The 57671-nt window shown below is 42.3% G+C and carries 49 protein-coding genes and 2 tRNA genes (1 of these 51 running past the window's edge); 10 read left to right on the top strand and 41 right to left on the bottom strand.

Annotated elements, in window-relative coordinates; translation table 11 throughout:
* The 11 genes from infB to rlmE form a co-directional block, all read right to left on the bottom strand.
* Window positions 1-1070 carry the beginning of a translation initiation factor IF-2 gene (infB, locus tag BCU94_RS18080; protein ID WP_102477160.1) on the bottom strand. The gene continues 1561 nt to the left of window position 1, outside the view, so 1070 of the gene's 2631 nt are visible here — the first part of the coding sequence; the start codon lies at window positions 1068-1070; the stop codon falls past the left edge of the window.
* A 25-nt stretch (window positions 1071-1095) separates the two neighbouring features.
* The gene (gene nusA, locus BCU94_RS18075) at window positions 1096-2595 is read right to left on the bottom strand and encodes a transcription termination factor NusA (RefSeq protein ID WP_076542863.1); all 1500 of its coding nucleotides are present in this window, start codon (window positions 2593-2595) and stop codon (window positions 1096-1098) included.
* 29 nt (window positions 2596-2624) lie between these two features.
* On the bottom strand, window positions 2625-3080 hold the full coding sequence (gene rimP / locus BCU94_RS18070; RefSeq protein WP_076542862.1) for a ribosome maturation factor RimP: 456 nt from the start codon (window positions 3078-3080) through the stop codon (window positions 2625-2627).
* Window positions 3081-3250: 170 nt separating this feature from the next.
* Window positions 3251-3327: transfer RNA gene (locus BCU94_RS18065), tRNA-Met, on the bottom strand.
* Between the two features lie 74 nt (window positions 3328-3401).
* Window positions 3402-3487 (bottom strand) — tRNA-Leu (locus tag BCU94_RS18060).
* A 124-nt stretch (window positions 3488-3611) separates the two neighbouring features.
* The gene (secG, locus tag BCU94_RS18055) at window positions 3612-3935 is read right to left on the bottom strand and encodes a preprotein translocase subunit SecG (RefSeq protein ID WP_076542859.1); all 324 of its coding nucleotides are present in this window, start codon (window positions 3933-3935) and stop codon (window positions 3612-3614) included.
* A gap of 4 nt (window positions 3936-3939) precedes the next feature.
* Entirely contained in the window at window positions 3940-4722 is a 783-nt protein-coding gene (gene tpiA, locus BCU94_RS18050) for a triose-phosphate isomerase (protein WP_076542857.1), read from the bottom strand.
* A 151-nt stretch (window positions 4723-4873) separates the two neighbouring features.
* Window positions 4874-6217: a phosphoglucosamine mutase gene (glmM, locus tag BCU94_RS18045; RefSeq protein WP_102477159.1), complete on the bottom strand. Its 1344-nt coding sequence runs from the start codon at window positions 6215-6217 to the stop codon at window positions 4874-4876.
* A 79-nt stretch (window positions 6218-6296) separates the two neighbouring features.
* A complete protein-coding gene (gene folP, locus BCU94_RS18040; RefSeq protein ID WP_102437915.1) occupies window positions 6297-7136 on the bottom strand; it encodes a dihydropteroate synthase in 840 nt (279 codons plus the stop codon).
* 135 nt (window positions 7137-7271) lie between these two features.
* Entirely contained in the window at window positions 7272-9233 is a 1962-nt protein-coding gene (gene ftsH / locus BCU94_RS18035; protein ID WP_241901040.1) for an ATP-dependent zinc metalloprotease FtsH, read from the bottom strand.
* Window positions 9234-9287: 54 nt separating this feature from the next.
* The gene (rlmE, locus tag BCU94_RS18030; RefSeq protein ID WP_055023704.1) at window positions 9288-9917 is read right to left on the bottom strand and encodes a 23S rRNA (uridine(2552)-2'-O)-methyltransferase RlmE; all 630 of its coding nucleotides are present in this window, start codon (window positions 9915-9917) and stop codon (window positions 9288-9290) included.
* Window positions 9918-10007: 90 nt separating this feature from the next.
* Between rlmE and yhbY the strand changes: the two genes are divergently transcribed.
* Window positions 10008-10307: a ribosome assembly RNA-binding protein YhbY gene (gene yhbY, locus BCU94_RS18025; protein ID WP_076542846.1), complete on the top strand. Its 300-nt coding sequence runs from the start codon at window positions 10008-10010 to the stop codon at window positions 10305-10307.
* A 132-nt stretch (window positions 10308-10439) separates the two neighbouring features.
* On the opposite strand, the gene greA is transcribed toward yhbY, so the two are convergent.
* The 9 genes from greA to dnaK form a co-directional block, all read right to left on the bottom strand.
* A complete protein-coding gene (greA, locus tag BCU94_RS18020; RefSeq protein ID WP_076542843.1) occupies window positions 10440-10916 on the bottom strand; it encodes a transcription elongation factor GreA in 477 nt (158 codons plus the stop codon).
* Between the two features lie 277 nt (window positions 10917-11193).
* Window positions 11194-14418, bottom strand: a complete 3225-nt coding sequence (carB, locus tag BCU94_RS18015; RefSeq protein ID WP_102477158.1) for a carbamoyl-phosphate synthase large subunit — start codon at window positions 14416-14418, stop codon at window positions 11194-11196.
* Between the two features lie 27 nt (window positions 14419-14445).
* Complete coding sequence (carA, locus tag BCU94_RS18010) at window positions 14446-15603, bottom strand: glutamine-hydrolyzing carbamoyl-phosphate synthase small subunit (protein WP_102437921.1); 1158 nt, start codon at window positions 15601-15603, stop codon at window positions 14446-14448.
* A 183-nt stretch (window positions 15604-15786) separates the two neighbouring features.
* The gene (gene dapB / locus BCU94_RS18005; RefSeq protein ID WP_102477157.1) at window positions 15787-16599 is read right to left on the bottom strand and encodes a 4-hydroxy-tetrahydrodipicolinate reductase; all 813 of its coding nucleotides are present in this window, start codon (window positions 16597-16599) and stop codon (window positions 15787-15789) included.
* A gap of 52 nt (window positions 16600-16651) precedes the next feature.
* On the bottom strand, window positions 16652-17266 hold the full coding sequence (locus tag BCU94_RS18000; protein WP_102477156.1) for an FKBP-type peptidyl-prolyl cis-trans isomerase: 615 nt from the start codon (window positions 17264-17266) through the stop codon (window positions 16652-16654).
* 107 nt (window positions 17267-17373) lie between these two features.
* Window positions 17374-18165 carry a M48 family metallopeptidase gene (locus BCU94_RS17995; protein ID WP_102477155.1) on the bottom strand — a complete coding sequence of 264 codons (792 nt, stop codon included), beginning with the start codon at window positions 18163-18165 and terminating at the stop codon, window positions 17374-17376.
* 150 nt (window positions 18166-18315) lie between these two features.
* The gene (locus BCU94_RS17990; RefSeq protein ID WP_102477154.1) at window positions 18316-19539 is read right to left on the bottom strand and encodes a DEAD/DEAH box helicase; all 1224 of its coding nucleotides are present in this window, start codon (window positions 19537-19539) and stop codon (window positions 18316-18318) included.
* A 182-nt stretch (window positions 19540-19721) separates the two neighbouring features.
* Complete coding sequence (gene dnaJ, locus BCU94_RS17985; RefSeq protein ID WP_102437931.1) at window positions 19722-20852, bottom strand: molecular chaperone DnaJ; 1131 nt, start codon at window positions 20850-20852, stop codon at window positions 19722-19724.
* A gap of 88 nt (window positions 20853-20940) precedes the next feature.
* Window positions 20941-22860, bottom strand: coding sequence for a molecular chaperone DnaK (dnaK, locus tag BCU94_RS17980; RefSeq protein WP_102437933.1), 1920 nt, complete (start codon window positions 22858-22860; stop codon window positions 20941-20943).
* A gap of 290 nt (window positions 22861-23150) precedes the next feature.
* Here dnaK and BCU94_RS17975 point away from each other — a divergent pair, with 290 nt between their 5' ends.
* Window positions 23151-24074 carry a DMT family transporter gene (locus BCU94_RS17975; RefSeq protein WP_102477153.1) on the top strand — a complete coding sequence of 308 codons (924 nt, stop codon included), beginning with the start codon at window positions 23151-23153 and terminating at the stop codon, window positions 24072-24074.
* A gap of 146 nt (window positions 24075-24220) precedes the next feature.
* A complete protein-coding gene (locus BCU94_RS17970) occupies window positions 24221-24550 on the top strand; it encodes a hypothetical protein (protein ID WP_241904024.1) in 330 nt (109 codons plus the stop codon).
* Between the two features lie 183 nt (window positions 24551-24733).
* Here the strand turns inward: BCU94_RS17970 and BCU94_RS17965 are convergent, their stop codons facing one another.
* From BCU94_RS17965 to BCU94_RS17945, 4 genes are all read right to left on the bottom strand, one after another.
* Window positions 24734-26002: a glutamate-5-semialdehyde dehydrogenase gene (locus BCU94_RS17965; RefSeq protein ID WP_102477152.1), complete on the bottom strand. Its 1269-nt coding sequence runs from the start codon at window positions 26000-26002 to the stop codon at window positions 24734-24736.
* A 16-nt stretch (window positions 26003-26018) separates the two neighbouring features.
* Window positions 26019-27131: a glutamate 5-kinase gene (gene proB / locus BCU94_RS17960; RefSeq protein ID WP_102477151.1), complete on the bottom strand. Its 1113-nt coding sequence runs from the start codon at window positions 27129-27131 to the stop codon at window positions 26019-26021.
* Window positions 27132-27375: 244 nt separating this feature from the next.
* Window positions 27376-28665 carry an NCS2 family permease gene (locus BCU94_RS17955; RefSeq protein ID WP_076542805.1) on the bottom strand — a complete coding sequence of 430 codons (1290 nt, stop codon included), beginning with the start codon at window positions 28663-28665 and terminating at the stop codon, window positions 27376-27378.
* 830 nt (window positions 28666-29495) lie between these two features.
* Window positions 29496-31037 carry a leucyl aminopeptidase family protein gene (locus BCU94_RS17945; RefSeq protein ID WP_102477150.1) on the bottom strand — a complete coding sequence of 514 codons (1542 nt, stop codon included), beginning with the start codon at window positions 31035-31037 and terminating at the stop codon, window positions 29496-29498.
* Between the two features lie 247 nt (window positions 31038-31284).
* Here BCU94_RS17945 and BCU94_RS17940 point away from each other — a divergent pair, with 247 nt between their 5' ends.
* Window positions 31285-32745, top strand: coding sequence for an aminoacyl-histidine dipeptidase (locus BCU94_RS17940; protein ID WP_102477149.1), 1461 nt, complete (start codon window positions 31285-31287; stop codon window positions 32743-32745).
* A 93-nt stretch (window positions 32746-32838) separates the two neighbouring features.
* Here BCU94_RS17940 and dinB read toward each other — a convergent pair whose 3' ends face one another.
* Window positions 32839-33915 (bottom strand): DNA polymerase IV, encoded by a 1077-nt coding sequence (gene dinB / locus BCU94_RS17935; protein ID WP_102437949.1) that lies wholly within the window; start codon window positions 33913-33915, stop codon window positions 32839-32841.
* A 282-nt stretch (window positions 33916-34197) separates the two neighbouring features.
* Here dinB and BCU94_RS17930 point away from each other — a divergent pair, with 282 nt between their 5' ends.
* Entirely contained in the window at window positions 34198-36108 is a 1911-nt protein-coding gene (locus tag BCU94_RS17930) for a methyl-accepting chemotaxis protein (RefSeq protein ID WP_102477148.1), read from the top strand.
* Window positions 36109-36219: 111 nt separating this feature from the next.
* On the opposite strand, the gene bfr (BCU94_RS17925) is transcribed toward BCU94_RS17930, so the two are convergent.
* The 14 genes from bfr (BCU94_RS17925) to BCU94_RS17860 form a co-directional block, all read right to left on the bottom strand.
* Entirely contained in the window at window positions 36220-36687 is a 468-nt protein-coding gene (gene bfr / locus BCU94_RS17925) for a bacterioferritin (RefSeq protein WP_102437953.1), read from the bottom strand.
* Between the two features lie 12 nt (window positions 36688-36699).
* Entirely contained in the window at window positions 36700-37170 is a 471-nt protein-coding gene (gene bfr, locus BCU94_RS17920) for a bacterioferritin (RefSeq protein WP_102477147.1), read from the bottom strand.
* 324 nt (window positions 37171-37494) lie between these two features.
* Window positions 37495-37716, bottom strand: coding sequence for a (Na+)-NQR maturation NqrM (gene nqrM, locus BCU94_RS17915; protein WP_076542875.1), 222 nt, complete (start codon window positions 37714-37716; stop codon window positions 37495-37497).
* Between the two features lie 47 nt (window positions 37717-37763).
* Complete coding sequence (locus tag BCU94_RS17910) at window positions 37764-38762, bottom strand: FAD:protein FMN transferase (RefSeq protein ID WP_241903506.1); 999 nt, start codon at window positions 38760-38762, stop codon at window positions 37764-37766.
* A gap of 216 nt (window positions 38763-38978) precedes the next feature.
* Entirely contained in the window at window positions 38979-40226 is a 1248-nt protein-coding gene (nqrF, locus tag BCU94_RS17905; protein WP_102437959.1) for an NADH:ubiquinone reductase (Na(+)-transporting) subunit F, read from the bottom strand.
* A gap of 44 nt (window positions 40227-40270) precedes the next feature.
* A complete protein-coding gene (nqrE, locus tag BCU94_RS17900) occupies window positions 40271-40879 on the bottom strand; it encodes an NADH:ubiquinone reductase (Na(+)-transporting) subunit E (RefSeq protein WP_076542779.1) in 609 nt (202 codons plus the stop codon).
* A gap of 5 nt (window positions 40880-40884) precedes the next feature.
* Complete coding sequence (locus tag BCU94_RS17895; RefSeq protein WP_076542777.1) at window positions 40885-41517, bottom strand: NADH:ubiquinone reductase (Na(+)-transporting) subunit D; 633 nt, start codon at window positions 41515-41517, stop codon at window positions 40885-40887.
* On the bottom strand, window positions 41517-42311 hold the full coding sequence (locus tag BCU94_RS17890; protein WP_102437960.1) for a Na(+)-translocating NADH-quinone reductase subunit C: 795 nt from the start codon (window positions 42309-42311) through the stop codon (window positions 41517-41519). The genes BCU94_RS17895 and BCU94_RS17890 overlap by 1 nt, the downstream gene beginning before the upstream one ends.
* A complete protein-coding gene (locus BCU94_RS17885) occupies window positions 42301-43500 on the bottom strand; it encodes an NADH:ubiquinone reductase (Na(+)-transporting) subunit B (RefSeq protein WP_102437961.1) in 1200 nt (399 codons plus the stop codon). Before BCU94_RS17885 ends, BCU94_RS17890 begins: the two co-directional genes overlap by 11 nt.
* Window positions 43500-44834 (bottom strand): Na(+)-translocating NADH-quinone reductase subunit A, encoded by a 1335-nt coding sequence (locus BCU94_RS17880; RefSeq protein WP_102437983.1) that lies wholly within the window; start codon window positions 44832-44834, stop codon window positions 43500-43502. Before BCU94_RS17880 ends, BCU94_RS17885 begins: the two co-directional genes overlap by 1 nt.
* 427 nt (window positions 44835-45261) lie before the next feature.
* A complete protein-coding gene (locus tag BCU94_RS17875) occupies window positions 45262-47337 on the bottom strand; it encodes a TonB-dependent receptor (RefSeq protein WP_102477146.1) in 2076 nt (691 codons plus the stop codon).
* Between the two features lie 196 nt (window positions 47338-47533).
* Entirely contained in the window at window positions 47534-48043 is a 510-nt protein-coding gene (gene luxS, locus BCU94_RS17870; protein ID WP_102477145.1) for an S-ribosylhomocysteine lyase, read from the bottom strand.
* 265 nt (window positions 48044-48308) lie between these two features.
* Window positions 48309-48608, bottom strand: a complete 300-nt coding sequence (locus BCU94_RS17865; RefSeq protein WP_102437964.1) for a BolA/IbaG family iron-sulfur metabolism protein — start codon at window positions 48606-48608, stop codon at window positions 48309-48311.
* 148 nt (window positions 48609-48756) lie between these two features.
* Window positions 48757-49425, bottom strand: coding sequence for an alpha-ketoglutarate-dependent dioxygenase AlkB (locus BCU94_RS17860; RefSeq protein ID WP_241905027.1), 669 nt, complete (start codon window positions 49423-49425; stop codon window positions 48757-48759).
* A gap of 336 nt (window positions 49426-49761) precedes the next feature.
* Here BCU94_RS17860 and BCU94_RS17855 point away from each other — a divergent pair, with 336 nt between their 5' ends.
* Window positions 49762-51453 carry a diguanylate cyclase gene (locus tag BCU94_RS17855; RefSeq protein WP_198590911.1) on the top strand — a complete coding sequence of 564 codons (1692 nt, stop codon included), beginning with the start codon at window positions 49762-49764 and terminating at the stop codon, window positions 51451-51453.
* On the opposite strand, the gene BCU94_RS17850 is transcribed toward BCU94_RS17855, so the two are convergent.
* On the bottom strand, window positions 51430-51786 hold the full coding sequence (locus tag BCU94_RS17850) for a winged helix-turn-helix domain-containing protein (protein ID WP_102477142.1): 357 nt from the start codon (window positions 51784-51786) through the stop codon (window positions 51430-51432). The two genes, BCU94_RS17855 and BCU94_RS17850, sit on opposite strands and share 24 nt — an antisense overlap.
* Window positions 51787-51946: 160 nt before the next feature.
* Here BCU94_RS17850 and BCU94_RS17845 point away from each other — a divergent pair, with 160 nt between their 5' ends.
* Entirely contained in the window at window positions 51947-52699 is a 753-nt protein-coding gene (locus BCU94_RS17845) for a PH domain-containing protein (RefSeq protein ID WP_102477141.1), read from the top strand.
* Window positions 52692-54371 carry a PH domain-containing protein gene (locus BCU94_RS17840; RefSeq protein ID WP_102477140.1) on the top strand — a complete coding sequence of 560 codons (1680 nt, stop codon included), beginning with the start codon at window positions 52692-52694 and terminating at the stop codon, window positions 54369-54371. Before BCU94_RS17845 ends, BCU94_RS17840 begins: the two co-directional genes overlap by 8 nt.
* A 110-nt stretch (window positions 54372-54481) precedes the next feature.
* On the opposite strand, the gene BCU94_RS17835 is transcribed toward BCU94_RS17840, so the two are convergent.
* Window positions 54482-54913 (bottom strand): universal stress protein, encoded by a 432-nt coding sequence (locus tag BCU94_RS17835; RefSeq protein ID WP_102437970.1) that lies wholly within the window; start codon window positions 54911-54913, stop codon window positions 54482-54484.
* 381 nt (window positions 54914-55294) lie between these two features.
* On the opposite strand from BCU94_RS17835, the gene BCU94_RS17830 reads away from it, so the two are divergent.
* Together BCU94_RS17830 and BCU94_RS17825 are read left to right on the top strand one after the other, a co-directional pair.
* Window positions 55295-56719 (top strand): coniferyl aldehyde dehydrogenase, encoded by a 1425-nt coding sequence (locus tag BCU94_RS17830; RefSeq protein ID WP_102477139.1) that lies wholly within the window; start codon window positions 55295-55297, stop codon window positions 56717-56719.
* A 153-nt stretch (window positions 56720-56872) separates the two neighbouring features.
* Window positions 56873-57484, top strand: coding sequence for a TetR/AcrR family transcriptional regulator (locus tag BCU94_RS17825; protein WP_102477138.1), 612 nt, complete (start codon window positions 56873-56875; stop codon window positions 57482-57484).
* The last annotated feature ends 187 nt before the right edge of the window (window positions 57485-57671 follow it).

Below are 57671 nucleotides of genomic sequence, written 5' to 3'. Positions count from 1 at the left end.
TTTTCACGAAGAAGAATAACCTTATGACCCATTTCTTCAGCAACCATTTGTGCTGTTTCTTGGTCTAAGATTTGGTTAATGGTAACCATAGAGCCCATTTTCATCATCTGCTTGATGATTTCAGTGGCTTTAAGAGACATACGTTGAGCAAGTTCAGCAACAGATACTGTTTCACCGATACGTACTTCGCCTTTAACCACAGCAACAGGTTTGTTGAAACCATGTGCCATAGATTCAGGAGCAGTGCTCTTGTTACGTGCAGCATTGCTACGGTTATCACGACCGCCTTTGCCACCACGTTTCTTGTTAGCATTCTTGTTACGTGCACGACGGCCACGTTTTTCATCGTTAGCATCTGAAGTATCTTCAGCAGCACGCGCCGCTTTAGAGGTAGTCACATGGTGATCACCGTTCTTTTCAGCTTCAATACGTTGACGCTCTTCTTCAGCCCAACGCTTTGAGTTTTCTTCAGCTAACTTGCGAGCAGTTTCAGCAGCTAATGCCGCTTCTTCTTCTTGCTTTTTCTTTAATGTCGCTTCTTGAACCGCTTTAAGGCGATCAGCTTCTACTTGCGCAGCAGCAGACTCAGGATCTTCAGCTTTAGCTGCTTTGGCTTTAGCCGCTTCAGCTTCTTTCTTCGCTTTAGCTTCTGCATCTTTTTTCGCTTTCGCTTCTGCGTCCGCTTTAGCCTTAGCTTCTGCAGCAGCTTTCGCCGCAGCTTCTGCTTCTTGCTGCTTTTGTGCTGCTAGTTCAGCTTCTTTCGCTGCATCGCTATCGTCACGTTTAACAAAAGTACGTTTTTTACGTACTTCAACTTTAACGTCTTTAGATTGCCCGCCACCGGCATTAACACTGAGTGTTGAAACGGTTTTGCGTTGTAATGTCATTTTTTGCGGCGCTTGATCGCCACCGTGTTGCTTTTTCAAGTGATCAAGCAATGTTTGCTTTTCAGCTTCTGAAACTGAATCAGCTTTGGTTTTCTTGATCCCTGCGTCGGCAAACTGTTCAATCAGTCTGTCTACATTTTTGCCCACTTCCGCGGCCAATTTATCTATACTTGTATCTGCCATCAATTAAATCCCCCTGTTGATCGACTTATGCTTCTTCGCCAAACCAACAGATATTACGGGCAGCCATGATGAGCTCACCTGCTTTTTCTTCTGTCAATTCTTCAATATCAATTAAATCGTCAATGCCTTGTTCCGCTAAGTCTTCTAAGGTAATTACACCCTTACTTGCAAGAACATATGCTAAATGCTTTTCTAAACCATCTAACGCTAATAAATCTGCAGCCGGTTCAGCACCATCAAGTGCTTCTTCTGACGCTAATGCTCTAGTTGAAATCGCCGCTTTTGCACGTTCGCGTAGCGCAGTTACGATGTCTTCGTCAAAACCATCAATGTCTAATAATTCTGTTTCAGGTACGTAAACAATTTCTTCTAAAGACGTAAAGCCTTCTTCTGCAAGTACTGTTGCAAAATCTTCGTCAACTTCAAGTGTTTCAACAAATAAGTTAACGATTTTAGCGCTTTCAGCCTGATGCTTCTTGTTAAGGTCTTCAACAGTCATTACGTTTAATTCCCAGCCTGTTAACTGAGTCGCTAAACGTACGTTTTGACCATTACGACCAATCGCTTGTGCTAGGCTGTCTGCTTCAACAGCAATGTCCATTGAGTGGTTGTCTTCATCAACAATAATTGAAGCAACATCAGCAGGTGCCATTGCGTTAATAACGTATTGTGCTGGATTGTCATCCCACATAACGATATCAACACGCTCACCACTTAACTCATTTGAAACAGCTTGAACACGTGCGCCACGCATACCAACACAAGCACCGATAGGATCGATACGTTTGTCATTGGTTTTCACGGCGATTTTAGCGCGAGCGCCTGGGTCACGTGCTGCACCCATGATTTCAATCACTTCATCTAAGATTTCAGGTACTTCTACTCTGAATAACTCAATGATCATTTCAGGCTTGCTACGCGTTAAAAATAACTGCGCACCGCGAGCTTCTGGGCGAACTGCATAAAGTAAAGCACGTACACGGTCACCAGGACGGAATGATTCACGGCTAATGATGTCTTCTTTGTAAATAACACCATCAGCATTATTACCTAGATCAACAACAACGCTTTCACGGGTGCTTTTCTTAACGACACCAGTAACAATCTCGCCTTCACGTTCAATGAACTGTTCAACGATTTGAGCGCGTTCAGCTTCACGTACTTTTTGTACGATAACTTGCTTCGCGGTTTGCGTCGTAATACGGTCAAACACAACTGAATCGATTTCATCTTCGATGAACTCACCAGGTTGAATTTCTGGATTTTCATATCGCGCAGCTTCAAGTGTGATTTCGCTGTAAGGGTTTTCTAAAGCTTCACCTTGATCATCGACAACCATCCAACGACGGAAGGTGTCGTAGTGGCCAGTTTTACGGTCGATAGCAACGCGAACTTCAATTTCGCCTTCATACTTTTTCTTAGTTGCAGTGGCTAGAGCAATTTCTAGCGCTTCGAATATTTTTTCACGCGGGACGGCTTTTTCATTTGATACCGCCTCTGCGACTAGCAGAATCTCTTTATTCATTATGTCTTGCCTCGTTCACCTTGAAACTATCAAAACTTCGCAATAATGTTGCCTTTGCGTACATTATCTAAAGCCACTATCAAATCTTCACCATCTACGTTTATCGTTAGCATTTGCCCTTCGATTGCCGTGATGACACCTTTTAAATTACGACTACCCGCTACTGGCATCGTCAATTGTACTTTTGCATCTTCGCCAATATATGCAGCGTATTGCGCTGCAGTAAATAAAGGTCTATCAACCCCAGGCGAAGAAACTTCTAATGTGTATTCTGTCGAGATTGGGTCTTCAACATCTAGAACAGCACTAACTTGACGGCTGGCTTCGGCACAATCTTCGATATTGACACCACTTTCACCATCAATAAATACACGTAATATTGAATGACGCCCAGCATGGACAAACTCAATACCCCAAAGTTGAAAACCAATAGCCTCAACAGGTACTGTCAGCATTTCTGTCAGTTTAGTTTCTAATGTTGCCAAAAATGACCCCCAAAAACGAAAAAAAGGGCATAAGCCCCAAAAAAGTCCGTATAATCACGGAGTTACCAAGCTCCATATAACAAAAAACCCCGTAATGACGAGGTCTTAATATAGAACCTTTTAATTGAAGAATGTTTTACGCAATTTCGAAAAATCAATCGACAATAAGCTGGTTGCGGGGGCCGGATTTGAACCGACGACCTTCGGGTTATGAGCCCGACGAGCTACCAAACTGCTCCACCCCGCGTCAACTTGCGCAATTATATTAACTTACGTCTTCTCTTGCAATGATTAATCCAATTAACTTTGATTAATCAAATTTGGTGCGGATGGTGGGACTTGAACCCACACGAGCATAGCTCACCACCCCCTCAAGATGGCGCGTCTACCAATTCCGCCACATCCGCATATGTAACTGTTACTATTTTCTATTAGCTAATCTGAGGTTAAGTTTGAGAGAGGGAAACTTAACTTAGCTAATAGAGACAAGACTTAATCGAAGCAAAAAACTATGTTGCCTCAATTTGTTGTTTAGTCTGGAATCTTTGTTTCAGTTTGAGTAGGAGCTTGTTCAACTTGCTCTACTGCAGAACCTAAATCATTCCATGCATCATCTTGCTTTGAATGGTTAGCACTTAAGTTACCTAATACTAGGCTTAAAGTGAAAAAACCAATCGCTAGCACAGCTGTGCTACGTGTCAGGAAATTACCTGAACCGCCTGAGCCAAATAGAGTTCCTGATGCACCAGCACCAAAAGAAGACCCCATATCAGCACCTTTACCTTGCTGAAGAAGGATTAGGCCAACAAGACCAATCGCAACAACCAAGTAAACTACAATTAAAACTTCATACATAATATTAAGCGCTCATCGCTATGGAACATAAACTTAAAAACTCGCTAGAGTTTAAGCTAGCACCGCCAATCAGTCCACCATCAACATCTGGCTGTGCAAAAATATCGGCTGCATTTGAAGGCGTAACACTACCACCGTACAAAATACGAATATTTTCTCCGATGAACGGTGACACTTCAGAAAGTCTTTGACGAATAAACGCATGGACTTCTTGTGCCTGCTCTGGAGTTGCACTCTTACCAGTACCTACAGCCCATAAAGGCTCGTAAGCAATAATGGCATTATCAAAAGCCATGGTGCCATTCTTTTCAATCACAATATCTAACTCTTCGGCAATCACTTCAAAAGTACGTCTTGCTTCACGAGCTGGACCAGATTCACCAACACAAAGAATCGGCGTTAAACCATGTTTCTGTGCTGCAGCAAATTTCTCTGCAACGATATTACTTGTTTCGCCATACATACGACGGCGTTCGGAATGGCCGATAATCACATATCGACATCCTGAATCTTTTAGCATTTTACCGGAAACTTCACCAGTGTAGGCTCCAAAGTCATGCTGACTAAGGTTTTGTGCGCCCATTCTTACAAGCGCGCCATCTAAGGTTTGCTTATTTGCTTCAAGTAGTTGTCTTACACTTTCAAGGTAAATTGAAGGTGGACACAAAACTACTTCAGCAGAATCATTTTGGAGCTTTGTAGCGAACTTGCTGAATAACTCTTGGGCTAAAGCCGAACTGCCATTCATTTTCCAGTTGCCAGCTACCATAGGACGTCTGAGTGCCATTACTGTCTCCTTTCAAAGCGGCGTGAATAATAACGAACCACCAAACAAGTTACAATACCTAAGTTAGGAATAATTACTATAACGTGTCAGAGTGTTGTTTTTTTACTCGGTACGATTAAGTATTAATAAATAAACAATTAATATATAACATTTAGAATTTACTAACGCGTTGCACTGCATCAGCAATCTGTTGTGCAAAAGATGTGACCAATGCCACATCTTCACCTTCAACCATCACCCTTATTAAGGGCTCAGTGCCGGATTTCCTCAGTAAAACTCGACCGGTTTTACCTAATAGCTGCTCTACATGCTGCAGGGTAGTGATGACCGCTGACGCTGATAATGGATCAGTCTCACTATTAAAAGTGACATTAATTAATACTTGAGGCAACATTTTTAGCGGTTTAACCAACTGTGCTAACGATAATTGTTGCTGCTGCATTGCCGCTAACACTAAAATTCCCGCCACGATACCGTCCCCTGTCGTGCCGTGATCTAAATCGAGTATATGTCCAGAGCTTTCGCCGCCAATACGCCAGTGGTGTTGACGCATCAACGCCATGACATAACGGTCACCTACTTTTGAGCGCATAAAGGGGATATTCAATCTCTTAAATGCCAACTCCAAGCCTAAATTTGACATCAAGGTGCCTACAACCCCGCCCTTCAAAGTGCCATTATTAAGTGCATTAGCGGCAAGCACATAAAGAATTTGATCGCCATCAATCACATTACCTTGGTGATCCACCATCATGATCCTATCACCATCGCCATCTAAGGCAATGCCGACATCAGCCTGTTCTAGCAGCACTTGCTCGCATATTGACGCCATGGATGTCGCGCCAACATTGTCATTAATATTTAATCCATTAGGTTTATCACCAATGGTGATCACTTCTGCGCCAAGCTCTTTAAAAACACTAGGAGCAATGTGATATGTTGCGCCGTGAGCGCAATCAACCACAATTTTAAGCCCAGCTAAAGTCAGCTCAGCAGGGAAATGACCTTTACAATATTCAATGTAGCGCCCTGCTGCATCATCAATTCTTGCCGCTTTGCCCAATAAATGAGACTCAACACAAACTAAGTCTTTGGTAAGTTCATGCTCTATTTCTAATTCAAGCGCATCATCTAACTTACTGCCGTCAGCTGAAAAAAACTTAATACCATTATCGTAATAGGGATTATGGGAGGCACTAATAACAATGCCAGCTTCGGCCCTAAAAGTTCGGGTTAAATAAGCAATAGCTGGCGTCGGCATAGGCCCAACCAATAATACATTTAAGCCAGCGGCAGATAAGCCGGCTTCCAGTACGGATTCAAACAGGTAACCCGAAATCCGTGTGTCTTTACCGATAATCACTTTCTTGGTGCCACTGCGTGAAAGCACCCTTCCCGCTGCCCAGCCAAGCTTAAGAGCAAGCTCGGGGGTCATTTTACCCGCGCCGACCTTGCCCCTAATACCATCAGTTCCAAAAAATTGTCTTTGCTGCATGTGTACCTCTCAAAGTGAATTCATACCACTTGATAACGTAACCTAGGCAAAAAATGCATGTTTAAAATGACTGAAAAGGTTAGTTATGTAAACTTGCCATTGTCGCTGACATCACAGTGAGTGCATCCACGGTTTCTTCAACATCATGTACCCGTATAATTTGCGCCCCTTGCTGCGCCGCAATCATCGCCCCAGCAAGACTACCCGCTAAGCGATTATTAATATCACGCTGTAATAAATCCCCGATCATGCTTTTTCTTGATAAACCTACCAGCACGGGAAAATGCAAACTATGTAGTTCCGGTAACTTGGCTAACAGCTGATAATTATGCTCAAGCGTTTTACCAAAGCCAAAGCCTGGATCTAAAATGATATTTTCTCGAGACATACCTGCTGCTAAACAATAATCTACCCTTAGCGACAAAAAGTCATTAACTTGTTGGATAACATCGTCGTATTCTGGTGAGTCTTGCATATCTTTTGGTTGCCCTTGCATATGCATTAAACATACGGGCACATCGAGCATAGTTGCCATTGCCAGCGCGCCGGGCTCTTGTAGCGCACGAACATCATTAATAATATGGGCGCCTGCAGCAACTGCTTTTTCCATGACTTGCGGCTTACTGGTATCGATTGAAATCCACACATCATGGTTTTGGGCAGTATATTCGATGACAGGAATAACTCTAGCGAGCTCTTCTTCTAAAGTAACTGCTGTAGCACCTGGTCTGGTTGACTCGCCGCCAATATCAACTATTTTAGCCCCTTGACTGATGACTTTATCAACTTGCTGACAAGCACTTTCAAACGTGGCATGTTGACCGCCATCAGAAAAAGAATCTGGGGTTACATTAATGATAGCCATAACAATCGGACTGGCTAGCGAGAGGGTTTTATCTCCCGATTTAAGTTCAAACACACAACCTCACTTATACTCAATTTAATGAGTTAGATAATATTTAACTCTATTAGCTGAATTAAAATACTTTTGTTCACAAAGCAATAAATATAAAAAAACCCCTTTCGGGGTTTTTTACGTTAATTTAACTCAGCGTTATTTAGCTGGCGCATCAGTATCTGGTGTCGATTCTGATTTATCATCTGCTTTATCTGCGTCTGCAGCTTCAGAGTCAGCTTTAGTCTCTGTCGTGTTTGCAGGCGTGCCTTTATCTTTATCATCAATTGAGTCATCAGCATCCCAATCGGCTGGCTGACGAACTTCGCGACGATTCATTAAATCATCAATTTGATCGGCATCGATGGTTTCAAATTTCATTAACGCATCTTTCATGGCATGGAGGATATCCATGTTGTCATTTAAGTAAGTATGCGCACGATCGTAATTTGAATCAATTAAGTGTTTTACTTCGGCATCGATGATACGGGCGGTATCGTCGGACATATGTTGGGTTTTACCCATACTGCGTCCTAGGAATACTTCGTTTTCATCTTCAGCATAAAGTACCGGGCCTAATTTTTCAGAGAAGCCCCACTGGGTCACCATGTTACGTGCAATTGACGTTGCATATTTAATGTCTTGTGAAGCACCTGTCGATACGCGCTCTGTACCGTAGATCATCTCTTCCGCTAAACGTCCGCCGTAGGCAACTGAAATTTGGCTTTCAAGTTTACGGCGACTTTGACTAATTGCATCAGCTTCAGGTAAGAAGAAAGTCACACCTAATGCACGGCCACGTGGAATAATAGTAACCTTATGCACAGGATCATGCTCAGGCACCAAACAACCAACAATCGCATGACCTGCTTCATGGTATGCGGTCATTTCTTTTTCATCTTCAGACATCACCATAGTGCGGCGCTCAGCACCCATCATGATTTTGTCTTTAGCACTTTCAAACTCTTCCATGCTCACTACGCGGCGATTACCCCGAGCAGCAAATAGCGCAGCTTCATTCACCAAGTTTGCTAAATCAGCACCTGAGAACCCTGGGGTACCACGAGCAATAACGCTGGCTTTGACACCATCTGCTAACGGTACTTTACGCATATGAACTTTTAAAATTTGTTCACGACCACGAACATCCGGTAAGCCAACAACCACTTGACGGTCAAAACGACCTGGACGTAGCAATGCAGCATCCAACACATCTGGTCTGTTGGTCGCAGCAATAACAATAATACCTTCGTTACCTTCAAAACCATCCATTTCAACCAGCATTTGGTTCAAGGTTTGCTCACGCTCATCGTGACCGCCACCAACACCAGCGCCACGTTGGCGACCTACAGCATCAATTTCATCGATAAAGATGATACATGGTGCAGACTTTTTAGCTTGCTCAAACATGTCACGTACACGTGATGCACCGACACCGACAAACATTTCAACAAAGTCAGAACCAGAAATAGTGAAAAACGGAACTTTAGCTTCACCAGCAATGGCTTTTGCAAGTAAGGTTTTACCCGTACCCGGTGGGCCAACTAAAAGAACACCGGTAGGAATGCGGCCACCAAGCTTTTGGAAACGGGTTGGCTCTTTTAGGTAATCAACCAATTCTTTTACGTCTTCTTTTGCTTCGTCACAACCTGCAACATCACCAAAAGTAGTTTTAATTTGGTCTTCGCTCATCAATTTGGCTTTACTCTTACCAAATGACATCGCGCCTTTACCGCCACCGCCTTGCATTTGGCGCATGAAGAATATCCACACACCAATTAATAACAGCATCGGGAACCAAGAGATAAAGATTTGGGTTAGGAAGCCTGACTCTTCAGCTTCTTGGCCCTTCATTGAAATCCCTTTACGATCAAGATCATTGATTAAATCTTGGTCATACATTGGCATGATTGTAGTGAACTTCTCTCCAGAGCGTCTTACTCCTTCAATGGTACGTTGATCACTTTTAATTTCTACCGAATTGATATTGCCGTTTCGGACACTATCTAAGAATACGGAATAATCCATCTTCTGCGTTGACGAAGAAGAGGGGGAATAGCCCTGAAACACTGACATCAACACGACGGCGATGACAACCCAGAGAATTAAATTTTTTGCCATGTCACTCAAATTGTTAGACCTCTTGAAGACCCACGATAATTAATCGTTAGACTACTATAACTTGTAACCAGTCGCCACTATATAAACTTCACGTGAACGTGGTCGTGATGAATCTGGTTTGCGTGTTTTCACTGTTGTAAAAGCTTGTCGCACTGCTTTCATATATTCGTCAAAACCTTCCCCCTGAAAAACTTTGACTGCAAAACTACCATTAGATGCCAAAACTTGATGACACATATCTAATGCTAATTCTACTAAATACATTGCCCTTGGTTGATCCACACCATCTGAACCACTCATATTAGGCGCCATATCTGATAGTACTACATCAACTTTATCTTCACCAACGCGGTCAAGTAAAGCATCAAGTACTTTTTCTTCACGGAAATCGCCCTGTAAAAAGTCGACGCCCACGATGGGATCCATAGGTAAAATATCACATGCGACTAATTTACCTTTTTCTCCCACTAGTTTAACTGCAATTTGAGACCAACCGCCAGGCGCTGCGCCTAAGTCTACTACTGTCATACCAGGTTTAATTAATTTGTCTTTTTGTTGGATTTCTTCCAACTTGAATGCAGCTCGAGAGCGTAAACCTCGCTTTTGAGACAGTTTTACATAGTGATCATCAAAATGTTCTTGCATCCATCGGCTTGAACTTGCCGAGCGTTTCTTCGTTGCCATTTAAATTCCGTAACGATTTGGAGTTACATCATGCTTATATAAGGGTAGAATAGCCGTTTTTCAACAGTAACATTTAAAAAGTTGGTACAAATGAACTTAACAACCAAACAAAAACAGCATTTAAAAGGCCTGGCGCATAATTTAAAGCCTGTAGTGCTGCTTGGTGCTAATGGTTTGACCGAAGGTGTACTGGCTGAAATTGATAGTGCACTCACTCATCATGAACTAATTAAAGTGAAAGTAGGCTCTTCTGATAGAGAGCTTAAAAATGCTGTAGTTGACGCGATTATTCGCGAAACTCAATCTACCAAAGTACAGCTTATCGGTCACACCTTAGTTATTTTCCGTCAGTCTGCTGAAATGAAAATTGCCGTTCCAAAAGCAAAATAATTTCGTCAAACATCTGGGTTACTTAATATTAGTCGATTGTTGATTAACTGGTATTGAATATGACCTAAAAAAACCACTGCCATGCAGTGGTTTTTTTATCGCTATAGCAAACCAGTCTTAAGTCGTAACTTATTAAACGTATTCTACAGCGATAATTTCATATTCTGCGGTGCCACCAGGTGTGGTAATGGCAACTTCATCATCAAGGTTCTTACCAATTAATCCCCGCGCTATCGGTGAATTCACTGAAATAAGATTTTCTTTAATGTTTGCTTCATCATCACCGACGATACGGTAAGTTGACTCTGCATCGGTATCAACATTGACAATGGTCACTGTTGTGCCAAAAATCACTCGGCCATTGTTTGGCATTGATGTCACATCAATGATTTGTGCATTTGATAACTTGCCTTCAATATCACGAATACGTGCTTCACAAATACCTTGTTCTTCACGGGCTGCATGATATTCAGCATTTTCTTTCAAGTCGCCTAATTCACGTGCAGAAGCAATAGCTTCAGTAATGCTTGGACGACGCACAAATTTTAATTCATCTAATTCTTTACGCAGCTGTTCAGCTCCGATGATCGTCATAGGGACGGTATTCATAATGTCTTATGTCTCCTTTAAAAACAAAAGCACCCCGTGTCGACACGCATATCAACACAGTAAAATCTATATTATTAAACGTCGAGTCGTCATGCTCACATTCACTTATAGCGACATGTGGCAACAAAACAGTCTCGCGCGCTGAAGGGCTAGCAAATGATGATAGCTAAGCTTACATAAGCTTGCGAGTAGTTACTAGTGAGTGTCAAAAAATAGTAATAAAAAAGGCTGCATGACTGCAGCCTTTTTAACCGAATCGACGTTAAATTAAATATTATTAACTTTTAGCGATTCGTTCATGCAATTCTTGTACTGAATTGACGTTATTACGGTCATCTGCTGAATGGGCCATACAGGTAGCAAATGCAGCATTCAATGTTGTGGTGTAGTTCACTTTATAACGCAGTGCACCACGACGAATTTGACGAGAATCTTCAATCGCTTGACGCCCCTCTGTGGTATTAATGATGTAAGTGTATTCACCATTTTTAATACGGTCGAGAATATGTGGACGGCCTTCATGTACCTTGTTAACTAGACGCGGATTAATACCTGCTTCACCTAGAATAACTGCAGTGCCATGAGTTGCATCAATTTGATAACCTAGCTCAATCAGTTCAGCTGCAAGTTCAGCCACACGCGCTTTATCACTGTTACGCACAGAAATTAATGCACGGCCAGACTTAGGTACTTCAGCTGTGGCGCCAAGCTGGGCTTTAGCATAAGCTTCAGCAAAGGTTTCACCCACACCCATTACTTCACCTGTAGAGCGCATTTCAGGGCCAAGCATTGGGTCAACACCTGGGAACTTGTTAAACGGCAATACCACTTCTTTTACTGAGAAGTATGGTGGGATCACTTCTTTAGTGAAGTTCTGCGATGCTAAGCTTTGACCAGCCATTACACGTGCAGCAATCTTCGCTAGCGGGATACCGGTTGCTTTAGAGACAAATGGCACTGTACGCGCAGCACGTGGATTGACTTCAATCATGTAGATTTCGTCATCTTTAACCGCAAACTGAACGTTCATCAAACCAATTACGCCCAGCTCCATGGCTAATTTAGCCACTTGCTCACGCATACGGTTTTGAACATCTTCGCTTAAGCTGTATGGCGGCAACGAACAACCTGAGTCACCTGAGTGAACCCCCGCTTGTTCAATGTGCTCCATGATAGAACCCACAACCACGATTTCGCCGTCACAAACTGCATCGATATCGATTTCAATGGCATTATCGAGGAAACGGTCAAGCAATACTGGTGATGAGTTAGATACGCTTACTGCTTCATTGAAGTAGCGACGTAAGTCTTGCTCGTCATAAACGATTTCCATTGCGCGTCCACCTAATACATAAGATGGACGAACCACTAACGGGTAACCGATACGGGCAGCAGAAAGTACCGCACCTTCAACCGTTGTTACGGTATCGTTTTCAGGTTGCTTCATTTCAAGACGTTGAATCGCTTGCTGGAAACGCTCACGGTCTTCAGCGCGGTCAATGGCATCGGGGCTTGTACCAATAATCGGTACACCTGCCGCTTCTAGTTCACGTGCCAGTTTTAGCGGTGTTTGACCACCGTACTGTACGATAACGCCTTTTGGCTTCTCAATACGAACGATTTCAAGCACATCTTCAAAGGTCACTGGCTCAAAGTACAAGCGATCTGAGGTGTCATAATCGGTCGAAACTGTCTCAGGGTTACAGTTAACCATAATGGTCTCGTAACCGTCTTCACGCAATGCTAATGCCGCATGAACACAACAGTAATCAAACTCAATACCTTGACCAATACGGTTAGGGCCGCCACCAAGAATCATGATTTTTTCACGGGTTGATGGCGCGGCTTCACATTCTTCTTCGTAAGTTGAGTACATGTAAGCAGTGTCTGTGGCAAATTCTGCCGCACAGGTATCGACACGCTTATACACTGGGTGCATATCAAAGCGGTCACGAATTTTACGCACTTCGCTATCACTGACACCTAAGATGTGTGCTAAACGTGCATCAGAGAAACCTTTACGCTTAAGTTGCAGTAAGAAGGCTTCGTTAAGACCTGACATCCCCACTTCAGCCACTTTAGCTTCTTGGGCGATAAGATCTTCAATTTGGACTAAGAACCAATGATCAACATTAGTTAGCTTGAAGATATCATCACGACTTAGACCAGCGCGGAAGGCATCAGCAATGTACCAAATACGGTCACAACCAGGCTCTTTTAACTCATGACGAATTGTTTGCATTGCTTCAGGCGATGCAAGGTCAACAATCGGGTCAAAACCGTTACGGTTAACTTCAAGTCCACGTAATGCTTTTTGTAATGACTCTTGGAAAGTACGGCCAATGGCCATGACTTCACCCACTGACTTCATTTGCGTCGTCAAACGGTCATTAGCGCCAGCAAATTTTTCAAAGTTAAAGCGCGGCACTTTAGTCACAACGTAATCAATTGCAGGCTCGAATGATGCTGGGGTACGACCACCAGTAATATCATTCATTAGCTCATCTAAGGTGAAACCTACCGCTAATTTCGCGGCGATTTTAGCAATCGGGAAACCGGTTGCTTTAGAAGCTAACGCAGAAGAGCGAGAAACACGCGGGTTCATTTCAATAATGACCATACGGCCAGTGTTTGGACAAATACCAAACTGAACGTTTGAACCACCGGTTTCAACACCAATTTCACGCAGTACCGCTAAAGAAGCGTTACGCATTAATTGGTATTCTTTATCGGTCAGTGTTTGCGCTGGTGCAACAGTGATTGAATCACCGGTATGCACGCCCATGGCATCGAAGTTTTCAATGGCACAGACAATGATGCAGTTATCATTGCGGTCACGAACCACTTCCATTTCGTACTCTTTCCAACCGATTAGTGACTCATCGATTAGCAGCTCGCTAGTTGGCGATAACTCAAGGCCTTGAGAACAAATGTCTTCAAACTCTTCTTTGTTATACGCAATACCACCGCCACTGCCACCCATGGTGAAAGATGGACGAATAATACACGGAAAGCCAACTTGGTCTAAAACACCGTAAGCTTCTTCCATTGTATGGGCAATACCAGCACGAGGACAGTCAAGTCCAATTGACTTCATTGCTGTATCAAAACGACTACGGTCTTCAGCTTTATCAATTGCGTCAGCTGTCGCGCCAATCATTTCAACGTTAAACTCTTCTAGTACACCTTCAGCTTCTAGCTGCAGTGCACAGTTAAGTGCGGTTTGGCCACCCATAGTTGGCAAAATCGCATCAGGTTTTTCTTTAGCGATAATGTTACGCACAACTTCCCAGTGAATTGGCTCGATGTATGTCGCATCAGCCATTTCTGGATCAGTCATAATGGTTGCAGGGTTAGAGTTAACTAAGATAACTCGATAACCTTCTTCACGCAGCGCTTTACACGCTTGTGCGCCAGAATAGTCAAATTCACAGGCTTGACCAATCACAATTGGGCCAGCGCCTAGGATCAGAATACTTTTAATATCAGTACGTTTTGGCATTGCTTATCTATTCTCCGAATGACCTAACTATTTAGCGTTTTGACGATATTGTTCAATCAACTCAATAAAGTGATCAAACAGTGGTGACGCATCGGTCGGTCCAGGGCTTGCTTCTGGGTGACCTTGGAAACTAAACGCTGGTTTATCAGTAAGGTGAATACCTTGCAAAGACCCATCAAATAACGATTTGTGAGTCACTTTGATGTTCGCAGGCAACGTCGCTTCATCAGCAGCAAAACCGTGGTTTTGGCTGGTGATCATCACATTACCTTTTTCAATATTACTTACCGGGTGGTTAGCGCCATGATGACCAAACTTCATTTTCAAAGTTTTTGCCCCAGATGCTAATGCAAGTAATTGGTGACCAAGACAAATACCAAATACTGGGATTTCAGTTTTTAAAATTTCTTGGATAGCCGTAATCGCATAATCACATGGCTCTGGGTCGCCTGGGCCATTTGATAGGAAAATCCCATCAGGATTCATTGCTAATACTTCAGCTGCCGGTGTTTGTGCAGGGACAACAGTAACATCACAACCGCGGTCAACTAGCATGCGTAAAATATTGCGCTTGATACCATAATCAAAAGCAACAATTTTAAACTTAAGCTCTGACGCTGGAGTTTCGTCCGGTAAACCACCCACTAAGCGCCAAGTGCCTTTGCGCCATTGGTAGGTCGACTCTGTGGTCACTTCTTTAGCCAAATCCATGCCTTTCAAACCAGGGAATGCTTTGGCTGCTGCTAATGCTTTAGCTTCATCGATATCGCCGACCATAATACAACCGGCTTGGGCACCCTTTTCACGTAAAATACGAGTTAATTTACGGGTATCGATATCAGCGATACCAACAACATTATTCGCTTTTAAATAATCGCTTAAGGATTGTTGATTACGGAAGTTGCTAGCTAATAGAGGGAGATCTCGGATGATTAGACCACAGGCATGAACTGAATCAGATTCGGTATCTTCATCGTTTGTTCCGGTGTTACCAATGTGCGGGTAAGTCAAAGTGACAATCTGGCGAGAATATGACGGATCCGTTAAAATCTCTTGATAACCTGTCATTGAAGTATTAAATACAACTTCACCAACAGTTAGTCCATCGGCACCAATTGCAGTGCCAGAGAATACGGTTCCATCTTCGAGTACAAGTAAGGCAGACTGTGTCAACGTGACCTCCAAAAATAAGAGTCAAACCACTGAAATTATTTATTTTTAATTTCTACAGATTTACAAAATTACGAAAATTTGGCAAATTCCGGCGATTCTATATGAATTATGTATAAGCGTCTATGCTTGATTTATGTTTTTTTGGGAACAATATTTTCCCAAAAAAAAACCACCAACGGTGGTTTTCTTTAAATATTAATTGAGTCCCAATACTTGCTGCATGTCATAAAGACCAGCATCTTGATCGGACAGCCAATAGGCGGCGCGCATTGCGCCATTTGCAAAGGTCATGCGACTGGTGGCTTTATGCGTTATTTCAACTCGCTCACCAATATCGGCAAACATCACCGTATGGTCGCCAACAATATCACCGGCACGAATAGTAGAAAAACCAATGGTATTTCTATCACGTTCGCCTGTCATACCTTCACGACCATATACAGCGCACTCTTCAAGATCACGACCTAAAGTTTCAGCGATAACTTCGCCCATCTTTAATGCCGTCCCTGAAGGGGCGTCTTTCTTAAAGCGATGATGGCCTTCGGTGATTTCGATATCGGTATAATCACCCATTACTTTTGCCGTTAACTCTAATAGCTTTAGCGTTAAGTTAACGCCTACTGACATATTAGGTGCAAACACAACTGGTGTTTGCTCAGCATAAGCACCAATCATCTCTTTTTGAGCATGATTGAAACCAGTAGTACCAATCACAATCGCCTTATGGTTTTTAGCGCACCAATCAAGGTGAACTAGCGACGACTCTGGAGAGGTAAAATCAATTAATACATCAAAATGTTCTGATGCTATATCTAATGAATCTGTAATCGCGACATCCATAGTACCAACACCAGCAAGTTCACCAGCATCAACACCTATTAGTGTAGAACCAGTTCGCTCAATAGCAGCACCCAAATATATCACCTCATGTTGCTTTGCAGCTTCAATCAGTGTGCGACCCATACGGCCACTGGCACCAACAACGGCGACTCTTACTTTTGCAGTCATCTACTTTCTCCCAGTGATACAAAAACGCCTAAGTTAACTTAGGCGTTTTTCATTAAACGATTTCTAACAATTCGACTTCAAATACCAACGCCGAGAATGGCGGGATTGAAGCGCCAGCACCACGTTCGCCGTAAGCTAAGTGTTGTGGAACGAATAATTTAAGCTTAGTGCCAACAGGCATTAACTGAAGTGCTTCAGTCCAACCAGCGATAACACCAGAAACTGGGAATTCAGCAGGCTCGCCACGAGCTACAGAACTATCGAATACTTCACCATTGATGAATGTACCGTGGTAATGAGCACGAATAGTTGATTCAAGTGTTGGCTTTTCGCCTTCGCCTTGAGTAATTACTTCGTATTGAAGACCTGACTCAGTAACAATAATGTCTTCACGTTTAGCATTTTCAGCTAGGAATGTTTCACCTTCAGCAGATGCAGCTTCAGCAGCAGCTTCTTGAACAGCTTGTAAACGACGGCTGATTTCAGTGAAAGCAACTTGTAAGTCTTCCATCGCTACAGCACTTTCTTTACCAGCGAATGCATCAGCTAGACCAGCTTGTACAGCAGGGATATCGATGCCTTCGAAAGGGTTAGCAGCTAATTGCTCACCCATTTGACGACCTACACCGTAACTTGCTTGCTGTTCCATTGTGTTGAACTCTGACATATCGTATTTACTCTTAATTCATCGGTTAAAATTTGCGGGGCAGTTTACCACACTTTCGTTGCTGATGGGTGCTAATCTACCTCGATTATGACTATTTTTCAGTAGCCTTAATGACACTTGGCAAGCGTCTTCTTTAGAGCTGCTTGATACACTGGTGTCACTTTAGCTTGAAGGGCTTTTAAATCGGCAATACGTGTCGAATGAGATGGATGGGTTGAAAATAGCTCAGGGCCTTGTTCACCACCGGCTTTGGCCATATTTTGCCAAAGCGTAACGCTTTTAGCAGGATTAAAACCCGCTTTAGCCATTAACTCTAAACCAAGCTCATCGGATTCACTTTCTTGATCGCGGCCAAAGGGTAATAAAATACCGACTTGCGCACCTAAGCCTAAGCCCGCCATATAAAGATCTTTATTGGCCACGCCGCCAGCACCTAGGGCTATATCAGCCATTTGCATACCTGCATTGGTCATTTGTGAACGCGAAACTTGCTCATTACCATGCCTTGCTAGCACATGGGCTACTTCATGACCTATTACTGTCGCTAACTGGTCTTGATCGCTCGCCACCTTAAGTAATCCTGTGTACACGCCAATATGTCCACCAGGCAGTGCAAAAGCATTTATCTGATCTGAATCAAATAACACAACTTCCCAGTTTAAGCTTTGATCAGGTAATACTGCAGTAATGCGATTGGCAACACAGTTCACATAGGCGGTTTGCTGTTTATCGGTACTGATTTTTTCCGTTTTTTTCATCGCATCGAATGATTGCGCCCCCATTTGCGACATTTGAGACTCATCAAATAACAGCATTTGGCTGCGGCCAGTTGGGGATTTGTGGGTTGCGCAACCTGAGATAATAATGGTGGCAAATAGCCCCCAAAAAACGGCTTTCATAATAATTATCCTTTTATTATTTTGTGAGCGTTGGCAATAGTTCATCATATATTTAGTACTCAATAGATTGATTACAAATGAACCTATTGCGCGCTATTGTAAGTCATTTTTAGCTCAGCAATCACTAAAAACAGCAGCTTACCTTGGTGTTTATTTACCTTTAAAGTCCTTAATACTGCGCTTTTTCTGACTGCGGCGATTTGCTTGCTTATCTTTTTTTGGCCGTTGACTGTTACCCGAACTCGGTTTATCCGTCACCGGGAAATCTGCTAAGACGAGTGTTGGCAGCGCGCGCTCAGTTAAGGTTCTGATAGCTTGTAGTGCATCAGATTCACCATGACACACTAACGATAGCGCCAAACCATTAGCACCCGCCCTTGCCGTGCGGCCAATGCGGTGCACATACACTGCTGCGCTTGCGGGTAAATCCACATTAATAATCACAGGTAATGCATCAATGTCTATACCGCGGGCTAACACATCAGTTGCCACTAATACGGTTAACGCCTTTGATTTGAAGTCCTTTAAGGTTTTAGTGCGTATCGCTTGCTCTTTATCGCCATGCAATGCTGCCGCATTAACTCCAGCTTTTACCAGCTTTTTGGTTAGTGCATCTGCGCTATCTTTAGTATTGCTAAACACCAACACTTGCTGCCATTGATGCTGCTTTATTAGCGCAATCAGTGCTTGTGCTTTACTGCCTTTATTGACCAAATAAAGCTGCTCTTCAATGTGATCTACCACTGAATTGGCTTTATCAGCTTCAATACGGATCAGATCATGTTTCAAAATCACACTAACTTGTTTAGCTACTGTGTCATCTATGGTGGCTGAAAATAATAGTGTCTGCTTATTTACCGGCGTTTGCTGCACTATGGTTTTAATGTCTGCCCAAAAGCCCATATCTAGTAACCGGTCTGCTTCATCAAGTACTAACAACTTCAGCGCTGATAAAGACACATGTTCCAGCTTTATAAACTGCACTAACCTTGATGGGGTGGCGATGATAATCTGCGGCGGTCTCTTCAAATCAGCGACTTGGGCTTCAACATCAATGCCGCCACATAAAAGCTGCACCTTTATGCCTAAAGGCTTCGCAACCTGATTAAGCGTTTGATAAACCTGATTAGCCAGCTCACGAGTCGGCGCAATTACTAGCGCTTGAACAGGGTCAGCTTTATCTAGATCAATAGCTTGCAGCATAGGCAAACCAAAGGCGTAAGTTTTACCGCTCCCTGTTTGTGCTAAAGCCAATACATCTTTACCTGATAACACAGCAGGAATGGCCAGCGCTTGAATTTTAGTGGCCGCTGTTAATTGCTTAGGTAAAGCTGAGATAAGGCTTGGATTGAGGTTTAACTGTAAAAAAGACATCGAAATAGTGATCCAAAGAAGCAATGAGATGCAGTCTACCGCACACTGACGTCATTGTCTTAAGCTGTGTTTGTTTAATAGCCTGCAAAGTGCTTTAAAAACTTGCCAATAAAAAAGGCTAATTACTTTGCAGTAATTAACCTTTTAATCGACTCGCTAATAGCTAAATTTAATAAATAAATTTAGCTATTTAAATCGTGAAAAAACTTTTTTACGCCATCAAAGAACCCTTCAGCTTTAGGGCTGTGCTTCTTTGACTCACCGGTTAAGGTCGCTTCAAACTCACGAAGTAGCTCTTTTTGCTTTTCGTTAAGTTTAACTGGTGTTTCCATGACGACTTTACAAAGTAAGTCACCAACGGCGTGGCTGCGAACCGATTTAACACCTTTACCGCGCAAGCGGAACATACGGCCAGTTTGGCTTTCTGCAGGTATTTTCAAATTCACTTTACCATCAAGTGTTGGCACTTCAATCTCGCCACCTAATGCAGCTTTGCTGAATGAAATTGGCACTTCGCAGTAGAGGTTATTACCATCACGAACAAAAATATTATGTTCACGAACGCTCACCTGTACATATAAGTCACCCGGAGGCGCGCCAAACTCACCCGCTTCACCTTCACCGGTTAAGCGAACACGATCGCCAGTATCAACACCAGCTGGTATTTTAACTGATAAGGTTTTGCTCTTTTCAACACGGCCTTCGCCATGACACTTCTTACAAGGATCTTTAATGATCTTGCCGCGGCCATGACAAGTCGGACACGCCTGCTGAACAGCAAAGAAGCCTTGACGCATTTGTACTTGGCCTTGACCATGACAGGTACCACAAGTGGTTGCTGACGAGCCTTTCTTAGCGCCGCTGCCATCACAGCTATCACACGATGCTAAGGTAGGAATACGTAACTCTTTAGTAAGGCCACGAACCGCTTCTTCAAGTGATAAGTCTAAGTTGTAACGTAAGTCACTACCGCGAGCCGCTTGACGTTGTCCACCGCCACGACGACCGCCGCCAAAGATATCGCCAAACACGTCACCAAAGATATCACCGAAATCACCGCCGCCACCTTGACCGCCGCCACGATTAGGATCAACGCCTGCATGACCAAATTGGTCATAAGCCGCTTTCTTATTCGCGTCAGTTAAAATTTCATAAGCTTCTTTAGCTTCTTTAAAGTTAACTTCAGCTTCTTTGTCGCCTGGGTTACGGTCAGGATGATATTTCATCGCTAGACGCTTATAGGCTTTTTTGATTTCTCGTTCACTGGCATCGCGACCGACACTTAGAACTTCGTAATAATCTCGCTTTGACATAATCTCAGTTTTCTCAAGCAGGTATTGTACGAACGGGCGTTAGAGATTTCTCCCAACGCCCGCCTGAAAGTTAACTAACTAATTTAGCTTACTTTTTGTCGTCTTTTACTTCTTCAAACTCAGCATCAACAACGTCATCTTCAGGCTTAGCTTCTTGCGCATCTTGTGCTGGAGCTTCACCTTGTTGCGCTTGTGCTTTCGCTTGAGCGATTTCCATTAACTTAGCAGACGCTTCCATTAATGCTTGAGTCGCTTTATCAATTGCTTCTTTGTCGTTACCTTTAGTTGCGGTATCAACGTCAGCCATTGCTGCTTCAATTTTCTCTTTTTCTTCAGCTGGTAATGCTTCACCCGCTTCTTCGATTTGCTTCTTAGTTGCGTGAACCATGCCATCAGCTTGGTTACGTGCAGTCACTAGCTCTTCGAATTTAGCATCTTCATCAGCGTGAGCTTCTGCATCACGAACCATTTGCTCTACTTCTTCGTCACTTAGACCTGAGTTAGCTTTAATAGTGATGTTTTGCGCTTTACCGGTTTTCTTATCAGTTGCTGATACGTTTAAGATACCATCAGCATCGATGTCGAAAGATACTTCAACTTGTGGCATGCCACGTGGCGCTGGTTCAATACCTTCTAGGTTGAATTGACCTAGAGATTTGTTGTAGCTAGCTTGCTTACGCTCACCTTGAAGTACGTGAATTGTTACTGCACTTTGGTTATCTTCAGCAGTTGAGAACGTTTGACTCGCTTTAGTCGGGATAGTGGTGTTCTTCTCGATAAGCTTAGTCATTACGCTACCCATGGTTTCGATACCAAATGATAGTGGTGTAACGTCAAGTAGCAATACGTCTTTCACGTCGCCAGAAAGTACACCAGCTTGAATTGCTGCGCCTACGGCTACGGCTTCATCTGGGTTAACGTCTTTACGTGGCTCTTTACCGAAGAAGTCAGTTACTGCAGCCTGTACTTTAGGCATACGAGTTTGACCACCAACTAAAATCACTTCGTTGATGTCTGAAACAGATAAGTCTGCATCAGCTAGCGCAACTTTTAATGGCTCTAAAGAACGTTGGATTAAGTCGTCAACTAAAGACTCTAACTTAGCACGAGTGATTTTAACCACTAAATGCTTAGGACCTGTTGCATCAGCAGTGATGTAAGGCAGGTTAACTTCAGTTTGTGTTGTGCTTGAAAGTTCAATTTTCGCTTTTTCTGCAGCTTCTTTAACACGTTGCATTGCTAGCGGGTCGTTACGTAAGTCTAGACCTTGCTCTTTTTTGAACTCATCAGCTAAATAGTTAATTAGACGGTTATCGAAATCTTCACCACCTAAATGAGTATCACCGTTAGTAGCAAGTACTTCGAAAGTTTGGTCACCATCGTTGCTATCAATTTCAATGATAGAGATATCAAAAGTACCACCACCTAAATCGTATACTGCAACAACGTTGTCGCCTTGTTTTTTGTCGATACCGTAAGCTAGTGCAGCAGCAGTTGGCTCGTTGATGATACGTTTAACATCAAGACCAGCAATACGACCAGCATCTTTAGTTGCTTGACGTTGTGAATCATTAAAGTATGCAGGAACAGTAATAACCGCTTCTGTTACTTCTTCACCCAAGAAATCTTCAGCTGTTTTCTTCATCTTTTTCAAGATTTCAGCAGATACTTGTGGTGGTGCCATTTTCTTGCCGTGAGCTTCAACCCATGCGTCACCATTGTCAGTACCAATGATTTTGAAAGGCATGATGTCAACATCACGTTGAACTTCGTCATCTTTAAAACGACGACCGATTAAACGCTTAATCGCGAAAAAAGTATTTGTTGGGTTTGTAACTGCTTGACGCTTAGCAGGTGAGCCTACTAATGTTTCGTCATCGGTATATGCGATGATAGATGCTGTTGTACGTTCGCCTTCAGCATTCTCGATTACGCGAGCAGTACCGCCATCAAGGACAGCCACACAAGAGTTAGTTGTGCCTAAGTCAATACCAATAATTTTGCCCATGAGGATCTCCGAAATATAAAATTTTAATGTAACTAATTTGATTATGTTTGTTGATATGGGGTCAGGAATTGATTTTTCAAGTCCTAATTTTTGCCTCTCATATCAGCCTTACTGCATATATTGGGACAGCTAACTAAAATACAAGGGCTGATCAAAAAAATTATTAAAAATATCTTAAGTAAATATGCCGTGACCTCATTTTGTATATTGCATACAATCTGTCCATACTTGCTTGCTTTGCTAATCCACCCCTTGGATATTATGCATAATTACTATTATTAGGAATGATTTTGTCAAACACTTCTCTTGCCTATGCCTATGGTTTAGTTGCCGTTTTACTTTGGTCGACAGTCGCGACTGCATTTAAAGTCGCGCTAAGTTTTTATACACCCTTACAATTGGTATTTGTTGCAGTGCTCACCTCTATTATTGCATTGAGTGTGATTATCCTATGGCAAAGAAAGCACACATTAATGCTGCGACAATTTAAACGTCGCCCAGGATTTTATTTGCTTAGCGGTATTCTGAATCCGTTTCTTTATTACTTTGTGCTGTTTGAAGCTTACGATTTGCTTCCAGCTCAACAAGCCTTATCCCTTAATTACACTTGGGCGATTTTATTGCCCATTTTAGCTGTCCCTTTGCTGGGTCATAAGCTCACAAAGGTTGATGCCATTGCCGCGCTGATTGCCTATAGCGGCGTTTACATTATCGCAACCGGCGGCAATATCACCGCATTTAACTTTGATAGCCCTAAAGGGATTGCTTTTGTATTAAGCAGTACGGTGATTTGGTGCTTATATTGGGTAACCAATACCAAGGATGACGGCGATGCCACTGTAAGCTTATTACTTAGCTTTTTAATTGGTTTACCTTTAGTGACTATTGCCATGCTAATCCATCAACCCATAAGCGACTTGAGTTGGCAAGCGCTAACTGCTGGAGTGTATGTGGGGCTATTTGAAATGGGTATCACCTTTGTTTTATGGCTTATGGCACTTAAAAGCACCGAGAAAACCTCTAACATCACCACGCTTGTATTTTTAACCCCTGTGCTGTCTGTTGGGTTTATCGCGCTAATCTTAAAAGAGCAAATCGCCAGCAGTACCTATATTGGTCTATGCTTTATTTTAACGGGGTTAATATTGCAAAAGGTAACCCCACAGCTGTTGAGAAAATCCAGTTTAAAGATCAGCCATAAGCATAATAAGTAGCAGTGGTTAAAGCATTTTACGATATTTAAACGATTAAAATTTAAACTTTATTGTCAACATGGCAGTTAGTTGCTATTAATAAGGTATGCAGTTAATACGGTGTACAAGATACAAAGGATGCTTCAAGGAGGAGATTGGCAATGGGAATGCCGAGATGGAATTTAAGTGACACCACTGAAAATAAAATTCGCAGCTATAGCTTAATGCTTACCGCGGCTATTATGCTTTATGAATATCTCAACGGTGATATCTCAACCCAATACCCCGCCATGTATATATGTATTTTTGTTTTTCCTGCGGTCTACTTCACTAATAGCATACAAGAAAAGTACTTCCCGCTTATCATGGAGTATGTTCAAGCAGCTAGGCTTGTAAGCATATTTATGACGCTGAGCAGCTTTTTGATTTGGTGTTACACCACTTATATACGTTTATCTACTCCTGCGATTTCCAGCCATGGGCTATACCTGCAATAATCCTATAACGGCAATAACCTCTGGCGACAATAACCTCTAGCGGCACATTTCAAAGCTGCTGCTATTTCAGTGCTCAAAAAAACAAAAAAAGCACCGAGGTGCTTTTTAAGTTTTAAGCGCAAATCAAGTCAGTTTGTCACTCACAGCATCGTCAGCTTCAAATCTGGCTTGGGTTAGTTTATTTTAGCTGCGAGAAGTATAATCACCAGTTGCCAACCACTTATAAGTCGTTAGTGCATCAAGAGCCATTGGTCCGCGAGCATGTAGCTTTTGGGTACTGACCGCCACTTCAGCCCCTAAACCAAATTGCGAGCCATCCGTAAAACGGGTGCTGGCATTGACATATACCGCTGCTGAGTCTACTTGATTCATAAAGTGGCAGGTCGCATTAATATCGTCAGATAAAATCGCTTCAGAGTGACCGCTAGAGTGTTGACGAATATGGGTAATCGCTTGGTCAATATCAGTCACAATCTTAACCCCAAGTGTTAATGACAACCACTCAGTACTGAAGGTTTCATCCGTTGCAGGATGAATATCAAACTGACTTGCTGCAAATAACTGCTGCGTTTTTTCACAAGTATAAAAACTCACGCCTAATGCCGACATCTGCGTAAACAAATCTGCTAAAAACTCAGCCGCAACAGCTTCGTGAACCAGTAAGGTATCTAAGGCATTACACACTGTTGGACGCTGCACTTTTGCATTAATGATCACCTCAGCACTGCGAGATAAATCCGCTGATTTATCAAGGTATAAATGACAAATACCAATGCCGCCTAAAATCACCGGAATAGTGGCTTTTTCAGCGCAAAGGCGTTGTAAGGTTTGGCCGCCGCGAGGAATAATCATATCCACATATTGGTCAAGGCGCAGTAAGCCAGTCACTAAGTCGCGATCGGTAGAGTTAATCAGCTGCACAGCATCTTCAGGTAAACCTTGTAATGTCAGCGCTGTGCGGATCACCTCACTTAAAACTTTATTTGAGGTTAAGGTTTCTTTACCGCCACGAAGGATCACTGCATTACCGGTTTTTAGTGCTAGTACGGCAATATCAACAGTGACGTTAGGGCGTGCTTCGTAAATCACCCCAACAACTCCCAGTGGCACTTTGCGTTGAGTTAAACGTAAACCGTTATCTAATAACTGGCTAGCTGATTCACTGCCCACAGGATCGGCAAGATTAATCACATTTTCAATATCAGCAATAATGCCAGCTAATCGCTCGCTATCTAGCAATAATCTATCGATCATCGCATCGGTTAAACCATTGGCTCTTGCTGCCTGCACGTCTTGGTCGTTCGCCGCTAAAATCGCTTCGGTATTTAGCGTTAGTTGCTCGCTAATACAACGAAGCAAAGCGTTTTTGTTTTGGCTCGATAAATTAGCAAGGGCAAAGCTTGCTGCCTTTGCTTGCTTACCTAGCGTGGTTAAATATTGCTGCTGTGACATGTTTTCGTCCTTTAATTTATTCACTATCTAGTACCACCATGTCATTACGATGTATTGCTGCTACGCCGTAATCATAGCCAAGTAATGTTTCAATCTCGTTGGAGTGCTTTCCTGCAATTATCGTTAATGCTTTAGCACAATAACGGCTCATGCCTTTAGCAAGCACGTGACCTGATTTATCGGCAATCAACACAGTTGCGCCACGTTCAAATTGCCCTTCTACGCTGACAATCCCTTTAGGCAATAAGCTGCGACCATTTTCAACGACCGCTTTACAGGCGCCATCATCTAATATCAGCCGCCCTTCTGTTGCAGGGCCAGCTAAAATCCATTGTTTTCGGCTTTCAAGGGGATTTTTAGTGACACTAAAATGAGTGCCGACCGATTCTTTACTGACTACTTGTGAAATCACATTAGGCAAATGACCTGAAGCAATGACCACTTCAACACCTGCTCGCCTAGCCACATCGGCCGCTTCTAACTTAGTCGCCATGCCGCCAGTGCCTAAACCTGAAACAGCGCCACCCGCTAACAAGCGTAAGTTATCATCAATATTGACCACTGAAGTAATTAACTTGGCATCGGGGTTATTGCGTGGATCGGCATCAAATAAGCCGATTTGATCAGTCAATAACACTAATAAGTCAGCATCACATAATAATGCGGCCCTAGCTGATAAATTGTCATTGTCGCCCACTTTAATTTCATTGGTGGCAACGGCATCATTTTCATTAATAATCGGAATAATATTATTATCTAACAATGCATTGAGTGTATCTCGAGCATTTAGATAGCGTTCACGATCATGTAAGTCGGCGCGGGTTAACAATAATTGCCCCACGTGCAAACCATAAATACTGAACAGTTCTGACCAAGCTAAAATAAGCTGACTTTGACCCACGGCGGCTAATAATTGTTTATTGGGCATAGTATCGGGCAATACGGGGTATTGCAGATGTTCGCGACCAGCCGCTATTGCGCCAGATGTGCACAATACAACTTCAATACCTGAACGCACAAGCACAGACATTTGTCTGGCCAGTTCCACCATATGTGCTTTATCGAGCTTGTTACTGCCCGAAGTTAAGACACTGGTACCTAATTTTACGACGACCCGCTTGTAAGTCATGACTGCCTTTTCAAACTCAAAAATATTGACTGAAATATTTTTATACCTAATTCAGCGAATAATTCATAGTAAAGCCCATAATTGAGTAAACAAATACTATATTTATTTGTTATACAGCATAAAAAAGGGCTATGCATTGCATAACCCTTAACAAAAATCACTAATTTATCATTGCTGCTTAATTACAGCTTGATAACCCACACATGAGCTTACCCAGCAGGTGTTATGGCGAGCAAAGCCAAGGTTAACCCCAAATAAACTTAGCTAAAAATAGTGCCGCAATAAACAAGATACCAAGATTTAACTCTTTAAAACGGCCAGTAAGTAGTTTAATCACCGCATAAGAGATAAAACCAAACCCTATGGCATTAGCAATTGAAAAGGTTAATGGCATCAATAAACACACAATGACCACAGGCGCCGCTTCTGTTAAGTCTTCCCACTCAACATTGACTAAGCCAGACATCATCAAAATCGCCACATAAAACAAGGCGCCACTGGTAGCATAAGCGGGTACCATGCCGGCAAGTGGGGCAAAAAATAATGCAGCAATAAACAACAAACCGACGACAACAGCGGTTAAGCCAGTACGGCCACCGGCGCTAACGCCTGCCGTGCTTTCAATATAACTAGTGGTCGTTGATGTTCCTAACGTCGCCCCTGCGATGGTGGCTAAGCTGTCTGCACTTAAGGCGCGTTTCACTCTTGGTAAACGCCCTTGTTCATCTAAAAATCCGCCACGCTGCGCGACTGCAACCAAGGTGCCTGAGGTATCAAATAAATCCACAAACAAGAAGGCAAATATCACTGAAATCATACTGATTTCAAGCACTGCGGATAAATCCATTTTCATGAATGTCGGTGCTATCGATGGTGGCATCGACATAACGCCGTTATAACTCACTTCACCAGCTAACAATGCAATGGCTGTGACAATGAAAATACTTAATATCACCGCCGCTTTGTAGCCACGCTGTACCATAGCAATGATCAAGAAAAACCCCACCGCAGCCATCACAGCTGAGAATGAAGTGATATCCCCCATAGTGACTAATGTTGCCGGACTTGCCACCACAATACCGGCGCTTTTAAGGCCAATAAAGGCCAAGAACAAACCGATACCCGCGGCAATACCTAATCGCAGACTCATTGGAATACTGTTAACTATCCATTCTCTAATTTTCACCAAAGATAAAATTAAGAAACAAATACCAGACATAAATACTGCGCCAAGTGCAGTTTCCCAGCTATAGCCCATTTCGCCGACAACGGTATAAGTGAAGAAAGCATTAAGCCCCATACCCGGCGCTAATGCGATGGGGTAATTGGCCACTAAGCCCATCACTAAACAGCCCACTGCCGCGGCTAAACAAGTGGCCACAAACACTGCACCATGATCCATGCCGGCATCAGCTAACATCATAGGGTTAACAAAAATAATGTAAGCCATGGTGAGAAAGGTAGTGAGACCCGCGACAACTTCTTGTTTTAAATTCGTTTGATTATCTTTGAGTTTAAACAGTTTCTCTAACATGAAGCCTTGTTCCTTGAAAAGGGGGTGTAATTGGCTGCTATAGACGCTACTGGCTAATTACAGTCAAAATCAGAGGTGAATTAATTCGTTCGGATTATAGGTACTTATAAGGTTTATAGCCATGTTAGATAACTAAACACTTATATTCGTATGAAAGACAATTTAACTCAATGAAAAGCCAGTGGTTGATAAATTTCAGGCAAAAAAAATGCCTACTCAAAAGAGTAGGCAGACAAGTTAAAAGTTTTCCGTATGGGGAGAGGAAAACTGCATCACAATTAAGTGATAAAACTTAAAAAGTAAATTGGCAATAGAGAACCAATTTACTTGTTGTCTAAAACCGCCCAAAGGCGACAGAAAAAAGGGTTGATACGGTAACTCAATGAATAAGGAGGGTTAGCCCTTAAACGTCATGGCATAAATGCCAAAAGACAGAACAGCTGGATTTAACCAAGTGCCTTGTCCATAAATAGTATAGCTGTCTGTAGAAGACATAATCATACTCCAAATAAAGTTGCGAAAACCTAGTCTTGCTTGGCTCGGTTCCTTGGAACAAACTTTTCTCAATCCATTGAGACAACTCATCACTCGATTCCTTGGAGACTATATCCATCCTGGATTAACTAGAATTGGAAAGCACCGTCGCTGTCCAACGAGAGGAATAATACCAAAGTGTAATTTTATTACAAGTATTTATTTAATTATTTTATATTTCAATCAAAAAATGAAATAAAAGCACACTTGTATGACAAATTAAGAATTTAGAGTTCTCATTAGCAAACAATCAACCACTAAATAGCACAACATATAGTGGTTGAGCAAAAAACAAACTACACATTGCCGTCCAAAACGCTTTGTAATAAAGTTACCAAAGGCGAGGCTGTGGGTTTCCCATACAAACTATGGCCTTCTGTGGCACTACCGGCAATATCAAGATGCGCAAAAGGCAATGGCATGGCAGAGCCTGTGCCATGTTGGCCCAAGCCTGAAGCATTAATTAAAAATGCTGCGGGATATTGATGGCCTCTGGCAGTAATGGCAGAAGGGCCGTTATTAGATGACAATAACTCCCCTTGGCCAGAGATATTATGTACCTTGGCAAAATCATCATGACGCAAGCTAGATAACTCAAATGGTTCGCCCCATTGCTCAGCAATGCCAGCTAGGGTGTGACCCATACCAGCTTGTTGTGCCACTTTGTTCTCGACTAGTGCGGTATAGCCGCCATAACAGCGCACCACATGGCCGGTTAAGGTTGCCACAGAAAATAGTTGCGGCTTAATTGCTGTCATTGCCTGAAGTCTTAAGTGAGATAATAAGTCTGCCAGCACTAAGCGCCCTTCGGCATCAGTATTACCAATACGCACTCTAACACCGCCATGGCTGGTAATGATTTCATCAGGAACAAAGGCATCGCTGCCAATACTGTTTCGCACCAAACCTAACTCTGCTATCACTCTAATGCCTTTGGGCTTTAAGATAGATAAGGTTTTCATTAAGCCTGCCACCGCTGCAGCGCCGCCTTTATCTCGGCTCATACCCGCCATGCCACCGGCGACTTTAATATCTGCGCCGCCAGTATCGTAAATAACTCCTTTACCAGCAAACAAGTAGGTGCGATCAATGGCGCCCTCTGCCACATATTCCAGTTTAACCACGCGAGGTTGATGCCGAGGCACATTAAATGAGGCTCTCCCTACTGCGCAAAGCAGCGGGTAATCGCGCTCTAACTCTTCACGTTCTTCAATGACTCTGATTGCTAAACCACTGTCTTTTAGCGCCTCAACGCAATAATCAGCAAATGCTGGCGCCGCCATTCTTTCTGGCTCAGTGCCGCATAGATCCCTTGCCAAAATCTTACCGGCTTCGACAGCATTGAGCAGGCCACTGCAATTGTCGCTGCCAAGCAAACCAATGGCGCTAAATGCTGGGGTAATTGCTGTGGCTTCTCGCAGCTCCAGTGATTGCCATAGTTCCTGACCACAGGCAAGTGCAGCAACCTGTTTAGCAAATTGATAGCGCTTATCTTGGCTGGTTTCTACCACCAACAGCGGTTGTTTTGCTCCCGCAGCCTTAGCAATAACAATGCCTTCTCTAGCTGCTTTGGCAAACACACTCACATCACTGTATTCATTAGTGGCATTAACAACTGGGGCGACAATCAGTCTGCCACCCGCAAGTCCGGGCGCCAGTAACAATGTTGCCGACTGACCAATGCGCTGATCGATTTGTTTCGCATGCTTGGCGAGTATTTTTATTTCATCTTGGGCAATGGCGGCTAAATCGGTGGCGACTACCACTACGGCGTCCCAGCCATGGCCTTCAAAAATGGCTTGATCATTTGCTACATCAACGATATTGACTTGAAACATGGGGCATCCTTTTTAAATAGATTGTTATTATTGCTTGCTAATCAGTAATTTCAGGTGCTGAATCACAAATCATAACGACCAATGGTGGTTAAAGTATATAAGCTTAGCTTTACGATAGAGTTAAAATATATTTACAAAAATTAATTTAATCCAGCCTCTCTACTTGCTCTAGGTCACTACTTAGTAACGACAATATGGTAAACTTCAGCGCATCTATTCCCACATTCATAGCATTTAGGGAGTCTTCGTGACCGCCATTAATCAATTATATCCCCAGCCATTATGGCAATGGTTTGAACAAATTTGTGCGATTCCGCATCCATCCAAGTTTGAACAAGCACTTAGTGAACATATCCAGCAATGGGCTAAATCAAAAGGTTTGCCTGTCGTCGAAGATAAAGTCGGTAACTTGATCATTAAAAAGCCAGCGTATGCTGGAATGGAAGAACGCAAGACTGTGGTATTACAAGCCCACATTGATATGGTTCCACAAAAAAATGCCGATAAAGTGCATGATTTTGAAAAAGATCCTATTGAAGCCTATGTAGATGGCGAATGGCTAAAAGCCAAGGGCACCACCTTAGGTGCTGATAACGGTATTGGTATGGCTTCAGCGTTAGCAATTCTTGGCGCTGACGACATTAAACATGGTCCATTAGAAGTGCTGCTTACCATTGATGAAGAAGCGGGCATGACTGGCGCTTTCGGCCTTGAAGCAGGTTACCTTGATGCTGATATTTTAATTAATACTGACTCAGAGCAAGAAGGCGAAATCTACATGGGTTGCGCTGGCGGTGTTGATGCACAGCTAAGCGTTCCTATGTCATGGCAAGCACCTGAGCAAAGCAATGCCAGCTTTAGCTTAACCCTTTCAGGTTTAAAGGGCGGCCATTCAGGCGTCAACATTCATTTAGGTCGCGGCAATGCCAATAAATTATTAGCCCGTTTCTTATTTAGTTATGGTGATGATTTACAAATTGAATTAGTTAACTTCACTGGCGGCTCTTTACGTAATGCTATCCCCCGTGAAGCTAGCATCAACTTTATGCTGCCAAGCGAAAATAAAGCCAAGCTTGAGCAAGCCATTGCTCAATATCAAGCGATTGTTCGTGAAGAGCTGGCAATTGCTGACCCTGACATGTTGCTAACACTTGCAGCCATTGACGCTCCAGCAAAAGTCATGAGTGAAGATGCGCAAAATACCTTAATCGATTTACTGCACGCCTGCCCTAACGGCGTAATGCGTATGAGCGATGAAGTTGAAGGTGTGACTGAAACATCGCTTAACGTCGGAGTGATTAACACTGACAACGAATCTGTTGAAGTGCTATGTCTTATCCGCTCATTGATTGACTCAGGCCGAGTGCAAATTGAAACGCAATTAACGGCATTAGCAAACCTTTCAGGTGCTAGCATTGATCTATCAGGCGCTTACCCTGGTTGGAAGCCTGATAATAGCTCACCAGTGATGGCCATTGTCCGTGAAACGTATAATGATATTTATAAGAAAGACCCGACGATTATGGTTATCCATGCCGGTCTTGAATGTGGACTATTTAAAGAACCATACCCAACCATGGATATGGTCTCTATTGGCCCAACCATTCGTTTCCCACATAGCCCTGACGAAATGGTGAACATCACCACTGTTGGCCAATATTGGGAACTACTGCTTGCGGTACTAGAGCGTATTCCAGCAAAAGGCTGAGCTTTAACTCTCTATTAAATTACGCGCTTAATAAAAAGGCTGCTCTATTCTTGATATAAGAAAAGGCAGCCTTTTTGTTTCTAGCGATAATCACTAGAACTGCAAATCTAATTGCTCGCTATTATCATCTGTAACCACTTCTGGCTGGCTATTATCAGCTAAACCAACACTGACACCGATTAATCTTATACCTCGGCCATTGGCCCGCTCTAGTGCTTGAGTTAACAATGTCTGGAATAAGTTAAGCGACATTTCATCACTGCGATGCTCAATGGTAGTTTGCTTGAAATCGTTAAATTTAAGTTTTACTACCTGTTTATGAATTTGCCGGTCTTTAGCACTGCGATGCACCCGGCTAATAAGCTCTTGGATTAACTGCGGCATGACATTGCTGCATTGCTCTATAGTAAAAATATCTTGGGCTAAGGTGGTCTCAACCCCAACCGACTTTCTGATACGATTTGGGCTTATTTGACGTGTATCGATACCTTGAGTGCGCTCAATTAACACGCGGCCAAATTTACCAAAACCGCTGATGAGCTTGTCACTCGGGTAGCGCTGCACGTCTTCACAGGTTTCAAGCCCGAGCGCTGCAAGCTTAGCCGAGGTTACTTTTCCCACCCCAGGGATTTTACTTAAGGATAATGATTTTATAAACGAAGGGATCTCAGCAGGCGTGATCACATATTGACCATTAGGCTTATTTAAGTCAGAAGCTATTTTAGCTAAAAACTTAATCGGTGCGACTCCCGCGGAAGCGGTAAGCCCGGTTACCGTAAAGATTTCAGCTCTGATCTGCTCAGCAATTAAGGTGGCGCTACCTTTACATGCATCACAATCAGTAACATCAAGATACGCCTCGTCCAATGATAACGGCTCAACTAATTCTGTATAACGATGGAATATTTCACGGATTTGCAGCGAAACCGCTTTGTAAACCTCCATCCTGCCTGGCACCAATATCAAATCTGGGCAGAGTTTTAATGCCTGATAACTCGACATAGCAGAACGAACGCCATATTTACGCGCCTCATAACTACAGGTACTGATAACACCACGGCGATCGCTGCGCCCACCTACAGCAATAGGTTTACCACGCAATTGTGGAAAATCACGCATTTCAACTGCGGCATAATAGCAATCCATATCAATGTGGATAATTTTACGCATGGCGTTTTCATAAAGAAGTCACTGAATGACATCATGATACTGTATATAAAAACAGTGTTCAAATTAAACCTTTATCACAAGTCGCGTTGAAAGCTTCAAATTACAAAATAGCGCTAATTTGCAATACAAATAAATAACAGCAAGAACACTAAACATCAGACGACACAAAAACAAAATCAACATTGCATGATACAAATCACTAACTTTTTTATGATCTTAGGGTATATTTTGATTTATAAGCAGGTACAATCAAACAAAAATAATAATACAATTAGGTGAGTTATGAACAAGTTTGGCTTTAAAGCGAGTTTACTATTTGCGTTAACAATTCTATTAGCTTTCGCCTTGATCATTAGCGGGCTGGTCACTCACCAATTATTAAAACAACAAATAACAGACAAGCTGACAACCGACATCCACCACCAAATAAAAACCAAAGTCAGTGAAATAGAAAACTCATTTAATCGCACCACTTCCGCGGTAACTGAACTCGCGAGTCTATACCGTCATAACAATGTGGATGCCGGCCATGTCGCCATGACTCAATACACAGCCAAATTAGGTGGCGTCTCTAAAGTCATTATGGGGTTTGATGATGGCCAATCCTTTGCCTCTATTGCTTCAGAGTCTTTTCCTGATGGCGTCGGTGTAGTCGATAAATATGATCCCCGCACTCGTCCTTGGTACCAAAACGGCAAACAAAAAAATACCTTGTCCCTCAGCGAAGTGTTTTTTACCCGTACAGACGGTATACCTATGGTCGGGGTTATGCACCCAATTGATGGCGGGATCATCATGGCGGATTTACGTTTTGACTACTTGCAACTGCAACTACAAGCATTAGCAGATATTGAAGGTGCCACTGGCTTTATTATTGATAAAAATGGCTTAGTGTTAGCCTCTAATTCAGCCTTAACTAATCAAAAAGACAATATCAGCAGCAATAGCCAACTAAGCGAGATCTATCAAAGTATTCTCGGTCAGGATAGCTCATGGGCGCTCAGTGATATAAATGACGTTAGCACGATTATTGCTAGTCAAAAAATCCCTTTAATTGATAACAACCAATGGTATGTGATTGTCACCCTCGATGAAGCAACAGCTTTCGCACCGCTTGTTAATGCCACAATAAAACTCAGCGGCATCATATTATTGGTACTTGGCTTATCTGTTGTGGCGTTATTAATACTACTGAATAAGCTCTATCAACCGATTAATGAACTACGTGACTTAGTCACTGGCTTATCTCAAGGTAATGGTGATTTAACCCGTCGTTTGGAAGTCAAAAATGATGACGATATCGGAAAAATTTCCCTCGGAATTAACGCCTTTATTTCACAACTACAAACCATGTTGTTAGCCATCAATAAATCGACAATTAAATTATCTACCGGTATTGATAAGCTGCAGCACTATAGCCAAAACAGCGAACAAATTTTGACAGCCCATACCAATGAAACAACCCAAATTGTGACCGCCATTGAAGAGCTATCAAATACCGCTGTCACTGTGGTTGAGAATACCGAAACCGCAGCCAAGCATACTAATGAGGCTAATATTACTGGCGAGCAATCACTGAAGACCATTAACTTAACCCAAGTGGGTATCCAAGGTTTAGCTGCTGAAATCCATCAAACTGCTGGTAATGTCGAGCACATGAATAATGAAACCAGCAGTATTCAAAGCATTGTTGATGTGATTGGGAGTATTGCAGAGCAAACCAACCTGTTAGCGCTTAATGCCTCGATTGAAGCTGCAAGGGCCGGAGAGCAAGGGCGTGGTTTTGCTGTGGTTGCAGATGAAGTGCGCGCCCTTGCCAGTCGCACCCAAACAAGTACCAGTGAAATTGAAATCGCGCTGGCAAAATTAAAAGCTGAAGCCACTGCGGTGGTGGCGGCCATTGGCAGTACTGAACGAGCCTGCTCAGACACGGTTACTGAGGTCAGTAATACTTCTGATAATTTACAAACCATGAGTACTATTGTTGCTCAAATCAATGCCCTCAATAGCCAGATATCCACTTCAGCAAATGAGCAAAATATTGTTATTCAGGAAATTAATCGAAGCATGCACCAAATTCACGATATGGTTGAAACCTTAAATGATGAAGGCATTATGCAGCGAAATGAAACGGATAATATTGCCACAATCAATGTGGAGCTAACCAATATGATTAATCAGTTCAAACTATAGCGTTACCAATTTATAACGCTTAAAAATCCCATAAAAAAAGCCTAACTCAGTTAGGCTTTTGTTTTGTAGCAAACTCAATGATTACATTTTGTTTTGTAGCAAACTCAATGATTACATTTTGGTTTGCAGATAATTTTGTAAACCAACGCGATCAATTAATCGAATTTGTTTTTCTAACCAATACATGTGATCAGATTCAGTATCATCAAGTAGTACTTCTAAGATTTCACGGGTTTGGAAGTCGCCTTTTACTTCGCATAAAGCGATGACTTCACGTAAATGATCAGCAACTTGATATTCGTAGCTCAAGTCATTTTTAAGCATCTCTTCTACGTCTTTACCGATGTTTAATGCTTCACGACTTGCAACATCTGGCGTGCCTTCCAAGAAAAGAATGCGCTGAACTAACTTAGCAGCATGGGCTTTTTCGTCATCTGACTCATGTAAGATGCGCGTATAAAGCTCATCAAATCCCCAATCTTCGTACATGTGTGCATGTACAAAGTATTGATCCATCGCTGACAACTCACCGGTTAATAATGCATTTAAAGCTGCAATAACTTCTGGATTACCTTTCATGATAATGTCCTATTAATCTTTAATTTGTGATTGAAGATAGTTTTGAATACCGGTTTGGTTAACCAGCTCTTTTTGGGTTTCAATCCAGTCTAGATGCTCTTCTTCATCTTCAAGTAAATCTTCTAATAAATCACGAGTAACGTAATCGCGCTCTGTTTCACAAAGCTTAATCGCCTCTCGTAAAACGACCAACTGCTCGACTACCGCTTGCTGATCACAATCAAACATTTCTTCGCAATGCTCACCAATGCGTAACTTGTCTAATTGTTGAAGGTTAGGTAAACCTTCCAAAAACAATACCCGCTCAATTAACTTGTCTGCATGTTTCATATCTTGAATAGATTTTTTATATTCTTTCTCATTGAGGTTTTCGAGTCCCCAATGCTTGAACATACGCGCGTGAAGAAAATATTGATTAATGGCAGTGAGCTCACATGTCAGTACACGATTAAGCTGACTAATTACTTTTGGATGGCCTTTCATGATTTAGTCCTTAAATGCTAGATTGATCTGGATCAATTTCGACCAGCATAGTACATGTGACTTCAAAAAACAATTCCCCTTTATTATCATAAACTTAGTCATTGATAACTATTATCATTATAACTTAGGTTCTTATCTCGCTTCAGCATTTTCACGTTTGAATATTTCTTAATAGAATCACATCTCTAGCTAATTCTGCTGGTTTTTAATAGTGACAATAATCACACTAGTAAGGGTAAATGTTAGCTGTAATTAGTTTTGTAAATTTTGTAACAGTCGTAAAAAAGCCCACTTGAAAGTGGGCTTAAAGTTAATGCTGGCGCACTAGATAATCCGGTTTTGATTCAGTTTTGCTTCTCTTTCAGCTTCAGCCATGCGGCGTTTGCGTTTATCGCATGGGTCATCACAATCACAAGCTTTCTCAATACCCAAAACACCTAAACCACCACAACTGCCTTCAACCGCCTTGCGCTTCACGATATAGCCCACGGACATTAATAAAAAAAATAATAACAACACCACAAATGCTGCGATAAAAGTACTCATCATATTCTCCAAGCTAAATTGGTCATCAAATAAATCTTTAAATGCCATTAACGAATGTAAGGTGCAAACGACTCACTATAAAATACGTCATAATTATCGTCGTCTTTTTCAATCAGCATAACTGGCAGTTTCTCACGCTCAGCTAACGCTAAAGACTCTTCCGTACCTAATACCATCATTGCAGTTGCATAAGCGTCTGCAGTCATACTACTAGGGTGCAAAACGGTTACTGACGCTAACTTATGCTTTATTGGATAACCGCTTCTAGGGTCAATTAAATGCGAAAAACGCTCGCCGTTTTCTTCATAATAAATTCTGTAATCGCCAGATGTCGCTAGCGCCATATTACCAGGCTCTATCACCTGTTGAATAGCCGCCCCTTGGCTCGAAGGTTTCTCAACTGCAACACGCCATGGGCTGCCGTCATTTTTAACACCTTTAACGCTAATCTCACCACCAATTTCCACTAAGTATCCCTCTACTTGGTATTTATTGAGTAGTGCAGCAATTTTATCGACACCATAGCCTTTAGCAAGGGAAGATAAATCAATGTAGAGATCAGGGCTTAACTTGGTGACAGTTAAATCTTTGACACTAAAACCATGAATATCCGATTTAGCTTTCATCTCGGCAATCGTTTCAGCGCTTGGGATCGCTGTTGGGCGCTTATCAGGACCAAAGCCCCATAGGTTAACTAATGGCCCTAAGGTAATATCCAGCGCGCCTTGAGTCGTGTCGTAAAGGCGTAAGCCTTCATTTAAAACCTTGGCTGTATCCGCTGAAACTTTCAGGCGTTGATTAACACCTAGCTGGTTAAAACGTGATAGTTCTGACTTCGGTCTGTAAGTGGACATTTGATCATTAACTAACTCAAGAGCGATATCAATTTCAGCTTGTAGTAGTTGAGTGGTTGGCAGGCGCTCATTACGTACCACTTTTATATGATAAGTGGTCCCCATGGTATTGCCTGACAGTGACACTATCTTATCTTCAGTTCCACAGCCGACTAAAATCAACAAACCAAAAAATACTGCCAGCGTCTTCATCGAAATTTTTATCATGTAAATGTTCAAATTCTCAATTTTTATATGGTTAATGTTTAAATCATTCTTAGCTAAAGCAACAGTGGCTAAAGCAACAACGACTAAACTACAAAGTCCCTAAAATAAAAATTGCAGCTAGCTTAACAATGGTGACCACCGTGTCAGCTAGCTGCAATTTATGACGTTCAATGTCTTTTGCAAAGGGTTAGCAGTTAGTCACTAACCACCAAAGTCATCGAGTAAGATGTTTTCATCTTCAACGCCTAAGTCTTTAAGCATACCAATTACCGCAGCATTCATCATTGGAGGTCCACACATGTAGAACTCACAATCTTCTGGTGCGTCATGGTCACGTAAGTAGTTTTCGTACAATACGTTATGAATAAAGCCTGTGTAGCCATCCCAGTTATCTTCCGCTTGCGGATCAGATAACGCAACATGCCACTTAAAGTTTTCATTCTCAGCCGCTAAGCCATCGAAATCTTCTACGTAGAACATTTCACGCTTAGAACGAGCACCATACCAAAAACTCATCTTACGTTTAGACTGTAAACGCTTAAGTTGGTCAAAGATATGTGAACGCATTGGCGCCATACCTGCACCACCACCGACAAACACCATTTCAGCATCGGTATCTTTAGCAAAGAACTCACCAAATGGACCAGAAATCGTTACTTTGTCACCTTCTTTGAGGCTCCAAATAAACGATGACATCTTACCGCAAGGTAAAGTTAAGTTTCTTGGCGGCGGCGTAGCGATACGCACGTTCAACATGATGATGCCAAACTCTTCTGGGTAGTTAGCCATTGAGTATGCACGAATAGTTTCTTCATCAACCTTAGATTCTAAGTTGAAGAAACCAAAGTGTTCCCAGTCGCCACGGTATTGCGCTGGTACATCAAAGTCAGCATATTTAACGTGGTGAGCTGGGGCTTCAATTTGAATATAGCCACCCGCGCGGAACGGCACAGACTCACCATCAGGGATTTGCAGCTTAAGCTCTTTAATGAACGTCGCTTTGTTATCGTTAGAGATAACTTCACATTCCCATTTTTTGATGCCGAAAATCTCTTCATCAAGTTCGATTTCCATGTCAGTTTTAACGTTAACCTGACAGGCTAAACGACAACCTTGACGTGCTTCACCTTTGCTTATGTGATCAAGTTCAGTAGGCAGAATATCACCACCACCAGACTTAATGTTTACCCGACACTGACCACATGAGCCACCGCCACCACAAGCACTTGAAACGAAAATACCATTGTTAGCTAGTGCGCCGAGCAGCTTGCTACCAGCACCGGTTTTAATTGCTTTTTCGCTATCATCATTAATTGAGATAGTGATATCACCACTGGCTACTAGTTTAGATTTAGCAAATAAAATCACTAATACTAAAACCAGTACAATCGCGGTAAACATACTCACACCTAGATAAACATCTATCGGAGTAGCTTTAAGAATATCCATTAACTTATCCTTTAAGGTTCAAATTAATACGTCGTACGGGTGTCTTAAAGAGACACACCTGAGAACGACATGAAACCTAGCGCCATTAAGCCAGAAGTGATGAAGGTAATACCTAAACCACGTAGCCCTTTAGGCACATCAGAATACTTCATTTTCTCACGTAGACCGGCAAGCAATACAATTGCTAATGCCCAACCAACACCTGAGCCGATACCGAATACCAAGCTCTCGCCAAGGTTATAATCACGCTCAACCATGAATGAAACCGCACCAAAAATTGCACAGTTAACCGTGATCAATGGTAAGAAAATACCTAATGCGTTGTACAAAGGTGGAAAGTACTTATCTAATGCCATTTCCAGAATCTGTACTAATGCAGCAATAACACCAATAAAGGTAATGAACTTCAAGAAGCTCAAATCTGCATCAGGTACACCGGCCCAAGCTAATGCGCCAGGAGCCAGTAAACCTTGATAGATGATTTGGTTAACAGGCACTGAAATTGCCAGCACCACAATTACCGCAACACCTAGACCCATAGCAGTGGTGACTTTCTTTGATACCGCCAAGAAAGTACACATACCGAGGAAGAAGGCTAACGCCATGTTCTCAATGAAAATCGAACGAATTAACAGACTAATATAATGTTCCATTGCGCCTACCCTTTTGCTTCTACTTGCTCTGGCTTATAAGTACGGATAATCCAGATCAGCATACCGATCAAGAAGAACGCACTTGGAGGAAGAAGTAACAAGCCATTAGGCTGATACCAACCACCGTCAGAGATTTTGCTGAGGATTTCAACGCCGAACAATGAACCATTACCGAGTAGTTCACGGAAGAAACCAACTGATAATAGGATGGCGCCATAGCCTAAGCCATTACCAATACCGTCCATAAAGCTCATCAGAGGCGGCGTTTTCATTGCGTATGCTTCTGCGCGACCCATTACAATACAGTTGGTGATAATCAAGCCAACAAATACTGATAATTGCTTCGCTACGTCATAGGCGTAAGCTTGCAATACTTGGTCTACAACAATTACTAATGAAGCAATAATTGTCATTTGCACAATAATACGAACGCTGCTTGGAATATGATTACGTAGTAACGAAATAAATAAGTTCGAACACGCGGTCACCGCAGTCAATGCTAATGTCATAACAATAGCCGTTTCCATTTTAGCGGTAACAGCCAGTGCACTACATACACCCAGAATTTGCAGAGCAATTGGGTTGTTATTAATGATAGGTCCAGTCAGAACCTGTTTAAGTTCTTTAACGTCAGCCATTAGCCTAGTCCTCCATTGCGTGCTTTTTCGATAAAGCGTGCAAAACCTTCTTCACCTAACCAAAACGTTAGCGAGTACTGAACACCGTTACTGGTCAACGTCGCACCAGATAAGGCATCAACACCGTGAACTGAAGATGCAATTGTCGGGATCTTAGTGACTTGAATAGCTAAGTCGCCATTGTCGTCATAAAGTTTTTTACCTTCCCACTTAGCAATCCACTGAGGGTTTTGAACTTCACCACCTAGGCCCGGTGTTTCACCAGAACCAGTGAAGTCGTAATACACTAAGCTGCGAATGGTATTCATATCCGCTTCAACCGCTAAGAATGCAAACATGGTTGACCATAAACCGTAGCCTTTAACAGGAATAATCACGGTTTGTAGTTCATTGTTGTCATCTTTAACTAGATAAACAACACCTTGATTTGCAACGCGCTTAACAGAGGCAATGTCATTTTCAGGCTTAAAAGACGTTGCAGGCGTACGTGCCGCTTTTTCAACATCAAAAGTATCAGCATCACCTTCAACAAACTCACCGGTTTTTAAATCAACAAGACGAGCTTCAACGTACTTACCATACTTTGCAATAATAACGTCTTTCTCAACTTTGCCAGCTTTAGTATCCACTAAACCTGCCGCTTCAAGAATGTACTTTTGCTTATCTAGCAATTTATTCTCTTGCTGAATTGGCTTAAGTAATACTGCTGCAGTTGATACCAACATTGAGCAGATAAAACACAGGCCGATTACAACAAATAATGTTTTGCCGATTGATTCTTTATTACTGGCCACGAGCAATCCTCCGCTTCACATTTGCTTGAACCACGAAATGGTCAAATAACGGTGCAAATAAGTTAGCAAACAGGATGGCTAACATCATTCCTTCAGGGAACGCTGGGTTAATGACGCGAATAAACACTGCCATTGCACCAATTAAGATACCGTAAGCCCATTTAGCATTGTTAGTGAAAGACGCAGAAACTGGGTCCGTCGCCATAAACATCATACCGAAGGCAAATCCACCTAAAACAAGATGCCAATACCAAGGTGTTGCAAACATTGCATTAGTGTCGCTACCGATAAAGTTAAGTAGGTAAGAAACTGCAATCATGCCCAACATCACACCTGAAATAATACGCCATGAGGCGATACGGGTATAAACGATAACTGCACCACCTAGCAAAATAGCAAAGGTAGAGACTTCACCCACGGAACCTGGAATGAAACCTAAGAAGGCATCCCACCAGTTAGCGCTAGTATATTCAAACGTGCCCTGTGCAGCTTGGCTCAATGCCGTAGCACCAGAGAAACCGTCAGCCACAACCCATGTTGTGTCACCTGACATGCTTAACGGATACGCAAAGAATAAGAATGCACGACCCGCTAACGCTGGGTTTAAGAAGTTACGACCTGTGCCGCCAAACACTTCTTTTGCAACCACAACACCAAAGGTAATACCCAGTGCAACCATCCATAATGGAATAGTTGCTGGTAAGGTCAGCGCAAATAGAATGGAAGTTACAAAGAAACCTTCGTTAACTTCATGGCCACGTACAGACGCGAATAAGACTTCCCAGAAACCACCAACGGCAAAAGTCACCGCATAAATAGGTAGGAACCAACAAGCGCCATACCACATCAGTGCAGGCACACCTGAACTTGCGGTTAATTCAGTACCAAATAGGCTGAATAGGCTGACTTGCCATACATCAGGAGTTGCAAAGCCAGCCATCAGCGCATCTTGAGCTTGCAAGCCAACGTTGTACATACCAAAGAACATTGCCGGGAAAGTACAGGCCCAAACCGTAATCATCATACGTTTTAGATCAAGGCTGTCACGCACGTGCGTGGTGCCTTTGTTTACTTTACCTGGAGTGTAAAACACAGTAGCAGCCGCTTCATAAAGGGCGTACCACTTCTCGTACTTGCCGCCTTTTTCAAATTGCGGTTCAATACGCTCGATAAAATCTTTCAAGCTCATTAGCCTTCCCTCTCGATCGTATCTAAACAATCACGCAGATATGATGCATAGTCATACTTGCCTGGACATACGAAGGTACACAATGCCAAATCTTCTTCATCTAGCTCTAGTGCGCCCAGTGCAGCAGCACCGTCATAATCACCAGAAACAAGATCGCGAAGTAACATTGTCGGTAAGATATCTAATGGAACAACACGTTCATAGTTACCAATTGGCACCATGGCACGATCTGAACCACCCGTAGTTGTGGTCATATTGAACAGACCTGTACGGTTTAAGTGACCTAAGAATGCGCGAGTGATAGAGAACTTATCAGCACCAGGCATAGCCCAACCAAATAATTCTTTTTCATTGCCTTCTTTCAACAAGCTAAGTTGTTGATGATAGCGACCTAAATAGCCATGAGGACCCGCCGCTTGGCGCCCGCTTAATACTGAACCTGAGATAACTCGAACATTGTCAGTTTCAATTTCTCCAGCAGTTAATTCAACAGTGCTAGCACCTAATACTGTACGAACTAAACGTGGGTTTTTAGCTTCAGGGCCAGTAATCGCAATAACACGTTGAGTGTTAAGTTCACCTTGAGTGAATAATTGACCAACAGCAATCACGTCTTGGTAGCCAATATGCCAAACCGTACGTGTTGCAGAAGCAGGAAGAAGATGATGAATGTGAGTGCCCACTAGGCCAGCAGGATGTATACCTGCAAACTCTTCAACTTGAGCATTGCCAGAAGGGATATCAGCACCAGGCGCTTTAGCAAGGAAAAGTTTGCCTTCTGTTAATTTCGCTAGTAGCGTCAAGCCGTTAGCAAAATCATCTTTATGCTCAGCAATCACTACAGCAGGATCTGCAGCAAGTGGTTGAGTATCAATTGCGGTGACGAAAATACCAGCAGCGACTGAATCAACAGCAGGTACTTTACTGAAAGGGCGAGTTCGTAAAGCTGTCCAAAGACCTGATTCAATCAAGTTTTCTCTGACAACGTTAGCATCTAACGTGTTAAGTTCATCAGCACTATATTGAGTAAAGCTGACTTTATCATCACCTTCAACGCCAATAACCACTGACTGAAGTACACGTTTCGCACCCCGGTTAATTTCTAATACAGTACCACTAGCTAAAGCAGTATATTTAACGCCAAGGTTCTTTTTATCTTCAAAAATCACCTGACCTTTCAAGACTTTTTCGCCAACCTTGATTTTCATCGTTGGACGTAAGCCAATATACTCTTCACCCAAAGTCGCTACGTTCTTAATGGCTGGGCCATTATGGATAACTTGCTCAGGGCCACCTGCTAGAGGTAGTTCCAATCCTTTCTTTATTGTAATCATATCCACAAGCACTACGTTTGAAGGAAAGACAATGCGCCGCGTTCCTACCCAAAAGAAAACAAAGTGTTAACAAACACTTCAGTGTTGAGCTAGCGCAGATTTATCACGGAAATGCGATCGCAATCACGCTGGTCGCGCGCATTTTACCCCAAAATGTGCGCTATCGCCACGAAAAAAACCAGTGATTGAATTTTTAGATTGTTCATTTTTAAACAATTCACTCAAATAGGGTGTGGAACAGTCTGATTTAACGTCATTGAATGCAATATTTCAGTAACACAGGCACTATAACATTAATTTTAAAAGAAATAATATAAGAAGTGATTTACGGATTTGTTAACAAAATTCGCTTTAGTACGAGCTAAAATAGCCCATACTAAAGCAGAATTAAAACAAGCACCTACAAGAGGAAGAAGAGGTGAGACAGTTAAAATCTGGCCTGATATCCAAGGTAACTCAACATCTCGCCTTGAGAAGTAATGCCTAAATTAGACTGTTGACTGACTAAATCCTCGTCAAGTAAGTTTTCTATACGCAAATAAACTTCGTGCACATTAGAAATATGATAGTTAGCTGCTAAGTCTAGCTTCCATTGTGTATCAATTTGTTCACCGCCATTAATGGCAGTGGCATAACCCATTTCTGATTGATATAAAGCTTGGGCGATGACACTAAATTGACCCATTATTAAGCCCGCATTTAAAGCTAATTGTTGCTCAGGTACCCAAGGAAGTTGTTCGCCTTTTACATAAAGACCGATTAAGTCGTTAAAACCAGAGTCTCCAAACTCAGCTTGGCTGTATTGGTATTGAGCAGAAAGAGGGATTGAAAAGCTATCAAAGCCGACAGTGTAATCGACCGACAAGTCGATGCCGTTAACGGACGTATCGTTAAAATTGTCTTGTACATAACGCTGTGAATAATCACACGCCATACTCCACATACAAGTCACATGTTGATTATCAAAGTCTTGTACGTAAGCATTTAAACCAACATTTAGTGCATCATTGCTATAGCCAAGTGCTAATTGATACTGCAGCGACTCCTGCGCTTGTTGCAATGCATTGCCCGCTGATGCAGCTGTCCAAGCTTGCTTAGCTGAAACAGCCGCTTTCCAAGCACCTGTGGTATAGGCAATTTCGATTGCCGGGATCCAGCCATCATCAGAAAAATCAGCCGCCTCTATGCCATAGGCTTCAACGTCAATTTCGCGAGTAGTACTGACACTTTCAAAGCTCAAGCCTAAGTTTATCGACAAAGCGCCATAGTTGAGTTTGGCGTCAGCGCTGGTAATGAGTACGTTAACATCGTCGATATAAGCTAGCAGCGCATTATCAATATTGGTGCTCGCAAGACTTCTATCTTGGCTCCAGGTCCAATCTTGCTGGCCAAAACGCATTTTGGCTTTATCTGAATGAAACAGCGCACCATAGGTCACTTGATGAGCGCCATATTGACTTACACCTTCCGTTTGCAAGCCATAGCCCGAATATTGATTATCTTCAAGCATAGAGCCTAAAGCCAAACCGCCTGTAGTCGGGGCTTTATCAAAAGCTGAAATCGCTGATAATTCTGTTGTACCAATAAACACGCCAGATAACGAGTTTAATTGCGAGATTTGCTCATCATAGGATTGGTAATAAAAATCGGACATCACCACCGAGCCATCACTAAGATTAACAATATGGCTCACTTGATACTTATGGCGCTGGCCTTCACGGTTATCATTTTCGGTAGCCGAATACGCCCTACCCGGTTTAGCCTGCCAATCTTGGCTGGTTAAACCGATATTGGAGTGATCATTTTCTGAGTTAGTGTATTGGTACATAAACTCTGTCGTTTGTGGGTTTCTAGCGCCAGCAAGACTATCAGCATTAATTTTGAACATGATATCGGTTTGGCTGTGGTCGCTATCAAGGTTGGTCACAAAACCTGTTTCTTCGGCGGTATTTTGGTAATCCACCGCAAACAGCATGCCGTATTCTTTATTTAAGCCACTGGCAATGGCGCCCACGCGGCCACCACCATTATCATTAATTTCGATGTTAGCCTGAGCATCTAATTTTGTTGGGCTGATCTGCGCCGTGGTGTAATCCACACTACCAAAAGCCCCTTTACCGCCTTTTGTCACTCCAGTCATGCTGGCTGTAGTCACTTGGGTTTGTAAGGCTAAATTCGGTTGTAACACTAAATGAGGCGCTGAATAAGGAGACGGTGAAAAGGATACTCTATCTTGAGAAATCGCAATGCCATTGACCGCGCCGCGATGACTGATGTCAGTGGTTTGCCCCATGGCAGCAGGCATGATTGTCATTCCTGACAATGCTAGGGGTATTGTACTGCTGCGATAATGAAATGGAGCTGTCTGAGGCTGGTCGAGTACAACAGTATTATTTGATTCATCCAAGGATGCCGTCACAGAGCTTGCAGCAAAACTTGAAGAATGACACACAAACAGCACAGCAGAAGCAATTACAGACAAGCTGAATTGGCCTTTAGACATGGTTAACTCCCAAAATACATCATCGGCATCGCAATCCGCTACGCCTTTATTATTATAAATAACATCCTATTACTAACTTTTAACAATAACGTTTTCATGCAAATAAAAACAGTATTTTAATAAAATTAACCACAAAAAAAACAAAGCGGCCGAAGCCGCTTTGGTGTCAAACTAAAACCTAGGATTAACAGCTAGCCTATAGCGTACCTAAAATGTCTTCACTCAATTTAAGGTCATCATTACGATTGACACTTACACCAGCGGCAATGATTGCACGAGCAATATCTTGGGCTTGATCAAGTGAGTGCATGTCATAAGTGCCACACTGATACTCATTTAATTCAGGGATCTCACTTTGTTCAACCACTTTAAGTACATCACCCATTGCTGCAAGCCACGCATCGGCAACAACCCGCTCTGTCGGCTGACCAATTAAGCTCATGTAAAAACCGGTGCGACAACCCATTGGCGATATATCAATAATTTCTACCGAGTCACCATTCAAATGATCACGCATAAAACCGGCAAATAAGTGCTCAAGGGTATGAATACCACGTTCACTTAAAATATCTTTATTTGGCGTACAAAAACGCAAGTCAAATACCGTAATGGTGTCACCTTTAGGTGTACTCATATGCTTTGCGACACGCACAGCTGGAGCTTCCATTCGTGTATGATCAACAGTGAAACTATCAAGTAAAGGCATGACTCATTCCTTAAGGCTAAGTAAAAGATGTTTGGCATCATAGCATCAAAATTGAAACCAGACAGCTATGTAAACTTGGGATAAACCGGAGTTATCTTCATGTAATAACCTGTCTGTGTGACAAACTGATGACCGATACTTATTACTTTTATTAAAACACTAAAGACTAAAAAGCAAAAAACCTCATCTAAAGACGAGGTTTTGATTTTTAAGCTAATTTGGCTAGTTTGCCTTAATCTACAATGACCATAAATGGCCTTATGGATTAACCTTTACAATTTGGCGTTTTAGGCACTGCATCTAATGCTTGCCACTCAGCCTGAGTATATGCATTAATGGAAAGTGCATGCACGCCGTTGGCTAACTCATCCGCTAACACAGCATTTATTGCTCGGTGGCGGGCAATTAATCGCTGCGCTTCAAACTGCTCACTCACCACCACCACTTTGAAGTGTGTTTCTGAGTTAGGCGGCACATGGTGGCGATTGCTTTCATTAAGCACATCTAAATGTATCGGACTAAAAGACTGGTTCAGTTTATCGCTAATGATTTGTTCAACTGACATAACAAACTCTTTATAACTACATTTTAAAGTTTGAAGACTACTGCTTAACTCCCCATAAATCAAACTAGCCAGTCGGCAATCTGATTTAAGTGGCAATTTTAGTTAACAATGCAAGCTAACCTAGTAAGTTAAAGATTACGCTGATGAATTATCCCTTCAATTGATGATAGCCGACAATTAACTGCCTAAAGGTTAGATTTAACCGACAGTTCTTAACCTTTAAACGCTTTGGTACTGCATGCTGCCACTGTGATTGCATCCCTTGATGCATAATGAGTAAATCACCGCTTTCAAGCTCAACGTTTTGTTTTATATTGAGGCTTTTATGCCGTAAGGCAAAAGTTCGACTGGCGCCAATACTGACTGACACAATTGCGCTATTGGCTACTATTTCAGGCTCATCATCACTATGCCAGCCCATAGAATCTAAACCGTTTTGATAACGATTAACCAATACCCCGTTGCAATTAAACTGCAGTTCATCCCGCAGCCGCTGCCTTAAATCTGCTAATAAGTGTGGCCAAGGCTGCGGTGAAATTAATAAAGAAGAATATTGATATTCACAACCAGGAGCAGCAAACCATACTTGAGCGCGAGGGATAGGATGCTGTTTACCAAAAAGCGTAATTATCGGTTTTTCAAAGGGGTAGCTATCGGCATCGGCTAGCAACTGTTGCTGCTCCCCGCGTGATAAAAAGCCCTTTATATACGTTATTGGCGCAGTTATTGGCGCGCCATGGCTCTTGGATTTAGCGCTGGGGCTATTTTGATTGTCACTGCTGTGCTGATCAGATAATTTAAACTCGATTTGTTTCACCCCCGCCCTCCTTTTGCCTCTTAAAGAGAGGCTAACGTTGACAACCGACACTTTGTGACTAATCCTTTAGTATACCAATAAATTATTTTACATTTTTTTAATATTAACTCACTAAACTTTATGAGAGCCTAAAATTACAACGTAAGCTGTTTTATTAAGCTAGGTGAACCGCCTTAATGTTTATCCCAACACCGTCATTGCAGCAGCGCCGCCACTATCTTATCGGCGGTTTTAGCACTGTTAGTCTATAAAAGATAAAGGTAGTTTATTGCACTTATGAAATGGATATTGGATCTGCTTGTCAATCTAAGCATTATGTTCAGCTTAAGCATTGCCATGTTCAACATCAGCAATGCCCATGCTGAAAAGCTCAACTTAACTGAGACTTACACCGCGCCAATAGGCCAATCTATAGGGTATTACACCGAAACAGATCGTATTAACGCATCGCAAGCTTATCAATTATTCCGTAATGGCCACTTCCAGTCAGGCAGCGAGGAAATTAGCAACTACGGCATCGGCTCTAACCCTGTATGGATTAGTCTATCCATTAATAATCCAACTCAAACTCAGATAAACCGCATCATCCACTTTGATAATTACTGGCTCGATGAAGTCAGTGCTTATTGGCTAAGCTCAGATAGAATTGCTCATTTTGAGCACCAAGGTGATCTATCGCTATTTTATAAACAACCGACTTTTCAACCCAGCTATAATTTTCAATATAGCTATCCACCAGGTATAACCACGGTATTAATTAGGCTTCAAACCTTAGATTCCATGGTCATTCCGGTATATTTATTTGATGAAAGCCAAAGCGCTCAAAACAGTATATTTAACTCCTATAGTTACGGTTTTTTATACGGCGCGATTATTGCGCTGCTGATTTATAACTTTATTTTATTTTTAGGCTTACGTCTGAGAAGCTACTTTTACTACTGCCTATACCTGCTTAACTTTCTAATATTAAATATGGCATATAGCGGTCATGGTTCGTTATGGCTTTGGCCAAATTCGCCTTATTGGCAACAATGGGCTGTGCCAATCCTTATGGTCACCTTCTGCTCCAGTGGCATTGTATTCGCGTGCCACTTTTTACGTCTGCGATATCAACTGCCGCTATTACATAAGATCTTAAAAAGCTTATGCGTACTTTTTCCAATATTGATGCTGTTGGCAGTGATACTGCAAGACCGAGTATTAGGGTTGATTTTTGCTTTTGATTTGATGCTGTTATTCAGTGGCTTGATGATTGTATTAGGGGTGCTGTCATTAAATTTCGGCAATATTTCCGCACGGTTATTTTTACTGGCTTCAATATCATCAATGATAGGTATTGCCATAACCGCGCTTGCGGTGTGGTCATATATTCCATTTAATGACTTTACTTATCGCGCTGCTGAAATAGGGGTAGGTATTGATGTACTTTTACTGGCATTAGCATTAACTGAGCGATTTAGACGAATCGAAAATGAAAAACTGATCGCAGAAAAGATGGCTCAAATGGATCCGTTAACCCTGCTTAATAATCGCCGCGCTTTTTACCAATTAGTGGAGCCGCAATTTAATCAAGCCAATGGCACTATGGAATCGCCGAGTAATACCCCTTCTATCGTAATGATTGATATCGATAAGTTTAAAGATATTAATGATAAATATGGGCATATTTTTGGTGATTTAGTCTTGGTTAAAGTCGCATCTATCATTAGAGATACCCTACGAAAAAATGATATTGTGGCGCGCTGGGGTGGCGAAGAGTTTATTGTTTTTTTACCGCAAACGGCTGCAAAAGAGGCCGATAGTTTAGCAATGCGGATTTGTGAAAATATTGCCAAACTCAATTTGCAGCACCAACACGTTAAAGTGCAGGTTACAGCCAGTATTGGCATAGTGACCAGTAATGCTGAAATCTATCAATTACCAGCCTTAATTGAACAAGCCGATAAACACCTATATCAAGCTAAACGAGCCGGCAGAAACAGAATATGTAATAGTGAACAGGCATTAACCCATAGCGTCGCCAGTTAAAGATAGCTCAAGTGCTAATGTAATTTTATCAAAATGACTGTTCACCCAAGCTCCATTAATCGGCCCCCAATCCAGCAGCTGATAAAAACCCGCATTGTGTCTTTGCCCCTGCTGTACAAATTGCACATCAATGCCTATGTCAGTGAAAGCTGCTATGTTGTCTTGCAAGGTGCGTCTTGGCATTTGGGTCTGCTTTTGTAATGACAACAAATTATGCTGTTGCTGCTCAATGAGTCCCGCCAGATAGACTTTACGTAAAAACGCTTTTTGCGCTTTAGAGACAGGTCGCACTAAAAATCCATTATTAGCCGCTGCAGCAGTTACTTTTTCCATATTACTCAATCCCATATACTATATAAGCTTAAAGTAATGGATTATGAGTGGTTAAGAAAGACTAATCGACACTTATTATTCATCAATCTCTACCAATCAAGCTTTTAGTAAACAAGCTTTTAGCAAACAGTTGCGACTAACTTAGCAAAAGGATTTATATATGTCGGCCACACCAGAATCAGATGTGACAGTAGCTAGCACCTCAGAAAAACTGCTCATAGCTGAGGCAAAGTGGCAGAGCTATACAGAAGTGACATTAACCAAGGTAGATAAAAACTACCCGAAGCAAATATTCAGCCAAAGCATTGGGCTGTTACTGTTAATATTAGCCGCGTTAGTTGTCGTCATGACATTAAACCAAGCCTTAGGGCGTAATGAATACCTCATCATTAGTGGAGTATTGATTGCCGGAGTCGTGCTGACATTGATCCGCTTTTTGGCGGCTAAAAAGTTGCGCTACGGCGTACTTGAACATGAAATATTAATACGCCAAGGCTTATGGTGGATAAAGACCACAGCTTTACCTTATAGCCGCTTGCAGCATGTGAGTTTGTCGCAAAACCCATTGCAAAGGCGCTTCAACTTAGCCACCATAAAGTGCTTCAGTGCTGGCAGTGGCGCGGCAGAGATTTTCCTCCCGGGACTGAGCTTTACCTTGGCAGAAAAGTTAAGGCAGCACTTACTGAATAAAGCCTCTTATCATCAACAACCGCTCTCCTCAGATATAAGCTCTGACATAAGCTCTAATATAGGCTCTGGCATAAGCTCAGATACAAGCTCTAATATAAGCTCTAATTTAGGCTCCGACATAAGCTCTAATATAGCCTCTGATATAAGTTCAGATACAAGCTCAAATATAAGCCCTGCAATAAACACTGAAAAGCCGCTAACAAAAGAGGCCGCTGATGAGTAACCAGCCAAATGAGCCTCAAAAAGATAACAAGATTTCAGTAGCGCATTCTTCACTGCAAACCTCTGAGAATCCTTCATCACAAGCAAAAAAAGCGACTTCAACGTCAAGCTCAAAATCCACTACAGCTGACAAAAATGTCAATGCCTTAACCCAGTGGCAATCGCTGTCTCCTTGGTCAATGCTAAGCTTTATTTTTGGCAGCGCAAAAGCCATTTTATCTAATGGTTACGCCATCATTCCAGTTGTGTATGCCGGTTGGCAGAGTGGTTTTGATTTACAAATGGGTCTACTCGGCTTTGTTGTAGCAATACTTTTACTGACAATATTCTCATTCATTCAATGGCGAACCTACCGCTTTAAGCTTTCAGGGCAACAACTCAATATTAAACGTGGGCTGTTTTTTACCCGCAAAGATGAAATCCCACTCAACAAAATTCAAAATATTCGTTACAGCCAGCCATTTTATTTCAAGCCATTTAAGCTCGGCACCTTAATCGTTGAAACTGCAGGCTCAAAAGATGACGAAGCGCATTTATCGGCGCTTGACTCAACCCAAGCCAGCAAGCTTAAACAGCAATTACTGCAACTCGCTCCCCAGCATCAACTTGCAACTAATGACGCTATCGATGAAATCAGCACTGAAAACACTGCCGATAGTGTTAACACACCTAGCAATAAAACCCACAACACGATTGTAGTGCGTAATTTAAAGCAGCTAATCCAATTTGGTTTTTATCAAAATAATTTGATTTGGTTTGCGGTGATAGCAGGCCCCATTATGGGACAAATTAAATGGGAGCAGATAGTCGAGCTTCCTATTATTCAACAATTTTGGAGCGCTGTTGTCAGCTATAGCGGCCCAAGTATTGCTCTACAAGCCATTGCCATTATGCTGACATTGTTGTTGGTATATTGCCTGTTTTCAATAATTTCTATTGTGGCGGCAGTACTTAAATATCATCCTTATACATTAGAAAAACAGCAACAAACCCTGCAGCGCAGCGGCGGGGTGATCTCCCACCAGCAAGACGCATTAGCTATTCGCCGAGTGCAGCTAGTGCACTTTAGTCAGCCATTTTTAGCTAAATTATTAGGCTTATGGACACTGTATTTTAAGCAGGTTAAAGGCCAAGAGGTTGAGCAAAAAACTACTGAGCATATGTTACTGCCCTGCGTTAAAACTGCAGAGATTGCTGCAATATTGGCGCAAATACCGCAATTAGCAGGCGGGACAACTAATATCCCAGCGCGATACCAAGCTATTGCTTTGGCATGGTTTTTAAGACGCGGCTTGTTAATGTACATTCCAGCGCTATTAATTTTAATCTTTACCGGCTTAAATCCGATCTCTGAAGGGGCTTTATTGATTGCTACTGCGGTTATGGGACTAACATTTTTGCGGTACAAGCAGTGGGGCTATGTGATTGAAGATGAAGTGTTATGGCAACATAGCGGCTTATTTGGCCATCATTGGAAACGGATCCCTTATGAAAAAATACAGCACGTATCTATCACCCAAACAAAAGGGCAACAACGCAGCGGTCATGCCTATATCGAAATTGGCCTAGCTAGCGGCAGCTTAACTCTGCCCTATATCGCTGAAAAAGACGCCTTATTCATTGCCGAAAAAGCCATGCAAACCATTAAGCAAGATTACCGTAATTGGATATAAACGCTTATCTTAATGGCATATTGGCTAATGGTGAATAACTGGCTCTAAATAATCAACCAATGCGAGTTAGCGCTAGTTAGCACTTGTTAACTAGCACTTGTTAACTAGCGCTACTTAACCACAAGCACAGGACAACTGGCCTGATTAGCCACCTCTTCAGCAACATTACTATGCAGAAAATGCGCTAGACCACTGCGTCCATGGCTGGCAATCACCACCATACCAATGTCGCCTTTGTTGGCCTCATCGACAATTTCTTCAATGGCATCACCACGCCTAATTACGGTTTCGACCTTCAAGTCAGTATTTAAATCAGCAAGTAAATTTTGCATTTTGGTGGCTGCAGCCTCTTCCATGCTTTTAGCGAGTTCCTCAGGAGTAATAGCCAAAATCATGTAGTTCTCGTCACCAAGGGGCTGAGAAACCACATGTAAAATACGAATACCCACTTCATATAAATTGGCCATTTCAATGGCATATCGCAGCGCATGGGATGCCGTTTCAGAAAAATCTGTTGGCCATAATATTGAACGTGAACGCATGTGAGTTCCTCCTGTAGATAAAATAAGTGAGCTTTAGCATTAAACAAACTTATCCCACTTATTTAAGTAAATATAGCTAGCGGTATAAAGTAAACTAAAAGTATGAACAATTTCAGTCACTTTTCCATAAGCATCATCACTGTAATCATGACCATAGTTATAAAAAATAACCATCGTTAACATGATAGTTTCAGATACAAACTACTTAAATATCCTCCTAATTAAAGTGTAGTGCAAATAGTAAAAAACCACCTTGACCCAGCTCAAGAATCCAAAGGCTTGCAATTAGACCTAACTCAGCACACACTAAACCGACTAATCAGTCGGTTTTTTTAATTTATTGAAATGATGTCAGTATCAATATCACTCTAGGAGCGCTTTATGAATATGGCCGCTAACAATGTTCAGCAAAGTCCATTACAACAATTACTTCAGCAGCAACGCCAAGCCTATCAGTCAATGCCTGCGCCTAGTTACCAATCCAGAGTTGATAAACTCAATAAACTCAAAGCCGGGTTGCTCAGTTATAGTGAGCAATTTGTTAGTGCATTAGCCACAGATTATGGCCATCGCTCAGCCAATGACACCATGATTTCAGACATCATGCCTTGTGTGAATAACATCAACTACAGTCTGAAACATCTAAAATCATGGATGAAACCCAATAAACGCCATGCCGGGTTATTACTGTCCCCTTCTTCGGTCACAGTGCATTACCAACCCCTTGGCGTTGTTGGCATAATCGTGCCGTGGAATTTCCCAGTCATGCTGGCTGTTGGCCCGTTAATTACCGCCATTGCGGCAGGTAATCGCGCCATGCTTAAAATGTCAGAATTTACCCCAGCCACCAACCAAGTATTGATTCGCTTATTAGCAGAGATATTTAGCCAAGATGAAGTGGTCGTAGTGGAAGGCGAAGCCGATGTTGCCGCGCAATTCTCAGCCCTACCCTTTGACCACCTATTATTTACAGGTTCTACAACAGTGGGTCGCCATGTCATGCGCGCAGCTGCTGATAACCTCACCCCAGTGACTCTTGAGCTAGGCGGTAAGTCACCAGTCATTGTAGCGCCTGATATTGATATCGATACTGCTGTTGAGCGCCTTATTTACGGTAAGTGTTTAAATGCAGGCCAAATCTGCGTCGCACCCGATTATATTTTATGTCCAGAAGACAAAATCGATGCGCTAATCAGTGCCTACAAAACTCGTTTTAATAACATGTACCCAGATTTTGCCAGTAATGAAGACTATGGCAATGTGATTAACCAGCGCCAATACAGTCGCTTACTCGCGGTACTTGATGACGCCAAACAAAAAGGCGCGACCATTCACCCCGCAACTGAGTTCAACATTGATAGCGAAATACGTAAATTACCAACACAGCTAGTGACCAATGTCAGTGCAGATATGGCCATTATGCAACAAGAAATCTTCGGGCCATTACTGCCGATAATCGGGTATAAAGACCTTGATGAAGCCATTGAATATATCAATAACAATGAGCGCCCATTAGCGCTTTATATCATGAGTTTTAACAGACAAACCCAGCAAAATATTATCCAACAAACTCACTCTGGCGGCGTATGTATTAACGAAACTATCTTCCATGTGGCAGCCGATGACGCGCCGTTTGGCGGCATTGGCCCATCAGGTATGGGCCATTATCACGGTAAAGAAGGCTTTTTGACTTTTAGCCATGCGAAAACGGTGTTAAAAAGCGGCAAGTTCAATTCAGGTTTACTGGTGCACCCGCCTTATGGCACTAAAATCCAAGCCTTGTTGATGAAGTTTTTCTTACGCTAATGCGCTAGATAAATGCCAATAATTGAGTGTGCGATTATCGCCTTGGTGATAAACTCGCACGCTCAAAATCCCGATTAATAAATCGCTCATTCATCAACACTCCTTTAATAAAGAGCCCATTAATAAATAGCTCATTGAAAATACGAACAGCATATGACCCAAACTGTAGCCAACAAAAAACCTAAAGTAGACAAGAAACAAGCGATACTCGATAGCGCTTTACAGCTATTTGTTGAGCAAGGGTTTCATGGCACATCCACCGCATCCATCGCTAAAAAAGCCGCTGTCGCCACTGGGACATTATTTCATCACTTTCCCAGTAAAGATGATTTACTCAATCATTTATTTGTTTCAATTAAACAAGAATTTGCTGATGACATTACTCAAGCATTGTCCACCTTTGACAATGCTGGCGAAGATTTAAAAACCGATGCCGAATACCTTTGGCAACAAGCGATTGATTGGGCCTTAAAGCACCCTATTAAGCAGCGCTTCTTTTTGCAATTTTCTATGTCTAGCGACATTGATGCGGCAATTCGCGGTCAAGCCATGAACGGTATTTTGCATTTTGTAGTGCAGCTTATTAGTAAAGGCCAGCAACAAAAGATTATTGCTGATTTTCCAGTTGCGCTAATGCTTGAAAACTGTCACGGCCAATACCTTGCCGCTATTCGCTACTTTACTGACAACCCGCAATGGGGCAATGACCCAAGTCAGCGCCAAGCAAGCTTTGAATTATTTTGGCGCTCAATGAAAGCTCAGTAATCTACTTTTATATTCAAAACCTCCTTTAAAGCCAGTTAGCTGATGACTGGCGAAAGGTGCTAAGCCTTAACCACGAACCGCTTCAGCAAATCTCTTTCGGCTCCAACCATACAATTGACCCAAGCATACAATTGACCCAAGCATGCACTAGATCCAACTATATATTTAATAACAAAATATTATTATC

Source organism: Shewanella sp. 10N.286.52.C2 (assembly GCF_002874545.1).
GTDB lineage: Bacteria > Pseudomonadota > Gammaproteobacteria > Enterobacterales > Shewanellaceae > Shewanella.
The sequence above is the reverse complement of the archived record's forward strand: the minus strand, read 5'-3'. Positions and strand labels throughout refer to the sequence as shown.

What these genes read in the sequence shown, in the direction of transcription:
- nusA (WP_076542863.1), bottom strand. Translation starts at nt 2,595, where the DNA reads ATGAATAAAGAGATTCTGCTAGTCGCAGAGGCGGTATCAAATGAAAAA.
- secG (WP_076542859.1), bottom strand. Translation starts at nt 3,935, where the DNA reads ATGTATGAAGTTTTAATTGTAGTTTACTTGGTTGTTGCGATTGGTCTT.
- tpiA (WP_076542857.1), bottom strand. Translation starts at nt 4,722, where the DNA reads ATGGCACTCAGACGTCCTATGGTAGCTGGCAACTGGAAAATGAATGGC.
- glmM (WP_102477159.1), bottom strand. Translation starts at nt 6,217, where the DNA reads ATGCAGCAAAGACAATTTTTTGGAACTGATGGTATTAGGGGCAAGGTC.
- ftsH (WP_241901040.1), bottom strand. Translation starts at nt 9,233, where the DNA reads ATGGCAAAAAATTTAATTCTCTGGGTTGTCATCGCCGTCGTGTTGATG.
- rlmE (WP_055023704.1), bottom strand. Translation starts at nt 9,917, where the DNA reads ATGGCAACGAAGAAACGCTCGGCAAGTTCAAGCCGATGGATGCAAGAA.
- yhbY (WP_076542846.1), top strand. Translation starts at nt 10,008, where the DNA reads ATGAACTTAACAACCAAACAAAAACAGCATTTAAAAGGCCTGGCGCAT.
- greA (WP_076542843.1), bottom strand. Translation starts at nt 10,916, where the DNA reads ATGAATACCGTCCCTATGACGATCATCGGAGCTGAACAGCTGCGTAAA.
- carB (WP_102477158.1), bottom strand. Translation starts at nt 14,418, where the DNA reads ATGCCAAAACGTACTGATATTAAAAGTATTCTGATCCTAGGCGCTGGC.
- dapB (WP_102477157.1), bottom strand. Translation starts at nt 16,599, where the DNA reads ATGACTGCAAAAGTAAGAGTCGCCGTTGTTGGTGCCAGTGGCCGTATG.
- BCU94_RS18000 (WP_102477156.1), bottom strand. Translation starts at nt 17,266, where the DNA reads ATGTCAGAGTTCAACACAATGGAACAGCAAGCAAGTTACGGTGTAGGT.
- BCU94_RS17995 (WP_102477155.1), bottom strand. Translation starts at nt 18,165, where the DNA reads ATGAAAGCCGTTTTTTGGGGGCTATTTGCCACCATTATTATCTCAGGT.
- BCU94_RS17990 (WP_102477154.1), bottom strand. Translation starts at nt 19,539, where the DNA reads ATGTCTTTTTTACAGTTAAACCTCAATCCAAGCCTTATCTCAGCTTTA.
- dnaJ (WP_102437931.1), bottom strand. Translation starts at nt 20,852, where the DNA reads ATGTCAAAGCGAGATTATTACGAAGTTCTAAGTGTCGGTCGCGATGCC.
- dnaK (WP_102437933.1), bottom strand. Translation starts at nt 22,860, where the DNA reads ATGGGCAAAATTATTGGTATTGACTTAGGCACAACTAACTCTTGTGTG.
- BCU94_RS17970 (WP_241904024.1), top strand. Translation starts at nt 24,221, where the DNA reads ATGCCGAGATGGAATTTAAGTGACACCACTGAAAATAAAATTCGCAGC.
- BCU94_RS17965 (WP_102477152.1), bottom strand. Translation starts at nt 26,002, where the DNA reads ATGTCACAGCAGCAATATTTAACCACGCTAGGTAAGCAAGCAAAGGCA.
- proB (WP_102477151.1), bottom strand. Translation starts at nt 27,131, where the DNA reads ATGACTTACAAGCGGGTCGTCGTAAAATTAGGTACCAGTGTCTTAACT.
- BCU94_RS17955 (WP_076542805.1), bottom strand. Translation starts at nt 28,665, where the DNA reads ATGTTAGAGAAACTGTTTAAACTCAAAGATAATCAAACGAATTTAAAA.
- BCU94_RS17945 (WP_102477150.1), bottom strand. Translation starts at nt 31,037, where the DNA reads ATGTTTCAAGTCAATATCGTTGATGTAGCAAATGATCAAGCCATTTTT.
- dinB (WP_102437949.1), bottom strand. Translation starts at nt 33,915, where the DNA reads ATGCGTAAAATTATCCACATTGATATGGATTGCTATTATGCCGCAGTT.
- BCU94_RS17930 (WP_102477148.1), top strand. Translation starts at nt 34,198, where the DNA reads ATGAACAAGTTTGGCTTTAAAGCGAGTTTACTATTTGCGTTAACAATT.
- bfr (WP_102437953.1), bottom strand. Translation starts at nt 36,687, where the DNA reads ATGAAAGGTAATCCAGAAGTTATTGCAGCTTTAAATGCATTATTAACC.
- bfr (WP_102477147.1), bottom strand. Translation starts at nt 37,170, where the DNA reads ATGAAAGGCCATCCAAAAGTAATTAGTCAGCTTAATCGTGTACTGACA.
- nqrM (WP_076542875.1), bottom strand. Translation starts at nt 37,716, where the DNA reads ATGAGTACTTTTATCGCAGCATTTGTGGTGTTGTTATTATTTTTTTTA.
- BCU94_RS17910 (WP_241903506.1), bottom strand. Translation starts at nt 38,762, where the DNA reads ATGAAGACGCTGGCAGTATTTTTTGGTTTGTTGATTTTAGTCGGCTGT.
- nqrF (WP_102437959.1), bottom strand. Translation starts at nt 40,226, where the DNA reads ATGGATATTCTTAAAGCTACTCCGATAGATGTTTATCTAGGTGTGAGT.
- nqrE (WP_076542779.1), bottom strand. Translation starts at nt 40,879, where the DNA reads ATGGAACATTATATTAGTCTGTTAATTCGTTCGATTTTCATTGAGAAC.
- BCU94_RS17895 (WP_076542777.1), bottom strand. Translation starts at nt 41,517, where the DNA reads ATGGCTGACGTTAAAGAACTTAAACAGGTTCTGACTGGACCTATCATT.
- BCU94_RS17885 (WP_102437961.1), bottom strand. Translation starts at nt 43,500, where the DNA reads ATGAGCTTGAAAGATTTTATCGAGCGTATTGAACCGCAATTTGAAAAA.
- BCU94_RS17880 (WP_102437983.1), bottom strand. Translation starts at nt 44,834, where the DNA reads ATGATTACAATAAAGAAAGGATTGGAACTACCTCTAGCAGGTGGCCCT.
- BCU94_RS17875 (WP_102477146.1), bottom strand. Translation starts at nt 47,337, where the DNA reads ATGTCTAAAGGCCAATTCAGCTTGTCTGTAATTGCTTCTGCTGTGCTG.
- luxS (WP_102477145.1), bottom strand. Translation starts at nt 48,043, where the DNA reads ATGCCTTTACTTGATAGTTTCACTGTTGATCATACACGAATGGAAGCT.
- BCU94_RS17865 (WP_102437964.1), bottom strand. Translation starts at nt 48,608, where the DNA reads ATGTCAGTTGAACAAATCATTAGCGATAAACTGAACCAGTCTTTTAGT.
- BCU94_RS17855 (WP_198590911.1), top strand. Translation starts at nt 49,762, where the DNA reads ATGTTCAACATCAGCAATGCCCATGCTGAAAAGCTCAACTTAACTGAG.
- BCU94_RS17850 (WP_102477142.1), bottom strand. Translation starts at nt 51,786, where the DNA reads ATGGAAAAAGTAACTGCTGCAGCGGCTAATAATGGATTTTTAGTGCGA.
- BCU94_RS17845 (WP_102477141.1), top strand. Translation starts at nt 51,947, where the DNA reads ATGTCGGCCACACCAGAATCAGATGTGACAGTAGCTAGCACCTCAGAA.
- BCU94_RS17840 (WP_102477140.1), top strand. Translation starts at nt 52,692, where the DNA reads ATGAGTAACCAGCCAAATGAGCCTCAAAAAGATAACAAGATTTCAGTA.
- BCU94_RS17835 (WP_102437970.1), bottom strand. Translation starts at nt 54,913, where the DNA reads ATGCGTTCACGTTCAATATTATGGCCAACAGATTTTTCTGAAACGGCA.
- BCU94_RS17830 (WP_102477139.1), top strand. Translation starts at nt 55,295, where the DNA reads ATGAATATGGCCGCTAACAATGTTCAGCAAAGTCCATTACAACAATTA.
- BCU94_RS17825 (WP_102477138.1), top strand. Translation starts at nt 56,873, where the DNA reads ATGACCCAAACTGTAGCCAACAAAAAACCTAAAGTAGACAAGAAACAA.